Source organism: Tenacibaculum profundicola (genome assembly GCF_057220795.1).
The window spans coordinates 3,817,303-3,874,973 of sequence record NZ_CM170137.1 but is presented as its reverse complement, the minus strand read 5'-3'; the positions used below and the strand labels follow the sequence as shown (position 1 = coordinate 3,874,973).

Sequence of the window (57,671 nt, the reverse complement as noted above, 5' to 3'; positions counted from 1 at the left end):
AATTATTATTTACTAATGTAGAGTAGTTTGTAAAATTAGACCATCTAACAGTATTTGTATAAATATCAATATTGCAAGCAACAGTATGGTCTCCCGGTACTCCGGAGTTAGCATATTCTAATAACGTGTGTTTGTTATCAACATGTACATATTCATTAATCGTGTCTTTTAAAAAATGATTATGCATATGAAAGGCTATAAAAGGAGAAATACCTTCGTATGCCCCAACAATATATTCATCGTCTTTATGCTTTAATTGCTTTTGTTCTATTTCTGCGAGTATGCCTTTTAAATCGAATCCATTGATAAAAATTGATGTGGTTAAATAGTCTTCAACTCTTGAATTTACAAGTGAGAATGAAATAATATCCATGTTTAAACTTTTTCGTAAAATTAACTATTTATAACTATTCTAAATAATTTTATTTTAAAAAAGTTAGCTCGAAATACTGAGTATCATAACTTAATATTGAATTTACAGAAACAGAATTAGGAAATTGATATTGACAGTAGTGAAAAACATTAGACTAGAAGAATACAAAAAACGCCAACTATTCAAAAAAGCAATACATTTATGTTTTAATTTAAAGATCCTATTTAGTGTATTATAGCATACCAATTCAACTAAACAAAGTTAATTGGTTACTTTTTTTTGGAATAGTTCTTAAAATATACAGAAATTTGAGTTTAAAAAAAGCTCCGTTAGGAGCTAATAAAAAGGGGAACAATAAATATTATATTACTACAAAAGTAGTAAACAAAACAACAAAAAAAGTTATAAAAAAAGGAGTAATACTTATGAAAAAGAGACCATTAACTATAAAAACATCTTTACCATCATGGAGGTAACTAAAAACAAGAGTCACAAAAGCTATAAAGTTGTTGTTATGGTTAAGGTATTTGAATTATTTTAGCAGTATAAAGCTGTATTTTAAATCTTTACACACACATTACCAACAATTATGAGAAAACTACATCACATGAAACAGCTTTTGATATTAATTGCATTTTATTCCTTCTCTCTATCATATTCTCAATCTCAAGAAAACCAAAAGAATACTCCCAAAAAACCCATTGTAATTGGAAGTTGCAAAGACGGAATAAAACGTGCAATTAAAGACGCAAAAAATAAAATATATAAATCATACTCTTACGGGCTGATTGTAAAAACGAAAGATGAATGGGAATTTAGCAAATTCTATCAAAATTATATGAAATCTAAATACGGAATCCTAATTAAAGAGGGAGGTTGCGTTATAACAGCGGAATCAAAATGTTACTCAAAAAAAATGAACGAACTAATTAAAAGTGAATTCGGAAAAAATATACTTAAACGAACAAGAAAGGAAGCAAAAAAAACCTATAAAAATCGAAATTAAGAAAAATGTGACCGAAATAATAAAAAAGCGGAGCTAAACATTACTTTGAATACATCCAACCCTATGGCATTCCAACAAGCCAAATCTATATTCCCTATTGAGGGATCCAATCATCGTTATAAGAAAAATGACAGGTTTGATTTATTTCAAAAGTGAAGATCTTGGGTTCTAACAGGCATTTAGTTCTTTTTTAGTGATAAATTTAGTGCTTATATACTATTACTAAGATCAATTTACCAATACTAGTATACGATAACAGTTATATCAAAAATGACATAATTTAGAACTGTCATTGTGGTATTATTTCTTGCTGAGCTATTTTATTAAACCTTCAATATGAGCACAAAATAGATGTTTTTTATTATATTTGTTTTCAAAAAAATGAGAAAGCTTCTATTCATATTATTCATAATTCAACTTACTTCTTGTGACAAAACTGTAGAAATTCCAGACGAAAATTTTAAAAAATGCCTAGTAAACAATCCAGAGATTAACACGAATGGTGATTTTGAAATACAATTAAGTGAAGCCAGATCGTATACAAAAACTATTAACTGTAAATCTAAAAATATAAAATCTCTTAAAGGAATTCAAGCTTTTACCTCTTTGAAGGAGTTAATTTGTAGTGATAATGAAATTTCATCGATTGATTTAACCAATAATAAAGAACTAGAATATTTATACTGCTGGGATAATTTATTGACTAATGTAGACGTATCTAAAAACTTGAAATTAAAAACTTTGTGGTGTTCTAACAATAAAGTATCACGTTTAGATTTAACAAAAAACAGGAGTCTGGAACATGTATATTGTTTTGATAATCAAATACGATATTTAAATATACGAAATGGTAATAACTATAATTTAAAAACACTGTTCACTTATAAAAACAAACACTTAACTAGTATCAAATTAGACGATGGAAACAGTTACGAAACATATTCCAAGTTAATGATTGAAGAAAAGTATTGGCTACCCCATAAATGGATTAAAGATCCCTTTACCGTATTCGAATTTGAATAGATATTATTAAAATAAAGTTTATGCAAAGAGTCACGTTAGACACAAGTACTAATGAGAAAAGTATTTAGAGAGCCATATTTAATATTTTGGGGGATAATTCCTATAGTTTCTTAGTTGGATTTCTAAGTACAGATGAACCATTTGATGTAAATGTACATGACATATATTTTGTAATATATCACCACCATTTATCTTATTGGATTTCTATATATTTTTTGATAGTTGGATTAGGGTATTTCATTGTTAAAAAACTTAATAACAACCATTTAAGATGGATGACTAACACGCATACAACAATTACTATAATTCGTCTTTTTATTTTAAAATTTCTTATTTCTATAATCAATAATAGATCAATTCAACCGCGTAAATATCAAGAAACCGAATTTATATATCTCGAATATGTAACTATCAGTATTTTTATTTTATTTCTTTTGATCTCAATTGTTCAATTTATTTTCTTTATAAATATTAGTATCGATATTATAGCGGGCTTGAAAAAAGCAGTAAACAATCGACTAGCCAACTATCCTCATAATGAAGGAGAGTGATACCGCCATACGTACCGTTATCCTTTGCGTCGGTTCGTAAATATCGTTGTATACAAACCCTTTTCAACTTAGATACTAGCCTCTAATTGAAGTATAAGCTTCATCTAATGTCCTATACGGATGTAGCTATGATAATATGTTCTGTTCCTTCTTTGTGTTCCTGTTTATGCAGTATGATGGCGATTTATAGGTAAAACACAAGTGCGAATCATCAAAATAATTGTTTATCTAAAAATTGGTGTAATTAACACTAACCATTCAAAGCTTGTTCTAAATCGGCAATTACGTCTTCAACATTTTCTAAACCTATAGAGCACCTCACCAAACCATCTGTAATTCCAACTTCTAATCTATCCCATTCACTTAATTTACTATGAGTGGTTGATGCAGGATAGGTTACAATGGTTCTAGTATCTCCTAAATTCGCCGACAAAGAGCACATTTTTATCGAATTTAAAAACGAACGACCAGCACTTATTCCTCAGTTAATCTCGAAGGCTACAATATTGCCTCCTAAACGCATTTGTTTTTTGGCAACATCATATTGCGGATGTGATTTTAAGAAAGGATATTTAACAAAGTTAACTTTCGGGTGTTCTTCTAAAAACTTTGCTACTTTTAATGCATTTTCACAGTGCTTTTCTACTCTTAATGCTAGTGCTTCAAGACTCTTTGATAGTACCCATGCATTAAATAGCGACATTGCAGGACCGGTATTAAGAAAGGTGTAACCGAACTAATGAAAAAATGGGAATGAAAATTATACCCAATAACCAACTATATGTCATCCAAATAGACCTAGGTATTATACTTTTTACACATATTAAAAACAACAATTACCGGAAATCCCTTTTAAAAGGTAAGTTTTATGCAAAACCTTGAGTAAATGACATAGATATTAATACTAACTTTTCAACTATTTATAAAACTTATAAGTTAATCGGTATTGATGTTAGCAACTCTATTATTGAGACTTTATTCTTAGAAAATTGTTTTTTTGCGTTTTTAAGGCCTTTTTATGTTGAAAACAAAAAATCACGTTGACATACCCCATTTTTCCATTGCTTAAAATCATTTATCTTTGAATCCTGCGTGTAGCAGTTATGAAGAAAAGGAGTGTTTACACAGACTCCCGTTGTGTTCATAAGACCAACCTCTGACTCAAAAGAAAATATATGTCCAAATTAGCAGAATATAGAGAAAAGCAAAACTTAACTCAGGAAGAGCTTTCAAAAAAATCAGGAGTCTCCGTAAGAACTATTCAGCGAATAGAATCAGGAATTGACCCAAAAGGTTATACTTTGAAAGCTTTAACGAAAGCATTAAGTATAAGCGAAATAGACCTTATCAAAAAAGACACCTCAATTGAGGCGTTCAATACTACCTTAGTTAATTTAATCAATCTCTCTTCTTTAATTGTTGTCTTTATTCCAGTTCTAAATTTTGTATTACCATTGACGATCACTCTCATCAAAAAACAATTAAATGCTATAACCAAACAGATCATTACAATTCAAATACTATGGGCTTTTATAATGATATCGGTATACTTAATTGGAATGATTCTCAATTTAGGAGAGTTTGGTCGTAATATTGTAGTTGGACTTCTACTGGTTCTGGTGATTGCTAATGTTTTGGTCATCATCATAAACAGTATTGTACTTAACAAACAACACAAACTTTATTTTAACTTAACGTTTAGCATTATCTAGGTTTCCTCTAGTATTGGCGGTTGTTGTCGGCTTTTTGGCGGGTTTATTTTTTTTGATTTTTTTATTAATTATTGATTTTTGCCTCAGATAATAAACGTAATTATGAGATCAAAAAATCATCATTTAATCATTTACCTTTTTTCTTTTTTGTCAACAGTACCTTCAGCCAAACTAGTCAAGAACAACTTCGAAAATTAGACAGCATATTTGCGACTTGGAATGCACCTAATCATCCCGGAGGTTCTATAATGATAACCCAAAATGGAAAAACTATTTTTTCAAAGGCTTATGGGTTAGCTAACATTGAATACACCGTGCCTAACTCAAATAATACCCTTTTTAATATTGGCTCCATATCTAAGCAATTTACTGCTATGGGGATAGTGTTGTTAGAAGAGCAAAACAAACTCTCTTTTGACGATAGTATAGAAAAACACATTCCTGAATTTCCAAATTTTGGAGAAACAATAACCATACGTCACCTTTTACAACACACAAGTGGCTTAAGAGATAGTCACGGGTTATTAGCATTAGCAGGCTGGAGAACAGGTGATATAGAAACAAACGAAGACCTTTATAGAATTGTTGAGAACCAAAAAGAACTCAATTTCAAGCCTGGAGATGAATTTTTGTATTGCAATACAGGATATATACTTTTAGCTAAAATTATTGAAAATGTAACCCAAGCAACATTTAACCAATGGATGAAGAAAAATATATTTAATCCTCTTGGTATGAAAAACACATATGTTAAGACTCATACAGGGCATATTGTTCCAAATAATGCTACATCATACTATGGAAGTAAGGAGTTTAAACGAGTTATGGAATATTGGGAATACTTTGGGTCTGGAAATATGTACTCAATAACAAAAGATCTTAACCTATGGCTTGAAAATTTTATAAATCCTCAAAAAAAATGGAAAAGGTCTTTTAATAAATTATTATCAACCACGCCACTTAACAATGGTTTTACAACGAATTATGGTTTTGGTGTACGAATTGAAAGCTATTCAGATAGGAAGGTAATACAACATGGAGGAGCTGTTGGTGGGTTCAGAGCGATTGTAAGAACTTATCCTGAAGAAAAACTGAATATTATAATTCTATCTAATTTTTCAGAAAGTAATATTGGATTAAAGGTTAATAGAATTTCTACAATTATATTAGGTGATCATAAAAAAACAGAACTGAAAAGCACACCTAAAAAGCTTCCAAAACCGGATAATTTTATTAAGTTTTCAACCGAAATACTTAAACAATTTGAAGGCGTTTATTGGAGCGATGAAGAGAAAATTGGGCGAAAGGTATATGTAAAAACTGACACCCTACGATACGCAAGCTCAGCGACTACTGAATGGGCTTTATTACCCATAGAAAAGAATACTTTTAGAATGATAAACTCGCCCGTGAAGCCTACTGTAAAATTTAATAGCGAAACACACCAAATGATTATTACGACTGAAAATAATATACCTGGAGTATTTACTTTTCTTCAAAATAATATAAACAAAAACACAAATAACTTTAAAATGCTTGTTGGCACTTATTATAGCTCAGAATTAAAAACAACCTATTCTATTTCTATATTAGAATCCAATATCTATATAGAACATGCAAAACACGGAAAAATTAAACTAAAGCAGTTATATAACACCATTTTTTCGGGTAATTGGCCAATCGGTATTGTTGAAATAAAAACAAGTAAAAAAGGTAAAGTTATAGGTTTAAAAATATCCAATGGTAGAACAAGAAACGTATATTTCAAAAAAATAACTTAGTTTGAACATAAAACACAAGTTCGTACACCCCAATTTTCCGTTGCTTAAAATCATTTATCTTTAAATCCTATATGTAGCAGTTATAAAAAAAACAAAGTTTATGCAAAGAGTCACGTTAGACACAAGTACGAATCATCGAAATAATTGTTTATCTAAAAATTGGTGTAATTAACACTAACCATTCAAAGCTTGTTCTAAATCGGCAATTACGTCTTCAACATTTTCTAAACCTATAGAGCACCTCACCAAACCGTCTGTAATTCCAACTTCTAATCTATCTGTTTCGCTTAATTTACTATGGGTGGTAGATGCAGGATGGGTTACAATGGTTCTAGTATCTCCTAAATTCGCCGACAATGAGCACATTTTTATCGAATTTAAAAACGAACGACCAGCACTTATTCCTCCGTTAATCTCAAAGGCTACAATATTGCCTCCTAAACGCATTTGTTTTTTAGCAACATCATATTGCGGATGTGATTTTAAGAAAGGATATTTAACAAGGTCAACTTTCGGGTGTTCTTCTAAAAACTTTGCTACTTTTAATGCATTTTCACAATGCTTTTCTACTCTTAATGCTAGTGTTTCAAGACTCTTTGATAGTACCCATGCATTAAATGGCGACATTGCAGGACCGGTATTCCTCGAAAAAAGGTATATCTCCCTAATCAAGTCTGCTTTCCCTACGGTTACCCCACCTAAAACTCTTCCTTGACCATCAATTAGTTTTGTCGCCGAATGAATCACCAAGTCTGCACCAAACTCTATTGGATTTTGTAAATACGGAGTGGCAAAACAATTGTCTATCACCAACAATAAATTATGCTTCTTAGCTATACGTCCAAGTAATTCCAAATCAAGAATATCAACAGCTGGGTTTGTTGGTGTTTCTGCGTATAAAATTTTGGTGTTCGGTTGAATTAAACGCTCAATTGTATCAGGTTCATTTACCTTGAAATAACTGGTTTCAATATTCCACTTCGGAAAATATTTTGTAAATAAACTATGCGTTGATCCAAAAACTGAACGTGAAGAAACAATATGATCACCAGCATTTAACAATGCAGCAAAGGTCGAAAAAACGGCCGCCATTCCAGTGGCAAAAGCATAGCCAGATTCTGCGCCTTCCATCGCTACAATTTTAGTTACAAATTCTGTTGTATTTGGATTAGAAAATCGACTGTACAAGTTTTTCTCTTTTTCCTCTGCAAACGAAGCTCTCATATCTTCCGCATCGTCAAACACAAAACTTGACGTCAAGTATAAGGGTGTTGAATGTTCAGAAAATTGCGTGCGTTCTGTCTGTGTTCTTATGGCTATTGTTTCAAAGTTTTTATTCATGTTTTTTTGATTTCTAGTTTAGGTTTTGACTAATCGTATGGTATGCTCTTTTAGCGCTGAATCTTCTCTAATACTATTATAATATTATGCTTATGAGTATTAAACTCTATTAATAAGTGAAACTATAGTATACCTATTAAAGGTAATACCAACTCACAAATGATATTAATTGGTGTTTTTTGCTAATCGTAAAATGTCTCCAAACACGCCCCTTGCGGTAACTTTTGCTCCTGCTCCTGCTCCTTGAATAACAATAGGTTGTTCTCCATACGATTCGGTATAGATTTCAAATATTGCATCCGATCCTTTCAAACTCCCTAAAGGAGAATTTATGGGTACAGAAACCAACTTCACATCTAACACACCTTTTGACTGTTGCAAATCCCCATGTAAGTCTCCAATATAACGCAACACATGATTCGGTTTTTGTACATTTTTTTGTAGCTGAAACGGCACATCTAACTTCTTTAAATCGGCTAAAAAACCTTCCGAAGAAATATTTCTAAACTCCCTTGGTATTAAATTTTCTATTTCTATATCTTCGAATTCATTTTCCAAATCTAACTCACGTGCCAAAATCAACAATTTTCTGGCAACGTCATTTCCGCATAAATCCTCTCGCGGATCGGGTTCTGTAAATCCTTTATCAATGGCTTCTTGTAACACTGTTGAAAAAGAAACCTCATCAGCCGAAAAACGATTAAATAAGTAGCTCAATGAACCAGAAAAAACACCTCTAATTCTCGTTATATTTTCACCAGAATCATGGAGAAGTTTAATAGTATCAATAAGCGGAAGTCCGGCACCTACATTTGTTTCATACAAATAACTCTTCTTATTTTCTTCTAAGGTAGCTCGTAACTCTTTATAAAAACTATACGAAACAGTATTCGCTATTTTATTTGATGACACTAAATCAAACCCTGATTTTACCAACGATTGGTAGTTATTAATAAAATCGACACTCGCTGTGTTATCAACAGCAATTAAATTCTCTAGATGGTGTTCCTTAGCATAGGCTATAACACTTTCTACAATGGTTTTAGTATCATCACTGTGCTGTAATTCTTCAGCCCAACTTTTTGTTACTCCCTGTTTATTCAATAATACTTTGGATGAATTTGCAATGGCAAATACATTCAATTGAATTTTACGTCTTTCTAAAATTGACTGAGTACTATCTAAAATTTGCTCTATCAATGTTCCTCCAACAAGCCCTTTTCCAAATACAGCAATATTGATTTTTTTAGCCACTCCAAATACTTGCCCATGAATTACATTCAATGCTTTATGCAATTGTTGTTTTCTAACAACTAAACTCACATTTTTACCTGAAATGGTATTATTAAATAATAATGGGACTATTTGATTCTTTATTAATGCATTAAAAGGCTGATGGAACTCACTTAAATCCTGCCCAATAATGGATATTACTGACACATCATCAATTATTGAAATTTTATTAACGTCTTTGGTATAAAAATCATTTTCAAATTCGTGTTCTAGTGCTTTGACAGCTTCTTCTGCTCTCCCTTTATCAACCACCAATCCAATTCCTCTCTCAGAAGATCCTTGCGAAATAATACTCACACTAATTTCTCGATTACTTAAGGTTCTAAAAATACGGGCATCTACCCCTACTTTACCAAGCAACCCTCTACCTTCAAAATTAAGCAAAGCAACATTGTCCAAAACAGAAAGTGACTTAATCCCTTTAGAGGTAGATTTCGCTGTGATTAAAGTTCCTTTATCATGGCTATTAAAAGTATTTAGAATACGTAAATTAATATTTTTTTCCAATAGAGGAATAATCGTTTTAGCATGTAAAATATTGGCGCCAAAATTTGCCAATTCATTGGCTTCTGAAAACGATAGTTTCTCTATTTTCTTTGCGTCAGCAACTAAATCTGGGTTCGCTGTAAAGATACCGTCAACATGCGTGTAGTTTTGTAGTTCTTCAGCATCTAAATAATTTGCCAATAATGAGGCTGTATAATTACTCCCATTTCTTCCTAATGTTGTTGTTTCATCTTTTAAGGTAGAAGCTATAAACCCCGTAACCACATTTACCGTATCTCCATTATATTTTTCAAAATAGTTACTCACATTTTCTTTAGAAACATCAATAATTGGATGTGCATTACCAAAGTTTTCATCTGTTTTAAACAGTTCTCTAGCGTCCGTTGCTTTTGCATTTATCCCTTTTTGTTCTAATAAATCGGTCACTGTTTTTATGGCTAACAACTCTCCTTGAGCCAATACCTCATCTTTAATTTTTTGACTATAATCGCCTAACAGGCTTACCCCTTCTAATAATTTTTCTAAACGATTAAACTCATTCGAATAATCAATTAAAGGTGTAATTTGAGTTTGCTCATATTTGAACTGTTCCAATTGCTGCCCGTAAATTTCATTATTAGCCGCTTTTTCTAGTATCTTTTCTAACGCATCGGTGGCATTTCCTCTTGCTGAAACCACCACGGCTATTTTCTCACCTTCATTTATTTTTTGCTCTATTATTGAAATTACCTGGTGTATTCCTATATTGGATAGTGATTTTCCTCCAAATTTTAAAACTTTCATCTTTTTATGCTTAGAATTTTTATTGAATATTGGTTCAATTATTTTTTTTAATTGTTCGTGCTCTATCAAAAAAGCATCGTGTCCATGAACAGAATTTATTTCGTTATAGGTCACATTAGGATGCACAGTTGCCAATTCTTTATGAGTCTCTCTATTTTCCTCAGCAGTAAAAAACAAATCAGAATTAACACCAATAATATGGATATCAGCTTCGATTGTTTCTAGTACGTTGAGTTCTTCTCTTCCTTTGGTTACGTCAATTGTTTTTAACAACTGATTCATCAATTTGTAAGAAGCCAACTGATAACGTTCTTGTAATTTTTTACCATGATGTAGCAACCAACTTTCTACATTGAAAATTTGTAGTTTCTCATTTTTAGTGCGTTGAAAACGCTTTTTAAAAGACTCTGGTGTACGGTAGCATAGCATAGCATGCATACGTGCATCGTGTACCGGGTTGCTTGAATTTACAAGAAATTGCTCTTGTATTTGACAATTGGCTATTAACCAATCCGTCGATTTCCAATCAGTAGCAACAGGAATTAAATGCTTTGTAATACTCGGGTTTAACACCACCATTTCCCATGCTATACCACCGCCTAAAGAGCCTCCTATTAACGCAAAAAGTGTATCAATTTTAAGTGCTTCTAAGCCTAGTAAAAATATATTCGCTATATCGCGAGCCACAAAACTTTTGTAATTATCAATTAAGAAATCATCAAACCCATTACCAGGAATATTAAAACACAATACTGAGTATTTCAAGGTATCAATAACGTTATTTTCTCCTACTAAATCTGACCACCAACCAGCATCACCTCCAACATTACTGTTACCTGTTAGCGCATGATTTATTAAAACTACAGGAGCAGTGCCTAATTCCTTGCCAAACAACTGATAACTTAACGGTAAATTCGTATACTGAATATTACTTTCTGTAGTATAACTAGGAACCGTTATCTTTTTTAATTTTTCGTTAAAACTCATGATACATTTTAAAATGATGTTAGGCTAAAATTTCTTGGGTAATCGATGAAAAAGCTTCTTTTAAATCGGTTTTTAAATCATCTATATTTTCTAAACCAACAGACAATCGAATTAGGTCTTTGGTTACTCCGGCATTTTCTTGAGCTTTATCATTTAACTGCTGATGTGTTGTACTAGCAGGATGAATTATTAACGATTTGGTATCTCCAATATTTGCAAGTAGTGAAAACAATTTTGTATTGTTAACAATCTTTTTTGCAGCTTCGTATCCTCCTTTTGCACCAAAAGTTACAATACCACTTTGCCCTTTACTCAAATATAAATCTGCTAATTGTTTATACTTACTACTTTGAAGCCCGGGGTAATTAACCCATGTTACTTCTTCTTGTTGTTCTAGCCATGTGGCTATTGCCAATGCATTCTCACTATGTTTTTGAATTCTAACTTCTAGTGTTTCCAACCCTTGAATAATTTGAAATGCATTTGTAGGGCTCAAAGCACCTCCAAAGTCTCTTAAGCCTTCTAATATCAATTTAAATGTATACGATGCTGCTCCAAGAGTTTCATAGTATTTTAATCCATGATATCCTGCTGAAGGCTCCGTAAATTCTGGGAATTTGCCATTCGCCCAATTAAAATTCCCTGCATCAACAATGGCTCCACCTAGAGAATTTCCCTGACCTCCAATATATTTGGTTAATGAGTGAATAACAATGTTTGCTCCATATTCAATGGGATTAAGCAAGGCAGGAGTAGCTACCGTATTATCAACTATAAATGGTATGTTGGCCTTTTTTGCCTCGGCAGAAATCGCCTTTAGGTCTAGCACATCTAGTTTTGGATTCCCTAACGATTCGACAAAGATAGCTCTAGTATTTTCTTGAATCGCCTCTCCAAAATTATCAGGATTTGATGCATCAACAAAAGTAGTGGTAATTCCTAATCTAGGTAGCGTAACATTTAATAAGTTATAGGTTCCGCCGTATAAACTGCTAGAAGCTACAATATGATCTCCTGCTTTTAATAAGGTCAGTAATCCTGTTGAAATAGCTGCTGTTCCTGAGGCAAATACAACTGCTCCAACACCTCCCTCTAAAGCTGCTAAGCGTTCTTGTAAAATTTGATTGGTTGGGTTATTTAATCGTGTATAAATAAAACCTAACTCTTTTAGTGAAAACAAATTTGCCGCATGATCGGCATCGTTAAAAACATACGATGTCGTTTGATAAATCGGAACAGCTCTGGTTCCTGCTGTTTGTGTAACGTCGTGCCCTGCATGCAACGCATTTGTTGCGAATTTTTGTGTACTCATTTTTCTTGTTTTTGAGTTAATTAATAATTAAACCAAAAGCCAAAACACATCTTATTAGATGTCGCTTACTAGAAAAATGTTATTAAGAAATTAGAAGTTGTTTCTATAGATTTAAGAAACTTCTTTGGGTTATCTATCCTAAAGTAAAAAACTTTGGTAGAATTTAGCACCTTCTTTGCATGAAAATAGCAAAGGGTTGCTAAGGCTTCGCAGGGTCTAATCCCTCCACCTTTCTTGATAACATGGTCAATAAGTTTTTGAACTTTTACGAATACAAATATTTAGAAATAAATTCTTAACATCCTAATATTATTTCACTTTTTTTCAAAACTCAAGTGTTTTAGGTACTTTCAGTAACTCTCAGGTGACGTTACACAATCATATACTTGCATTCATATTTGTATTTTACCTATAGGTTAGTACTCACAATGAATACTATGATCTATAATGAACCTCCCGAAAACGTATTATTTAAATTTAAATTTCATTTCAACAGGCAAATGATCCGAGGCTTCTCCGAAGCTTTTTAATACCTCACCCCCCACATACTCTATAGAGTTTTTAGTATAAAAAATATAGTCTAGACGTTCAAAAGGTTCTTTGGTATCAAAAGTCAAGTCATAATTTGTGTCTGAAAAAGCAGCACTCCCCACACCTGGTAGTTCAAAAACTTGGCTAATTGCAGGTTCTTTATATGTTGGGTCACTATTAAAGTCGCCCAATAAAATAGTTGGTGTTGTTTTGGAAAATTCTAAAAACAAACGGACCACTTCCTGTAATTGCTTTACTCTAGTAAGTTTATCAAAAGCCTCTAGATGCACATTCATCACCACTACTTCTTTCCCTTCTAAAACTACCGTAACCACTTGTAACAACCTGTCTAAGTAAAAAGCATCTCTATAAAAAGGATTATTCGGCACTCTTTCTAAAACAATTCTTTTATGCTTTTTTAACGGATATTTACTCAATATTGATTGCCCTGAAACAACTTTACCAAAATGCATACTTGGAGGCCAATAAGGAAAAGGTAAATAGCGTTCATCCCAGTTAATGCCTCTTGCTATATGATTATATCCTAATTTTGCTATTTCTTCTTCTTGATTGACTTCATAAGAACGTGATGCGTCATAATCTATTTCTTGAAATGCAATAATATCTGGATTCGTTATTCTTATTTCTCCTGTAACTTTTTTCAAATTAGCATCAAATAATTCTTTTGGTTTAGCTACTGCTCTATTATTGGTCATTCCGCTTAAATACCCTATGTTATAGGTTACGATACTGTATATGGAATCATTGTCTATTGATGTTTTATATTCTTTTAACAATAATTCTGAATATGCTGATTTTTCAAGGGTTGCAGAAGAAGCCCAATAAAAAAAAACTACTGAAAGGATACTGATTAGCAATACTAGTTTTAGGAGTGTGGGTAAAAAACGTTTCATCAATTTTATGTTATTAATTAAGTAGACCTACTTGCTGTTTTAAGCCGCCTCTTTTTGGCGCTGTATCTAGTTTATTAAAGTCTTAAAAAGTGTTAATTTCTCTTTCAAATTTAAACCTTTTTTAGTTTGTATTGTCATAGATATGTAATTAAAATATAAAAATAAGATGAAAAAAATAATTGGTTTAGTATTGTTTGCTTTAAGTATTTCAGCTTCAATATCAGCTCAAGATGGCAAAAAAGAAAAAATGACTGTAGCCCAACAAGCTGAGATAACGGTCAAGAAAATGACGTTAAAATTAGATTTAACTGCCTCTCAACAAGAAAAGATTATGCCTTTACTAAGTGAACGAATTGCTGAAAGAGAGCAAATGCGTTCAAAAAGGAAAACCATGAAAGAAAATGGTAAAAAACTAACTGCTGATGAGCGTTATGCAATGACGAATGCTAAACTAGACAACCAAATTGCTTTTAAAGCTGATATGAAAAGTATCTTAGATGTGCAGCAATATGAAAAATTTGAAAAAATGCAGGCTAAAAAAATGCATAAAACAAAAAAGAAAACTAAGCATAGAAAAAATCGTAAAATGAATACGCGAAAAGAAGAGTAAAAAGATCAGAAATAATACCTAGTCAATGGTGATGAATTAGTTGATTCAAAATTCAATTAAATAGTAGATTGTTTTTCAAAAACCTCGGTTCGTAATGAATCGAGGTTTTGTTTTATACCATTTATTTATGAAAAACTGATTTCTAAATTTGTTAAATGATCATAATGTTGATTACTTTCATGTTGAACTGTATGTGGTTATTGGAAACCTTTTAACCAGAATTATGCCATAGGAAATAATTGCGTAGTGTTACTTAAACAGCGGTATTAGCAATCATTTTGTTGGTGTTTTATTCTTTAAACCATCCCGAATATGTCACATAATTCGTTGCAATTCTATCTATTTCACCTGAAATCAGTTCTGACGAAATGTCTTTTACTTTTTTGGCAGGAACCCCAGCGTATATACTACCGCTTTCTACTACCGTGTTTTTAGTCACGACAGCGCCCGCAGCAATAATAGTATTCGATTCAACTACGCAATCATCCATAATGATACTTCCCATCCCCACCAAAACATTATCGTGAATAGTGCAACCATGAACAATTGCATTATGTCCGATAGACACATTATTTCCAATATTTGTTGGTGATTTTTGATAGGTTGCATGAATCACTGCTCCATCTTGAACATTTACTTTATTCCCCATTTTGATATAATGCACATCACCACGAATTACCGCGTTAAACCACACACTACATTCATTCCCCATTACAACATCTCCCACAATTGTTGCATTTTCAGCGACATAACAATTCTCTGGAATTTGCGGGTGTTTACCGTTTACTGATTTGATTACTTTCATTTATTTAAAATATGATAATAAATTTGCTTTTTTCGTTGCAGACACCATGATCTCTTTTCCATTTGATAGCACAATACTTCCTCCTTTGCCCCTCTTATATTTAACGATCATATTTACATTCACTAAATATGATTTATGAACTCTAGCAAAAGTATATTCTTTCAATATATCTTCGAAATGTTTTAGCGTTTTACTGACTAATTTTTTAGTATTCGTAAAATAGATTTCTGTATAATTATCATCTGCCTTACAAAACAATATATCATTTACATTTATTACCTCAAAACCATTTTGTTGCGGTATGGTTATTTTACCAGATTTAACAATTTCTTTAGGTGTTAAAATGCTGTTTTCTAGTTTTACCTCTCTTTCTTTGATCTCAGTAACATGGTTTACTGATTTTATCAACTCGTCAATTGATATTGGTTTTAACAAATAATACGACGCTTGATTGTTTAGTGCTTCTATTGCATAATGGTCATAGGCCGTAACAAAAATAGTTTCAAACGTCCTTTCTCCAACTCTTTCTAATAAATCGAAAGCGTTTCCATAAGGCATTTCTACGTCTAAAAACACCAAGTCTAACGCATTTTTTTGCAGTAATTTATATCCTTCTTCTATATTACTCGCCTCTCCTAAGACCTCAACATTGGGGCAATATTTAGCTATATAATTTTTTAAAATATCTCTACTTATAGCCTCATCTTCTACAATTATTGCTTTTATTTTCATCCGCTTATTTTTTTAAATATAATTCTACTTTAGTTCCCTTACCATCGTCAAAAGCATCCGATACCTTTACTGAAATTTTATCTTGATACATCTGGTTAAGAATATTAATTCTACTGGTAATTGTGCTCATTCCTTTTGACTTTTGTTTTAGCTGATTTTTTGTTTTCAGTTCTGTCGATTTTTGTCGTCCTATTCCATTGTCTTCTATAACGATTACGACAATATCCTCAGATTTTTGTCTCATTGAAATCGTTAGGTATCCTTTTTCCTTTCGATAGCGAAGTCCGTGCCATATGGCATTTTCAATATATGGTTGTAAAAGCATTGGAGGGATCGTATACACGTCTAAAGATATTTTTTCATCGATAGAAATTGTATAATCAAATTTATCCTGAAATCTGTTATGCTCTAGCTTTACATACAATTGTAACAATTCTATTTCTTTTGAAAGCGGAATAAAATCTTCATCTGAATTTTCAAGAACAGAACGCATCAATATGGAAAATTCAGATAAGTATCTGTTAGCACTTCGTTCATCGTTCACAGCAATAAAGCTATTCACAGAGTTTAACGCATTAAATATAAAATGCGGATTCATTTGTGAACGCATTGATTTTAACGCTAGTAAATTATTGGCTAATTTTTGCTGCTTTATATTTCTATACATAAAGTACACCAATAAACTAATCAGTAATATGCCGCCTAGTAGCGAGTAAATTATAATTTCTTGTCGTTTATTATTTTCTCGAACCAGTTGTTGATCTTTATATGCCAAGTTTATTTTGCTTTCCGAAAGCAATTTATCTTTTTCTAAACTGGCTATTCTGTTCTGGTTATCGGAAATACGTTTGCTAATTCTTTTTGTTCGCTGTATTTCTTGTTCCTTTTTAGAATACAAGGCATCCACTAATTTCACATAATTCTGATAACTTTCTAGTGCTTTTGTATAATCTCCTACCGTTTCATAAACCTCTGACAATTTTCTTGTAGCATCTTTTTGAATGATCAGATCGTCATTTTTATTAGCGTCATCAATACTTTTTTCAAAGAATGGAATCGCTTTCTTATAGGCTTCTTTTTGCAGGTAGGCATTTCCTATTTTATAGTTAATTTTTTGGCTAGTAATCGAATCAACCAGCGTTTCTGTATCATCAGCTTCAACAACGATTTCATTCGCTTTTCTTAAGCTTCTTTTACGCAACTGAATTTCTTCATCAAATCTTTTTGAGGTATTAAAATAATCAGCTACTTTTTGTTCTTCTTTTAATGATCGTCGGATATTTTCTTTATTCGCTAACTCTAAAGAATTCTTAAACAACGAATCAGCTTCCGTCACCCTTCCTAATTTTGCATAAACTTCTGCCAATTTTGAATTTAGGTCTGTTATTTTAGGAGTAATTATATTCTCTCTAGCAATTGAGAGAGCTGCCTTATAATTCAACTGTGCCTTTGGCAACATATTTTGTGCTTTGGATACATCTCCCAATCCTTCAAATAACAAGAGCCTTTCATAATTTGCAAGCTTGCCTTTCATGCACCGAATATAAGATTGTTCACTTTCTTTATAAGAACCATATAAAAATTGTGTTTTAGCCAATTTCAAACGAATTTTCGGAACATCTTTTTGTTGTAAAGATGCCTTGTAATTTTCTATAGCCAAATCGTATTGTTTCCAATAAAAATATACATCTGCTAACACCTCAAAAGAAGCAGATCTTCTGGTTCTTGTAGATGTTTCTTTTAGCGTTTTTTCAATGAATGATAGACTTTTATCAAGGTTTGTTTTCTTGTAAAATTTGGCTGAATCTAAGTATTCATGGAATAGGTCTTTCTTTTTTCTTACGCTATTACCACTTATATAGTGTGTTTTTTTTAGTTTTGATTTACTAGAGAGCTTCCTATTTTGTAGTGTTTCTTCTACTTCTATACGAATATCCTCATCAGTTTTGATGGTATAGAATACCGTTTGAAAATCAGGATGACGCACTACTAGCTCGTCGTCTTTTTTGGCCTTTATTTCATATCTATCAAAAATAGGTGAGTAATCAAAATAAAATCCATTGACAGACACATCCGCATTCCCTATTGAGTTTTTAGTTTCCTTATTTACAATCTTTAGCTTGATGGACAATTCGGTATGGTCACGAGACTCCTGAGACATCAGTATTTGAGTCATTATAAAAAAGCAACCTATTTGTATTTTTCTCAGCATTATCGTCTATTTTCTTTTTTCTAAAGATATTTAAAATGATTCAATGTCAACTCGAACGGAGCCGAGAGTTTATTGACATGGAGGATTTTGGCATAAACAAGCGTTCAGTTACGCTCGAATATCATTTTTATCAACTAGACAAGTCACTAATTTACAACTATTCTAGTGGTACTTTCTTCATTATTGACTTACATTCATTCTATAAGTACCGAACCTCATAGATGAAATTATCAATTTTATCAGTGTAAACATATCATCAAAAAACCAATAAAAAAAACTCAGTTTTTACTTACGGTTCTTTTTTTGCACTCGTTTTTACTTGATAACTCAAGTAAACCAATGATTTACTCATTGAAACTCCCCATTGACTCATTATCGGTTTTTTAAAAAGAAAGATGTCCCTAGTTTTACCATATAATCAACCCTAATATTTGACATGAAAAATAGTTACTTTTTTTTACTTGTTATTAGTTTCACTACTTGTTTTGGACAAACGAGCTTCTCTGAACTAGCACAAATTGATGTTCAAGGAAGAGCCGAATTGACGCTTAGTCCGGATGAGATTTATATAGATCTTTGCTTACAAGAACGAATGGAAAATGGTAAAAAAGTTACTCTAAACGACCTAGAGAATTCTTTATCAAAAGAATTACTGGCCATAGGTATCTCTAGTGATCATTTATTTATTTCAGAAATCAACTCTATTATTGCCAAAACCGGCTGGTGGCATAAAGAGATGCTTTCGTTTGGTAAATATTCTCTAAAAATCGATCAACCTAAAAAATTACTAAAGCTTTTCAATATTTTTGAAAAGCTACAAATTACCGATGCGACGATAACAAAAGCAACACACTCTAAACTTTCCGCTTATAAAAAGAAAAATAGAATCGCTGCCATCAAAGCAGCAAAAGAGAAAGCGGATTACTTGCTTCATGCAATCCATGCAAAAACCGGTAACCCTTTAAAAGTAGTTGAAATTGAACAGCGTTTAGAAGACTTTTCTTCAATTAATTATGTTGGAAACACCAATTTATACCAATCGGGTATTTCAAAAGTAAAACGTTTAAAAACAGCTCCTATTCAATTTGAAAACATCAAACTGACTGCTACCATTCATGTCATTTTTGAGATTAAACACTAAATATACAACACCAAACTTTCAATGATTGTATAACCTAAAAACAAAAAATATGAGAACTTGTGTATTACAAACGGCCATTATGCTTTTCTTTTTAACAAGTAATATGTGTATTACGGCTAAGAATCCCATAAAAACATCTAACAAACAAACCATAAAAGTTGCATTGCTACTGGATACAAGTAGCAGCATGGACGGACTCATCAACCAAGCCAAAGCACAATTATGGGAAATCATTAATGAACTATCGTATGCGAAATGTAACGGAAAAACACCAAGTTTAAAAATTGCCCTTTATGAATATGGAAATGATCGATTGTCTGCTGAAAGCGGGTATATAAAGCAAGTATCTAAATTCACAAGCGACTTAGATGAAATTTCAGAAGATCTTTTTTCTTTAACGACTAATGGAGGTAGTGAATATTGTGGTAAAGTCATTCAAAGCTCTGTAAATCAATTGAAATGGGGCACTAACAAGCGTGATTTAAAAATGATATTTATTGCAGGCAATGAACCCTTTACACAAGGCAGTCTTTATTTTAAAGATGCTATTACGAATGCAAAAGAAAAAGGTATTACTGTAAATACTATATTTTGTGGAAACTATAATCAAGGAGTTTCAGGAAGTTGGCGAGATGGAGCTCATTTTGGCGGTGGAGATTATATGACCATCAATCATACTAAAAATATGGTACACATCGTAACGCCTTATGATAATGATATTATCATCTTAAACAAAAAACTAAATAAAACCTATTTATATTACGGTAATCAAGGGGCTTCTAAATATAAAAAGCAGGCACTTCAAGATGCTAATGCTGAAGCACTAGATGAAGTTGTGGCTGTAAAAAGGGCGATCACCAAAAGTTCAAAATTATATGATAACGCTACTTGGGATTTAGTGGATGCCTCTAAAAAAAGAAAAATCTCCTATAAAAAACTACAAAAGAAACAATTACCAAAGGTTTTACAAAACAAATCGGATTCAGAAATTAAAATTTACGTCAAAAAACAACTTATTGAACGTGATAAAATTCAAAGACAAATTCAAGAATTAACGGAAAGAAGAAAGAAATACATTGTCAAAACTAAACACACTAAAACAAAAAGTAACGATTTAGAAAACGCAATACTACATGCCATAAAAAAACAGGCTACAAAGAAAAACTACTCTTGGTAATATCTATAATATGTTTTTTTAGAAAAGCGAAGTGCACACTTTGCTTTTCTACTTATAGAAGTAACTGCTGGCCAATCATTATGGCATTACTTTTAAGCCCATTCGCCACTTTTAACTGCTTCACACTCATATTAAATCTTTTTGCAATTGAATACAAGGTATCACCTTTTTTAACTTTGTAATAGCTTCTTCCAGATTTTACCACATTGTTTCTATTTCGTAATCTCATACGGTCGTATCTGGTAAGATTATATTTTTTAATAATTGCTATTAACTTTTGAGGATATTTTCGATCAGTAGCATACCCCGCTCTTTTTAACCCATATGCCCATCCTTTGTAATCTGTATGCTTTAATCTAAATAAGCTAGCATAACGTTTACGAGATATCAAAAATTTTGAATGATCTTCATAAGAAGTTTCAGGGTATTCATATTTTCTAAAGCATTCTCCTTTCTCATCGTCATCATGTGTTACACTCTTCCCTTTCCATCCTCGGTGGCATTTTATCCCAAAATGGTTATTTGAACGTATTGCTAAGTCACTTCTTCCACTACCCGACTCTAATACTCCTTGGGCAAGAGTTATACTCGCAGGAATATTATATTCATGCATTTTTTTTACCGCAATAGGAGCAAATTTTTCTATATACGCTACCGTATTATTCGTGGTAATCTTTTTGGGTTTTGTAATTTGTTCTAACTGTGGTATGTGAGGCTTCGTTTCTTTATTTTCAATGGTTACCACCTCTTTATGTGAACTTACAACCCTCTTATTTGAACCACAACTTGTGATCAAAAGAAAACCCACAATAACAATAATACTTGCTCTTACATTCATTTCTTTACTAAACGTCTTTATTTATTAGTGTTAGCTTTTTCCTTTTTAATTTTTCATTTACTCCATCAATTCCCTGCAATCCACCAGTATGTATGATCAATATCTTGGTATTCATGGGGAATTTATCTTTAGCAATCATATCTATAACTCCATATACCATTTTCCCTGTGTATATTGGGTCTAAAAGAATGTTTGTTTCGTCTTTAAAATGATTCATAGATCGAATCAATTCATCATTAAACTTTGCATATCCACCAAAATGATAATCTAATTGTAATTCCCAATTATCATCTCTCTTTGATAAATTAGCGATCTCTTCATGTAAGAAATTTCCTTTCAACGCGGGAAACCCGATTACTTTTTGATGTTTATACGCTGTATTTATCAATCCAGATATGGTGCCTCCTGTACCTACTGAGCAACAAATATAATCGAATTTTTTATCTTCAGGAATCAATATTTCTTCACATCCTTTGATTGCCAAGTCGTTCGTTCCTCCTTCTGGAACCAAATAGAAATCACCAAATTCATCTTTTAGGCTATTTAAAAAAGATTTTTCATTTTTACTTCGATACAGTTCCCTAGAAATAAACTTAAACTGCATACCGCACTCGTGGGCGTGTTTTAAGGTTGGATTTGTTTGTATGACTTCGCCAAAATTAATCGCTAACTCATCTCCTCTAATTATTCCAATAGTTTTTATGCCTGCAATCATACCTGCGGAAGCAGTTGCCGCAATATGATTTGAAAATGCCCCTCCAAAAGTTAGCAAAACGTCTTTATCAAGTCTTTTTGCTTCTAGAATATTATATTTTAATTTTCTGAATTTATTTCCGGATACAAAAGGATGAATTTTATCTTCTCTTTTTATAAACAGTTGGATCTTCTTTTCTTTTAGCAAAGAAAAATCAACTTGTTCATTGTTAGAAGTAACATTCACCTTAAACATACTATTTACTTAAAATTAGCTATTTTATCTTCTACTATTTCCCAATCTTCCATCAATTGGTCTACTTTCGCCTTTTTAGCTTTGTAGGTTTCAAAGAAATTGGGTTGCGATGAGACTTCGTCATAATTTTGAGCTAACGCCAGATCTATTTTTTCAATCTCTAACTCCAAGTCAGCTATTTGAGTTTCAATTCTACTCAATTTATTCTTTAATTTTTTTATCTCCTTTTCTTCTTCTTTTGATAATTTATAAGCTTCTTTTTTTGATCCATCTTTAGTTCCTTTTACAACAGTTCTCTTTTCTGCTTCACGCAAATTATCAATTTGGTGCTGTTCTAAGAAATAATCAATATCACCTAAATACTCTTTAATTTCTCGATCTTTAAAGCCATAAACTGTCGTTGTTAAGCCCTGGAGGAAATCACGATCATGAGATACAATAATCAAGGTTCCATTAAAATTCTGTAACGCTTGTTTTAAAACATTTTTTGATGCTATATCTAAGTGATTCGTTGGCTCATCTAAGATCAATACGTTAAACGGGCTCAATAGTAACTTACATAAAGCCAAACGATTTCGTTCTCCTCCTGATAATACTTTCGCTTTTTTATCTACCGCTTCACCTCCGAACAAAAATGACCCTAGCATATCTCTCACCTTGTTTCTGTTACCATCATTCGCCGCCTCTTCCATTATTTCTAAGACCGTTTTTTCTGGAGGAAGGTATTCTGATTGATTCTGAGCAAAATAGCCTACTTCAACATTGTGTCCTAATTTTAGATTGCCTTCATATGGAATTTCTCCCACAATCATTTTTGCGAGTGTAGATTTTCCTTGGCCATTCTGCCCTACAAAAGCTATTTTACTATTACGATCGATAAGTAAATTAACATTCTGTAGCACTTCTTTATCTCCGTAATTTTTAGCTAAACCTTCAGCTTCTACGATAATTTTACCCGGTTCTTTTGATATTTCAAAACGAATATTCATAGTTGCTTTATCGTCTTGATCTACTTCAATTCGCTCCACTTTATCTAACTTTTTAATAAGTGATTGCGCCATGGAAGCTTTGCTCGCTTTTGCCCTAAATTTCTCTATTAGTTTTTGGGTATTTTCTATTTCCTTTTCTTGATTTTTTTGTGCTTGTAATTGCTTCTCTTTTATTTCAGCTCGTAGCTCTAAAAACTGTGAATAAGGTTTCTTATAATCGTAAATTTGACCTAAAGAAATTTCAATCGTTCTATTGGTCACATTGTCTAAAAACATTTTATCGTGTGACACCAAAACAATAGCACCTGAATAATTTCGCAAGAAACTTTCTAACCAAATAATAGATTCTATATCTAAATGGTTCGTTGGCTCATCTAGTAACAGAATATCATTATTTTGTAATAACAGCTTTGCCAATTCAATTCGCATACGCCAACCACCAGAAAAAGTATCGGTAAGTTTATCAAAATCTTCACGTTGAAAACCTAGGCCTTGTAATATTTTTTCTGTATTTCCTTGGTAATTATACCCTCCTAAAAGTTCATACCTTTCAGTTTTATCATTCAGATCAATAATTAATTGATTGTAGCCTTCACTTTCATAATCTGTTCTTTCTGCCAACTGATTATTAATCTCGTCAAGTTCTAGTTCAATTTCTTTGATCTCCGTAAATGCCTGATAAGCTTCTTCTAAAATGGTTCGTCCATGAACAAAATCAATATCCTGACGTAAAAAACCCATACGGACATCTTTATCAAAGGCCATTGTACCGCCACTACTCTCAATATCTTTTGATAGTATTTTTAATAGGGTAGATTTCCCTGCTCCATTTTTTCCTATCAACCCAATTCTATCTCCTTTATTTAACTTAAAAGTAATTCCGGAAAATAAATCAGTTCCCATAAAAGAAACTGTTAAATTATGTACGTTCAGCATATATATATTAACTAATTACTGTAAATTTGTAACAGTTGTTACAAGTTAATTCTTTGTTTTGTTCAACTTTTGTACAAACTTACAAAAACGAAATAGTTATTTAAGCTTAAAAGGTCTAAGATATGTTTGGAAAAGGTTATAAGTTATACAGTATTTTTAAAAATAAATGCCCTCGTTGCCATGAAGGTGAATTCTTTAAGTACAGGGTTTCATTAAACCCTAAAAAAATCACCAAACTCTACGACAATTGTCCTAAATGTAATTTAAAATATATGATGGAACCTTCTTTCTATTTTGGCGCCATGTATGTTAATTACGGTATAGCCGTCGCTCTATTTGTAAGTGTTTTTATTATCTCTAAACTATTTTTAGAGTTTTCTATTTTACAGAGTTTTATTACAGTTATTGTCGTTTCTTTGTTGTTAACTCCATTTAGTTTACGTTTATCTCGTATTATTTGGATCAATATTTTTGTTTCGTATAACAAAAAAGAATAAGGGTTTAAAAAGCGGAAAAATTACGTAAACCTAGCGATATCAATTTCTTTATCGAGTATACTATTGTTTTCTAGGTGATCGAATAATTCTTTGGCTACCGTTGGTGCTATCATAACACCACGCGTTCCTAATCCATTCAACACGGCTAAACTATTGTATTTAGGGTGCTTACCAACCAAGGGTCTTCTGTCTGTAACAGTAGGTCGAATTCCAGCCGATTGATTGGTGATGGTATATGGAACAGAAATGACTTTATTAAGCTTTTCAATGAGTTCTAAACGACCTTCTTTCGTTGGTAAAGAGGTTTTATCAGTATGGCTGAACGTTGCTCCTACTCTATAATTATGCTCTCCTAATGGCATTACAAATACCGCCGATTTTAATAAGAAATTAATATTTAGATTGGGAGCATGTATAGTTAAGGTTTCTCCTTTGGTACCATTTAATGGTAAATAGTTAAAAAACGGGTTTTTCTTGATTCCAAAACCTTCACAAAAAATAATTTTATCTGCTTTTATATTTTTATACCTAAGTTCATTTTCTTGAATAATAAGTGTATCGTATTCAAAACTTTCTTCGTTAATACTTTCCTTTCTCCTAAGGTGTTTTTTATAGGCCGTTATAAGTTTCTCTGTCTCTATTCTACCGGTTCCGTTCAATACTCCAAAACCATAATCACCGATAATTCCATCGATTTTCTCATGTACAATAGCTGGTTCCATATAGTTCGACAAAAAAGGCTTATCTAAGCCGACAAACCAATTATTTTGATCCTTTACCGAGTTAAATACTTTTTTGGTTTGAAACTTGGTATCGATACAAACTTGTAACTTATTTGCTATTTCTTCATAACATGGTAATGCATATTCTATCTGTTGATGACCATTCCAAGCCGGTGTAAATCTTTTAAGAATGACGGGGTTATAAACACCACCGGCAACAATGGAGGAGGTTTGAGACCTGTCTTCATAAACCATAAAACTCTTCTGATTCTTTACTAATATTTCCGCAAAAGCTAAACCAGCTAAGCCCATACCAACAATGATATAATCAACCTCTTTAATCATAAGGCAAAGGTAGTAAGAAAGTATCTGTTAGAAACAAAAAAAGCGTTTGCTAATGCAAACGCTTTTTTATTTGTATGTTATATATTATTAATAATTCCACATATCCATTTCTCTATCACGTATTCCTTCTTTAATTCTATTAGCTTCTAATAGTTGGAACAATGAATTACCACGAACATAATCATTAATTTTCCTATCTCCATAAAGGTTTTCTTCTCTTTCAATGGTAGAATTAAACCTGCGAGCATTTAATAAGTTATCGTACGATATAGGTTGTGTCGAATTTAGAGGATTGAACACTTTCGACTTATGTAAGATTGCTCTTGCATCAGGAAAGAAGACCCAAAAAATTGGATACACATTATCCTTATCATCTATGTCTGTCCCTAAAACCTGAACATCTGGTCCCATAGGGGCAATACCTAATAAACGATATTTTAATTCACCCTGTCGCTTATCAAAATACCAAATTCCTTTAATCATGTAACCTTTCACTAACTCAGATTTAATGGTATACACATCAATATTTCCATAACCATCATCTTTTCTGTTTTCAGTGGCTTGCTTTATTTCTTGCATTCCTATTTTTGACGTAAAATAAGAATCATCATATACTTCAGTAATCTCTCCACTACTAATTCCTTTGAGTAAGGTATCAAAAAGAGATCGTCTGTTATTACCAGCACTTACAGTATCAATCGGGTAATAATAAGGTAAATTAATTTTTTGGTTCAAATCGATATATTCCCAAACTACCTTTGACCAAAGGACATCTCTGTCTGTAATATGACCATAAGGCAACGGTTTATTATCTTCAGAGGCAATTTGAGCCTCTGACTTAACTCCAATTTCGCCTACCTTTTTAGCATTTAAAAGGTTTGCTTGGGCACTTGTATAACTTGTAACTACAAGTGTTAATACAACCAAATAAAAACGCTTCCAATTCATACTCTTCTGTTTTACTTATTAATTTGTAACTTCAATATTTACAGGTAACACTCTCTTGATCTTATAATTAGATCCTGAAACAGATGCTTTAATATCAAAAATAGATATTACATCATTTCTTCTCGCTTTCTGTAAAGACTTTTTTGCTCTTGCATTCAAACGTGAACCAGTAACGGGTACTGTTATCTGACCCGGTACCTTTATTTTAAAGCTAGACACGTTCAATTTTAAATCGAATAAAAAATCAGGTAATCCTGCGGCTACTGAAATCTTAGCCACACTCGATTTAGGCATTTTTACCGTTCCATATTGATTTCTTACCATACCTACAGCATGCGGTATATCTTTAATTCTAAACTTTCTATTCGAACTTACAGGCTTTCCGTCAGGTAACTTTCCATTTACTCTAATAGTTACTTCATTACCAGCGCCTGGTCTAATAATATAACTATTACCTGTAGTTCTTTTTAAACCAGGGGCACTCGCCACTACCTTATTACCAGGTATTCCAGGAATGGAAATCGTTAAGGGGTTTTCTAAACCTCGATATACCACATTCATTTTATCAGCAGAAATAACCGCTTCGTTCGGTTTTGGTATTACCGCGTAGGTACTCTCAAAAGGCACTGGTATTTCCTCACCTTTCTCAGTAAAGTAAATTGTTCCTTTGATCTTTTTATCACCAACAGAACCTGCTGGCATATCAACAATTACTCTTCCGTCCTTGAATTTCTTATAATTCTTATTTCCATTAAATTCGACTCTTGTAGGCTTCAAAGTAGCATCATATCGTCCTAAAACAACAGATCCGGTAACCTTTTCTCCTGGATAAAAAGCATTTTTATCCAATGCTACAATACCATTATAATTACTCATTGAAACCTCCGTTTCCATCTGCCCACCCACTAATGCCGAATATATTTCAGCTTCAGTAGTTCTAATATCTCCCTGAATTTGACTAATATTAGCAATAGATGTAATCAAAGGCATTCCTTCATACCTACTCTTTAACCAAGGGATCGCTTGACCTTCTGCAGATGTATCAGGATTTGTATTGAACCTTTTATCAATATTCCTCAAAATTTCCTCTGAGGCCTTAGCTCCTAATATATTCTTTACTTGCTCATTATACTTATTAATTCCAGAAATAAACGTATCTCCTTCTTCTGTAAACTTATCAGCACTAAAGAACAACTCATCAACCTTATCAGGGCTTTTCTGTGATTCGTAATTCGTTTTGTCCTCTTCTTTTATATCTACAGACATTTTTTCTTTTAACGACTCTAAATAGTCAAAAAAGCTATTTGATATTTCATTGACTTGTTTAGCCTTTTCATTCAACTCTCCAAACTTCTCAGGCTGTTCGCTAGCCTTAGTTGCTAACCCCTGAAGAGAATTTGCATTATTTGATGAAGCTATACTATTAGATTCTTCAATTTTTTCTTTCATGAAACCAAAAGACGATAATACTTTCTTATCCATCTGCATTGCTAGCATTGCTAAAAATACAAGATACATAAGGTTAATCATCTTCTGTCTTGGTGATAATTTTCCTCCTGCCATGTGACTTATTATATTTTAATTAATAATTAGTATTATAAATCTAATTATTTGTTAGACATTGCAGATAACATACCACCATACACTCCATTTAATGAAGATAAATTTGTAGTTAATGAATCCATTTGTTCTTGTAAACGCTGAGAGTTTTCCACCAATGTAGTGTTCAAATCAGCTTGCTTGCTTGCATTCTCTACTTGAGAAGCATACGCAGTATTTAAGGTTTCCAATTTTGCAGCTGCCATTGACATTTGCTCATTGTATTGATTTGTTGAAGAAATCGTAGCCGTTGTAGATGATAAACCTTCTGCAGCTCCTTGGAAATTTTTAATGCTATCTCCTAAACTAGAGATTAAATCAGCATCTAACCTAGCTTCTCTTAGGATATCATCTAGTTTTTGTGATAACATGCTCTGTGCATCTTCAGGTGTACCATCCTCTTTCACACCTAAAGAAGGGCCGCCTGATAGTTCAGGATACACTTTGGTCCAATCCAAGTCATCCTCTACTGGTTCAAATGCGGATAACGCAAATACTAATGCTTCTACTGCCATACCTATAGTCAACATTAGACCACCAGTTAAAAAACCGAACTTAAAATGCATGATTTTAAATAAAGCTCCTACGATTACAATAGCCGCACCTAGACCATAGGCCATGTTAAATAATTTTTTTGTTGATTTTGATTGTGCCATAATTTTTACTTTTTAAGGGAAGTTAATCTTATTATTTAATATAATTATTGATTTCGGGTTCTAATTTTATTGACTTTTGTTAGTTCCTAAATAATCTTGTACCGTTCTAAATCCAATATAGCTACGTGCGGTGTCTGCATATTCCCAATCTCTTGAACTAACTTCTAAGAAATATGCTACATCTTTCCATGAACCACCTCTGATTATCTTTTTTCTATTTTCTCTATTTTCTACATTAGGATTCATAGTTGATCCCATGTAATATGACATTTGATTGTACGCCGTATTTGTCCATTCAGCAACGTTTCCTGCCATATTGTATAAACCATATTCATTTGGGTTGTACGAAACAGCTTCTATAGTATAAAGCGCTCCATCAGCTGCATAATCACCACGAACGGGTTTAAAGTTTGCTAAAAAACATCCTCTATCACTAGTTGTATTTGGACCACCCCAAGGGTATTTAGCATAATTCAAGCCTCCACGTGCTGCGTATTCCCATTCTGCCTCAGTTGGTAATCTAAATGCTGGAACTAAACCTAGTTTCTTCTTTGAGCGTTGGTAGCTATTTTTATTTTGTGTTCTCCAGTGACAAAATGCCTTCGCTTGATTCCAATTAAGCCCAACTACTGGGTAATTTTCATATGCTTTGTGTGCAAAATATTCTTGATGCATTGGATCATTATACGAATAATTAAAATCCTTTATCCAAACGGTAGTATCCGGATAAATATTGATTACTTCATTTTTCATAAAGTCTTTTCTATTCTTACCAGATCTTGCCGCTTTTTCATTGTCAAACCAGTAATACCTGTAATTCAACAACTTCGTATTAAAAGTTCTTATTCCATTGAGTGCTTCATCTTTCTTTATATAAAGAGAATCCATCACTTCTACATAATCTGTATCTGGATATTCATTTGGTTCCCACATAATTTCCTCTTCCCAATTTAATGGTTTCAAAGAATCCATGCCTTCCCCTAATTCATAATAATTCTCACGCATATATTTTTCATAAGGTGACTCATTCACTGTATCTTTTGATGCAAACGCATACAACTGAATACCATCTGCCTTGCCACCTGCCTCATCATCCGGTGACGATGTTAGCTCTGCTTGATATGCTAATTTTGTTCGAGTAACTGAATCTCTAACCCAGTGTACAAACTGTTTATATTCACTATTGGTAATTTCGGATTCATCCATATAAAAAGGCTGTACCGTCACTGTCTTAGTAGGGGCATTCATTGCTCCTAATGGGTCTTCATCTTGCTTACCCATAGTAAAAGAACCACCGGGTATCTTAGCCATTCCATAGGGCTTTTCTGCGAACCATTTTCTTTTCGACTTTACTCCTGTTAACTCTCCTCTATCACCACTAGAACCACAAGCGTAAACGATAGACACTAATAATGCAAATACTGCTAATTTCTTCATACTTTATTCTTTCTTATAAAAAGAGGCGTAAACCTATTATTTTTTTTATTAAAAAACAATTACGAATTACAAAAAATCTCATTTAATAGATAACCTTCTACTACGCAAGCTTTTGCAATGCCTTAAACCATCTTTTAGGGATTTTACGATTTAATGCTTGCTCATAATCTCGATAGCTACATGGTATTAACGCATGTCTTTTGTGTTTATTATTCGATATTAAATTTATTTCCATCCACCAACGCCCACTTTTATCACTTTTATAAAAGTTCATCGGATCATCATCTTCTAATACTACTGTATATTTTTCATAACTTTCTTTCGTTGCATATGGGTAATCATCCGCTCTATAATTAACCCCTTCCATAAAGTACCATATAATTTGGGCTATTAATTTAGCCGTTTGGTTATTGATATCTAAGGTACTACAATATTCATAGACCCCAAAAGAAGTTACTTTGTCACTTATACCTGCATACCTAGAAATCGCACAGGCATCGTCTCCATAAAAACCGTTAGGTGAGGCGTTGTTATTTCCTGGAGCCTCACTTTGCCTTATACTTCCGATATCAAAACTCACAATATCAGAATCTCTCAATATAGGCTCTACTAGCGATATATCTTTTACTTCTCCTAATCGGTAAGCATCAAAATACAGCTTATCTAATAAATCTATTTCTTCTTGAGCATTGAAATAGGTTTGGTATCCAATATTACTGTAATTAAACAGATTGTTTGGACGATCCATTATGACTTTACTTAAAAAAGTTCTAGAGGGTATGTTTTCTTCCGAAATTCCAAGATCAAATCTACTGTCAATGGAGGTCAGATTAACGGTTTGTTCTAACGAATCGTAAGCTCTGTAGTTAGCGTATGTTATATCCTGACTTCCACCAATAATAACAGGAATAATATTTAGTTTTAACAAAGTACTTATAGCTTCAGACACCGCAAAATAGGTGTCTTCAACGGTGTTTCCTTGTTCTATATTTCCTAAATCAGCTATTTTTGCACTCCACTTACCTGAATACAACTGGTATAATTCCTTCCTTATATGATACAATCCTTCTGAGCAGTCATATTGATCCGCTCCTCTTCCATCAGCTACTCCAACAATTGCTATTCTAACTTTTGATAGATCCGGAAAACCTTCTTTTTCTGTATGAAGACTAATATTTTTACCTAACACCGTTGATGGCTGCGACGATATGTACGCAACTACCGAATTATTTACCGGTGAGAAGAATTCGATATTCATTTATTTAAGGGGATTAAAAGGTATTGCAATATACTAAAAAAACTATCTTTTACTAAAATTACTTTATTTCTTTTTTTTCACAACACGTTTCTTAGGTGTTTTCGCTGCTATTATTTTAACAGCCTCCTCTTGTGTAAGCTTTTCAATTTCAGTTGTTTTTGGAAGCTCAACTTTGATCTTCCCTTTAATAACATTAAATCGACCCCAACGAGCTTTTTCAACACGAATTCCTACTTCTTGAAAATCATGGATTAACTTTTCTCTTTCTTTTCGCTTTTTATCTTCAATTAATTCTTCAAGATCTGCTTGCGAAAGATTGTCGAAATCGTATTTCTTATTTACGTTTATAAAAATAGAATTCCATTTGATAAATGGTCCAAATCGTCCCACTCCTTTTTGAATAGGCATTCCTTCATATTCACCAATTGGAGCATCCGCTTTTCGTTTAACTTCTATTAACTCAATAGCTCTTTCCATATCAACAGACATCGGGTTTTCTCCTTTATCTAGTGAAACGTACTTTCCATCAAATTTGATATAGGGACCAAAACGTCCATTTGCAACGACCACTTCTTTATCTTCATAGGCTCCTAATGTTTTAGGTAGCTTAAACAAATCCATTGCTTCTTCGTACGTAATAGAACTCATCGTTTGTTCTCCTTGAAGGCTAGCAAACTTTGGTTTCTCTTCATCTGTAGCTTCTCCTATTTGTACCATTGCTCCGAAACGACCCAAACGCACATATACGTTCTTACCGCTTTCTGGATCTACACCTAATAAACGCTGACCACTTGCTCGATCAGCATTCGCTGCTACATCTTCAACATTGATATGAAAATCTTTATAGAAATCTTTAATCATAGCGGTCCAATCTTCTTTACCAGAAGCTATTTCATCGAACTCATTCTCTACTTTAGCTGTAAATCCATAATCTAAAATTGTTTCAAAGTTTTTCACTAAGAAATCATTTACAATATTCCCTATATCCGTTGGTACTAATTTACCTTTATCCGAACCAATTTTTTCTGTCAGTTCTTTTTCAGAAACGGTTCCAGATTGTAAACTTAGTTTTATGTACGTTCTATCTTTACCTTCTACAGAACCTTTTTCTACATATTCTCTTTTTTGAATCGTAGAAATTGTAGGGGCGTATGTGGACGGACGTCCGATGCCCAGTTCTTCTAAGCGCTTCACCAAAGCAGCTTCTGTAAATCTTGCCGCTGGTCGTGTATATCTTTCTGTTGCTGTGATATACTCACTCTCCAAAACTTCATTTTTCTGCATCATAGGCAGCATACCTGCTTGCTCTTCTTCTTCATTATCGGTACCTTCTAAGTATACCTTTAGAAAACCTTCAAAAGTAATAACCTCTCCATTGGCTACAAACACCTTTTGGTTTTGGTCATTTTCTACTTTCACCACAGTTCTTTCTAGCTCTGCATCACTCATCTGAGAAGCGATGGTACGCTTCCATATTAAACTATAAAGACGGTCTTGATCATAATCTACTGACACCTCATGACGAGTCATATCTGTAGGACGAATTGCCTCATGAGCTTCCTGCGCTCCTTTCGATTTAGTTGAGTAGTTACGTGGTTTACTGTATTCAGCACCGTAATAATTGACAACCTCTTCTTTTGCCGCGTTTTTAGCATCTTCTGACAAGTTAACGCTATCTGTTCTCATATAGGTTATCAACCCCGCTTCATACAAACGTTGAGCCATCATCATAGTTTTAGCAACTGGAAAGCCAAGTTTCCTAGAAGCTTCCTGTTGCAGTGTAGATGTCGTAAAAGGTGCTGTTGGCGATTTTTTCGCTGGTTTCTTTTGTAAATCTGCTACCGAAAAAATTGCTCCAATACACGAATTTAAAAACTCCTCTGCCTCTTTTTTAGTTGGAAAATTCTTCCCTAACTTGGCTTTAAACTTCTTTCCTCCTTCATTTAAAAATTCTGCATCAACCCTGTAAGAAGGAACGGGGGTGAAGTTTTCTATTTCCCTTTCTCTTTCTACAATCAGCCTTACTGCTACCGATTGCACTCTTCCTGCAGACAAGCCTCCTTTTACTTTCCTCCATAAAACTGGAGACAGTTCATACCCTACTAATCTATCAAGTATTCTTCGAGCTTGTTGTGCATTGACAAGATTGTAATTAATATCTCTTGGATTATCAACAGCTCTTAATATCGCCTTCTTTGTTATTTCATGAAAAACAATACGTTTGGTATTATCTTCCTTAAGTTTTAGCTGTTCTGATAGATGCCAAGCAATAGCTTCTCCCTCTCGGTCTTCATCGGATGCTAACCAAACCGTTTCAGCCTTCTTCGCTAAATCTTTTAATTTCTTTACGATTGCCTTTTTATCGGTAGAAACAATATACTTAGGTTTAAAATCACCTTCAACATCCACTCCTAATTCTTTCGATGGTAAATCAGCTATATGTCCAAAACTAGACTCTACTTGAAAATCTTTTCCTAAAAACTTTTCGATGGTTTTTGCCTTTGCAGGTGACTCAACTATTACTAAATTCTTTGCCATATTTCTTACTCTTAATCTCAACTACACCCTAAATGAATGTAGCTTTTTCAGTTTGCAAAAGTAGCCACTTTTTTTTTATTAGGCCTTGGTTTCATTAATTTTACTTTTTTTTAAGACTTTCTTTGCATAATTTATTCTGTCATCTTGTCATATTTTATAGTTTTTGGTTGTATCTTTGCAATCTATTTTTTTATCACGATATAAGGATTTTATGGAACAAGTTGAGAAAATAATTGATGAAAGGAAGCAGGGTAAACCCTTATTAACAGACCAGAAAGAAGGCAACGGTAAAAAGCTTTTTATTGAAAGTTATGGTTGCCAAATGAATATGAACGACAGCGAAATTGTTGCGGCAATTCTTGCGGAACAAGGTTTTAATACTACTGGAAACATTGAGGAAGCTGATTTGGTGCTAGTAAACACCTGTTCTATCCGTGAAAAAGCAGAGCAAACTGTACGTAATCGACTACAAAAATACAACCATGTTAAAAAAAGCAACCCAAAAATGAAAGTGGGTGTTTTGGGGTGCATGGCTGAAAGGTTAAAAGCAAAGTTTTTAGAAGAAGAGAAAATTGTAGATCTTGTTGTGGGACCAGACGCCTATAGAGATTTACCCAATTTAGTAGAGGAAGTTGAAGCAGGAAGGGATGCTGTAAATGTTATTCTGTCAAAAGAAGAAACCTATGCGGATGTATCGCCTGTAAGACTAAACTCTAATGGTGTATCTGCTTTTGTTTCTATAACACGAGGATGTGATAACATGTGTACGTTTTGCGTGGTTCCGTTTACCCGTGGTAGAGAGCGAAGTAGAGACCCTCAAAGTATTATTGGCGAAGTTCGTTCAATGCACAACAAGGGATTTAAGGAAATTACGCTTCTCGGACAAAACGTTGATTCGTACCTGTGGTATGGAGGTGGTCTGAAAAAAGATTTCAAAAAGGCTTCTGAAATGGCTAAAGCCACAGCTGTAGACTTTGCTCAACTGTTAGATATGTGTGCTAACGAGTTCCCTAAAATGCGTTTTAGATTTTCTACATCTAACCCTCAAGACATGACCTTAGATGTAATACACGTGATGGCAAAACATAAAAATATTTGCAAGTATATCCACCTACCTATTCAAAGTGGAAGTAATGCCATGTTAAAAGCTATGAATAGACAGCACACTAGAGAAGAATATTTAGATTTAGTTGAAAATATTTATCGTCTTATTCCTGAAATGCATTTAAGTCAAGACATGATTGCAGGTTTCTGCGGTGAAACAGAAGAAGATCATAAAGATACTCTTGACTTAATGGAAAAGGTAAAATACAGTTTTGGGTTTATGTTCGCTTATTCTGAGCGACCAGGAACGCTAGCTGCCAAAAAAATGGAAGATGATATTCCATTAGCTATTAAAAAACGTCGTTTACAGGAAATCATTAATTTACAACAAAAACATAGCTTATACAGAGCTCAAGAACAAGTAGGTGATATACAAGAAGTATTGATTGAAGGAACTTCTAAAAAATCAGATGCTCATTGGAAAGGACGAAATACACAAAACACCGTAGTAGTTTTCCCAAAAGAAAATTACAAAATGGGCGATTTTGTGAATGTGAAAGTTGAAGATTGTACTTCAACTACTTTGATCGGAACTGCTGTTGGATATTCTGACAATAGTTTATAAGAAGAACTAAACTATAGAAATCAAGATCTTTTTACAATTCAATAAATAATCTTGAACTAAAAATATATGGAAAATTTACAAGCTACGAAACAACGTTTTGGTATTATTGGTAACGATTTACAACTCAATAGAGCTATAGAAAAAGCCATTCGAGTTTCACCTACCGATATTTCAGTTTTAGTTGTTGGTGAAAGTGGTGTTGGTAAGGAAAGTATTCCCAAAATTATTCATCAATTATCTCACAGAAAACACGCTAAATACATCGCTGTAAATTGTGGCGCAATACCTGAAGGAACTATTGATAGTGAACTTTTCGGACACGAAAAAGGAGCGTTTACTGGAGCGACGGCTACAAGAAAAGGATATTTTGAAGTTGCCGACGGAGGTACTATTTTTTTGGATGAAGTTGGAGAGCTACCCTTAACAACTCAAGTACGTTTATTGCGTGTTTTAGAAAACGGTGAGTTTATTAAGGTAGGATCTTCTCAAGTGCAAAAAACAAATGTTCGTATCGTAGCTGCAACAAATGTAAACATGCATGAAGCTATTTCGAAAGAAAAATTCCGTGAAGATTTATATTACAGGCTAAGCACAATTGAAATCCCGCTACCTCCCCTTAGACAACGTGAAGAAGACATTCATCTATTGTTCAGGAAGTTTGCATCAGATTTTGCTCAAAAATACCGTATGCCTACGATAAGACTGGATGAAGCTGCTGTTAAAATACTTTTGAATTATAGTTTTCCAGGAAATATTCGACAATTGAGAAATATTGCAGAACAAATTTCTGTGGTAGAAGAAAACAGACTTATTACCACCGAAAAATTAGTTCAATATTTACCTAATATACGGGGAAATTTACCTGCTGTTGTTAATAGTAGTGATAGTAGCAAAAGTGATTTTGCAAACGAACGAGATATTATGTATAAAATCTTGTTCGACATGCGAAATGACATCAATGATTTGAAAAAGCTAACACTAGATTTATTGAAAGATGGTAATTCAAAGGAGGTTCAAGAAGAAAACCACAGATTGATACAAAAAATTTATCAAGAACAGCAAGTCGAGTCTCCTAAAGTTGAAGTGGTTCAAATGCCACAGCCTTCAAATCAAAATAATTACGATTTTATAGAAACCATTGAAGAAGATGAAAATTTATCTTTACAAGAAAAAGAGATTGAAATGATCAAAAAATCTCTTGAAAAAAACAATGGTAAACGTAAATTGGCAGCCAAAGAATTAGGTATTTCAGAAAGAACATTATACCGCAAAATTAAGCAGTACGATTTATAAATAATTTTACTACCGTTTTGTTTATATTTACACAACTAGATTAATTACATGAAGAACTTTATATCCATTTTACTTTTTGTATTTGCCACGCTCATATTTGTTGCTTGTGGTACTTATTCTTTTACTGGTGGTAATACAAATGCGAAAACAATTCAAATTGATTTTTTCCAAAATCAAGCCCCTATAATAGAACCTACCTTAAGTCAACGTTTTACCCAAGATTTGCAAGACCTATTTACACGTCAAACCAACTTAACTTTGGTTAGAACTAATGGTGAATTGCATTTTGAAGGAGAAATTACAGATTATCGTATTACCCCTATGAGTGCTACGGCAAACCAAACAGCTGCACAAAACAGACTTACGATAGTAGTGAATGTTCGTTTCGTTAATAACTTAGAAGAGAAAGATAATTTTGAAAAACAATTTTCATTTTATCATGACTATGGTGCTTCTGAACAACTAATAGGTTCAGTATTAGATAGCGCATTAGAAGAAATTCTAGAGCGTATTACTCAAGATATTTTTAACGCTTCGGTTGCTAAATGGTAAACTTCTAAATTGATAACAAGTGATGACATACAATTTTTAGCAAATTCCGATAAGTTTCGGGAAGAAGATATCAATACGTTAAAATCCGTCATTGAAAAATACCCTTATTTCCAATTAGCTAGAGTATTGCACTTAAAGTTTTTAAAAAGTGATGAAAGCTACAAATATAATAGTGAGTTAAAAGTAACAGCTGCTTATACAACCGACAGGGCCGTATTATTTGACTTTATTACCTCTAAAGATTTTCTTAAAACAACTCCTATTGAAGAAAAGCGTAATCTAAAAGACATTATTCTTTCAAAAACCAAGGCTTCAGAAAGTAAAAACATAAAAAAACAGCTGGCTATTGGCGCTCCTTTAGCGTTTTCTAAACGTGAATCTTTTTCTTTTAATCAATGGTTAGAACTCTCTTCAACGAAAGTTATTCAAAGAGATTCTTTAAAAACCACAAAACCAGAAAAAGATGCTATTATCACAAATTTCATAGAAACCAACCCTAAAATAAGTAGACCTACCAAAGGAGTAGTTACAAGTTTTAAAGTTTCAGAAAATCCACAGAACAACCATCAATTAATGACTGAAACTTTGGCTAAAGTTTACCTCGAACAAAAAAAATACGATAGTGCCATCAAAGCTTATACAATATTAAGTTTGAAATATCCAGAAAAAAGTGGTTTCTTTGCAGACCAAATTAAAAGAATTAAAATTTTACAAACCAATAAATAATGACAACATATACTTTACTTTTAGTTTTAATTTTGATAGTTGCAATAGCATTGATTTTAATTGTGATGGTGCAGAACCCTAAAGGTGGAGGTTTGTCTTCTTCATTTGGTGGTGGCGGAGCTCAAAATATCGGTGGAGTGCAAAATACTAACACTTTCTTAGACAAAACTACTTGGACTTTGGCCATAACAATGTTTGCTTTAATATTAATTGCAAACTTTGCGATACCAAGAGGAAACGCTGGAAATGCGCCTCAATTAGACAATACATTAAACGAAATAGAAACGACAAGTACAACTAGTGAAAGTCCGGCTTCAAGCACAACTAAAGACAGTGTTCAATAATCATTGATCAAATATTTAGAAAAAATGTCAACGTGTCATTAACGTTGACATTTTTTTTTACAAATATCTCAACTCATTGAAAAAGTGTCAGCATTAAAACAATGGCACAGTTTCTGTCTAAATTTGACACATTAAATAACATAACAACTTACTAAAAAATTATAGTATGGGATTAAATATTCAACCTTTAGCAGACAGAGTTCTTGTAGAACCAGCTGCAGCAGAGACTACCACCGCATCGGGAATCATTATTCCAGATAATGCTAAGGAGAAACCACAAAAAGGAACTATCGTAGCCATTGGAACTGGAACGAAAGACGAACCTTTAACCGTAAAAGTTGGTGATACTGTTCTGTATGGTAAGTACGCTGGTACAGAATTAAAATTAGACGGTAAAGATTATTTAATTATGAGAGAAAACGATGTTTTCGCTATCATCTAAATAAACTAAAAAATCAAGTAATTTAAACAATTATCCCTGATTAGCTCGCTAAACTAGGGAACCAAAAATTAGAAAAAATGGCAAAAGATATAAAATTTGATGTTGACGCTCGCGAAGGATTAAAACGCGGAGTTGACGCTTTAGCTAACGCTGTAAAAGTAACATTAGGTCCAAAAGGACGTAACGTAATTGTTTCAAGATCATTCGGAGCTCCTTCTGTAACAAAAGATGGAGTATCTGTAGCAAAGGAAGTAGAATTAGAAGATCCTCTTGAAAATATGGGAGCTCAAATGGTAAAAGAAGTTGCTTCTAAAACAAATGATTTAGCCGGTGATGGTACTACTACCGCAACGGTTTTAGCACAATCAATTGTAAAAGAAGGGTTGAAAAATGTTGCTGCAGGAGCAAATCCAATGGATTTAAAACGTGGTATTGACAAAGCGGTAAATGCTATTACTAAAGATTTAACAAAACAAGCCAAAGAAGTAGGAGACTCTTCAGAAAAAATTCAACAAGTTGCTTCTATCTCAGCTAATAACGATGTTGTTATTGGTAACTTAATTTCCGATGCTTTTGGTAAAGTAGGAAAAGAAGGTGTTATTACTGTAGAAGAGGCAAAAGGTACAGATACCTACGTTGATGTTGTTGAAGGAATGCAATTCGATAGAGGATATTTGTCTCCTTATTTTGTTACAGATACTGATAAAATGATTGCCGATTTAGACAATCCTTATATTTTATTATTTGATAAAAAAATATCAAACTTACAAGAGATTCTTCCCATATTAGAGCCGGTAGCTCAATCAGGAAAGCCTTTGTTAATTATCGCAGAAGATGTAGATGGCCAAGCTTTAGCTACCCTAGTGGTAAATAAGCTACGTGGAGGATTAAAAATCGCAGCTGTTAAAGCTCCAGGATTTGGAGACCGTAGAAAAGCAATGTTAGAAGACATCGCTATTTTAACTGGTGGTACTGTTATTTCTGAAGAAAGAGGCTTCTCATTAGAAAATGCTACTTTAGACTTATTAGGAACTGCTGAAACAGTTACTATTGATAAAGATAACACAACAATTGTTAATGGATCTGGAGACGAAGGATTGATAAAAGCTCGTGTAAACCAAATTAAAACGCAAGTTGAAACAACTACTTCTGATTACGATCGTGAAAAGTTACAAGAACGTTTAGCGAAGTTAGCAGGTGGTGTTGCTGTTTTATATGTAGGTGCTGCTTCTGAAGTAGAAATGAAAGAAAAGAAAGACAGAGTTGATGACGCCTTACATGCAACAAGAGCTGCTGTAGAGGAAGGAATTGTAGCAGGTGGTGGTGTTGCTTTGGTTAGAGCTAAACAAGTTTTAGAGACCTTAGCTACAGAAAACTTAGATGAAACAACAGGTGTTCAAATAGTAAACAGAGCAATCGAAGCTCCATTGAGAACTATTGTTGAAAATGCTGGAGGAGAAGGTTCTGTTGTTATCAACAAAGTATTAGAAGGTGATAAAGATTTTGGATACAATGCTAAAACTGAAACCTATGTAAACATGCTTGAAGCTGGTATTATTGACCCTAAAAAAGTAACACGTGTAGCACTAGAAAATGCTGCCTCAGTAGCAGGAATGATTCTAACTACCGAGTGTGCTTTAGTTGACATCAAAGAAGATGCACCAGCTGGTGCTGGAATGCCTCCAATGGGTGGTGGTATGCCAGGAATGATGTAATTGAAAAAATATATATTTTATACTATTATTCAAAAGCCTTGAGTTCGCTCAAGGCTTTTTTATTACCCATTTATATAGCCTTACGCACATTACTCATAACGATTAGGCAATACCATTTACCACAACAACTATCGTAGGTAAATTAACCTCAGACATAGAATACCATATAAAAACAAACCCATCATGAAGTTATTCATGATGGGGTATAGCTTGAACAAATACAGCTTTATTTTATCTCATAAAGAAATGGCATTCTAGCTTGTATTCCTTTTAAATTTCTTACCTGATTCATTGCTTCATACAATTTATAGCCTTCAGTACCCAAGGCATCTTTTAACAAGTCATCCTTTGAAATGTTAGCAAAAGGTAAGCCTTTAAACATCTTCTTTAAATCCATATTATAACTCGGGTAATTTCGAACTCTATAGACATCAACTTCTGCCAAATTTGCGGCAATCTTAACAGCATCTTCTAAACTCCCTAATTCATCAATCAATCCCTTTTTTAACGCTTCTTTTCCTGTCCAAACCCTACCTTGAGCTATTTCATTTACCTCCTCATACGTCATTCGTCTTCCTTCAGCAACACGATTAACAAAAGTGCTATACACTTGCTCTACACCTTCTTTTGTAACTTGGTAAAACTTTTTATCCATTGGTTCGAAAACACTATAATTAGCACTAGTATTCGTAGCTACTTGTTCCGCATTTATTCCGATATGATCCGCAAATTTTTTAACATTCGGAATCAACCCAAACACACCGATAGATCCAGTAATCGTAGTTGGTTCCGCCACAATTTTATCAGCGTTGCAAGCAATATAATATCCTCCAGAAGCTGCTAAATTCCCCATAGACACAACTAGAGGTTTCTCTTTCTTTAAAAGAGCTAACTCTCTCCAAATTAACTCAGACGCTAAAGCGCTTCCTCCAGGAGAATTAACTCGTAAAACAACTGCTTTAACGTTCTTATCTTTTTTCGCTTTCTTTATTGCCTTATTAATAAGCCCCTGACCAATAACATCTTCATCTCCTTCTCCATATATAATCTGACCCTGAGCGTAAATTACTGCAATTTTATTTTTCGAAAGTGAATTTTTCTTTCCTTTACCAGATTCAATATAATCTTGAAGACTTATAAAAGAAACTTTTTCTCCAACAGTCAATTTCAATTTATCTATATACTCATCTTCATAAATAACGTCATCAATTAACCTATTCTCTTTAGCCAATTCAGCATTTCTACCATTGGAGTTATCTGCAATTTCATTCAGTTCTTCTACGGAAATCGTTCGATTCTCACTAATTTCATTGGTCATTTCTAACCAAATTGATTGTAAAAATGAAGTAGTTTGTTCTCGATTTGCAACACTCATTTTATTCGTTAAGTATGGCTCTGCCGCACTTTTATACTTTCCGTGTCGTATGACTTCCATTTTCACACCGTATTTATCTTGAAAATCTTTGTAATACAATATTTCTGTAGACAATCCTTTAAAATCGATTGCTCCTTGCGGATTTACAAAAACACTATCTGCTACTGAACTTAAATAGTAGTTTTTTTGTTGATAAAAATCATTATAGGCATATACAAATTTCCCGCTTTGTTTAAAGTCCTTTATCTTATTTCTAATTGCTTGAGTTTGCGATATACCGGCGTTTATATATGATGATTTTATACTAATTCCATGAATATTATCATCTCTTTTTGCATTATCAATTGCATTGATAATCGTATTTAAGGCTAGCTTTTCCTCTGTCAACTCTAATCTCTCAGCCAATGGGTTTGTATCCTTTGGTGCATAGTCTTTTATGGAAGTTGTCAAATCAAGCTCTAAAACTGAATTAGATTTAACGGTAATTTCCTTCGATGAACTCATTATGGAAGCCATAAAAACGAAAAAAACAAAAATTAGAAAAGCAGCAATAAAAAAACCTAAAATAGACGCTAATAAATTTCGTAAAAATTTCATATCAAATGATTATATTTTTGCCACAAAGATACATTATTAGTAGTAATCACCTATCGCAATCTTATTCTATATTTACGTTGGGCGAATTCAAAATAATTAAACAATTGATAATTTACCTCATACCCATAGTTCACATTCGGGTCATAGGTAATTATGTTTTCATAAATATTTGGATTGTATAGGCTAGGACTATTCACTCTCATATTCCATATAGGAACATACAATCTATTTCTTATTTCTAAATACGTTTGAGAATGATATCCTCTCGCTCTAGCCACTGAATTCAAATACGCAGTAAATCCTGGATCAATAATTGTTATTTCATACTCCAAACTATCATTTGCAATTACCACGGGCTCCTCTTTAACCTCAGATGCATTCTTGACCATAGACGAGCTACATGCAAAAAAAACGAAACCGAAAGCAACAGTGGTAAGCAGGTATTTTAAAAATCTCATAATCAACCATATTTCATTCTTATAAAATTGCGAAAATTATTTTTATTATAGGTGTTTTTAACAGTATTTTTAAACTTTAAAATAAGAAACCGTGAAGAATAGATGTTTTTGGGTAAGTAACGATCCATTGTATATTGAATATCATGACAATGAATGGGGTATTCCTGTGCACGATGATCATCAACTATTTGAATTCCTAATATTAGAAACTTTTCAAGCAGGCTTGAGTTGGGTTACAGTATTAAAAAAAAGAGAAAACTTTAGAAAAGCGTTTGATGATTTTAACTACAAAAAAATAGCTTGTTATGAAGAAAACAAAATAAATGAACTAATGCAAAACACTGGTATTATAAGACATAAACTCAAAATAAAAGCCGCTATATCCAATGCACAAGCCTATATAAAAATACAGGAAGAATTTAATTCTTTTTCAAAATATATTTGGGGTTTTGTTAATCATAAACCTATTAAAAATACTTTTAAAACGAAAGAAGAAGTACCCGCAACAACTAAACTTTCAGACAACGTATCCAAAGATTTAAAGAAACGTGGATTTAAATTTGTAGGATCAACAACCATGTATGCCTATATGCAAGCTACCGGCATGGTTAATGACCATACAACGGACTGTTTTAGATACCAAGAAATTTAAATTTTGTACTTTTAGCACTCAAATAAAATAAAATCAAACTAAAAATTATATAAATGAAATTAAAACAAGTGCTTTTTGCTATCGTTGCTGCAAGTATTTTATTTTCTTGTAATGTTGACGTTAAAAAAGAAACAAAAATAACCGATACTAAGCCTGAAAAATTTGAATACGCCGTTGAACAATTTGCCGATATTAAAGTTTTACGCTACCAAATCCCTGGGTTTAATGAATTAACTGTTAAAGAAAAAAAGTTAGTATACTGCCTAACGCAAGCTGGATTAGCTGGTCGTGATATTATGTGGGATCAAAACTACCGTCACAACCTGGAAATCAGAAGAGCTTTAGAGAATGTGAACAACAATTTTACAGGAAACAAAGAAAGCGATGATTTTAAAGCTTTTAAAACCTATCTGAAACGTGTTTGGTTTTCCAATGGAATTCACCATCACTACTCTAATGATAAAATTAAACCCGAATTTTCAAAAGAATACCTAGAAAGTCTATTGAAGGATACCAATACTGCTATTTCTTCTGAGGCACTAAATGTTATTTTTAATGATAAAGATGCCAAAAAAGTAAACAAAAAAGCAGGTGTTGATAATGTACTGGCCTCAGCAGTTAATTTTTATGATCCTGATATAACGAGCGAAGATGTAGAAAACTTCTATGCTAAAGCCTACAAAGGTCCGAAAGAACAACCTATTGAAGCTGGTTTAAACTCGAAATTAGTTCGTGAAAACGGGAAGATCGTTGAAAAAGTATGGAAGTCTGGTGGAATGTACGGCCAAGCGATCGATCAAATCATATTTTGGTTAGAAAAAGCTAAAGAAGTGGCTGAAAACGAAAAACAAGGAAAAACGTTAGAGCTGTTAATAGAATATTATAAAACTGGAAGTCTAGATGTTTGGGATCGATATGCCGTTTCTTGGGTTGAATCAACAGAAGGAAACATTGATTGGATTAACGGATTTATTGAAGTATACAACGACCCTAAAGGATACAGAGGTTCTTACGAAACCATCGTTCAGTTAAAAGACTTTGATATGTCTAAAAAGATGAAAGTTTTGTCTGATAACGCTCAATGGTTTGAAGATAATGCACCATTAGACCCTGCACATAAAAAGAAAAATGTAGTGGGCGTTTCTTACAAAACAGTAAACGTTGCAGGTGAAGCAGGTGATGCCTCTCCAAGTACACCAATTGGTGTAAATTTACCCAATAACAACTGGATTCGTCAACAGCATGGTTCTAAATCAGTTTCTTTAGGGAATATTATTGGTGCTTACAACAATGCTGGTGGAAGCGGTAGATTGGAAGAATTTGCTCATGATGCTGAAGAAATTGAACTAGAGAAAAAATACGGAAAATTAGCTGATAAATTACATACGGCATTGCACGAAGTAATTGGGCATGCTTCTGGTCAAATTAATAAAGGTATTGGGCAACCAAAAGAAACCTTAAAAAATTATGCTTCTACCATGGAAGAAGGAAGAGCCGATTTAGTTGGGCTGTATTATTTAATGGATCCTAAATTGCAAGAATTAGGCTTGGTTGATGATTGGCAAAAAGTTGGTAAAGCCGCTTATGATGGTTATATAAGAAACGGTTTAATGACTCAATTAATTAGAATTAACCTAGGCGATGACATTGAAGAAGATCATATGGTGAATCGTCAATGGGTATCGGCTTGGTCATTTGAGCAAGGAAAAAAAGACAATGTAATTGAAAAAGTTACGAAAAATGGTAAAACATACTTTGTTGTCAATGACTATATGAAACTTCGCGAAATTTTCGGTCGTTTATTGAAAGAAACACAACGTATAAAGTCAGAAGGAGATTTTGAAGCAGCCAAAGCTTTAGTTGAAGGTTATGGTGTAAAAGTAGATCAGGAACTTCATAAAGAAGTACTTAAACGCAACGAACAATTCAAATCAGCTCCTTATAGCGGATTTGTAAACCCTGTGTTAACCCCGGTAAAGGATGATGCTGGAAACATTACTGATATCGAAATCAAGCAACCTTCTTCTTTTGAAGAGCAAATGAATTTTTATAGTAAAAACCATAGCTTTTTATCTGATAAAAATTAGAAATAATTTCATCTGAATTTCACAAACCGATTCTGTTTAGAATCGGTTTTGTATTTTTAATCCTTAAAAATATACTAATGATTAAAAAAGCAAAAGATCCAGGGTTTGGGTATAATTCACAAAAAAATATTCGTGGCATTATTAATAAAGACGGAAGCTCTAACGTAATACATATCAATAAAAAATTCAATATTGATGATTTGTATACCTATTTCATAGAATTATCTTGGTATCGTTTTTTCTTGTTGGTTTTTCTTGGGTATGTTTTGTTAAATATTGTTTTTGGCTTCCTTTATAATTTTATAGGTATTGAAGAAATCACCCCCTCAAAAGGAAATTTTTTAGAGGATTTTCTAAATGGGTTCTTCTTTAGCGCACAAACACTAACCACTGTAGGATATGGAGGTATTGCTCCAAAGGGAATTACGGCTAATATCATCGCTGCTTTTGAAGCAATGATAGGCTTACTTTCTTTTTCTTTTATTACAGGGCTTTTATACGGAAGGTTTTCAAAACCAAGAGCCGCCATCCGATTTAGTGAAAATCTTATTTTAAGGCATTTCAAAGACGGTCAAGCGATTATGTTTCGACTTATGAACAGCAGAAAAACAATCATGATTGAACCTGAAATCACAGTTACCTTATCGGTAAATGAAAAGGATACAAAAGGCAATTACAACCGTAATTACTACGTATTAAGCTTAGAAAGAGATAAAATAATGTATTTACCGACAGTTTGGACTATAGTCCATGAAATTGACACCAAAAGTCCATTACAAAAATACTCTACTTCTGAAATTGAGAATTTAGATGCTAAAATCTACATATTACTAAAATATCATGAAGAATCATTTGGTCAAACTGTATATCAGGCCACCTCTTACGACTTTTCAGATATCCAAACAGATGTAAAATACCAGCCCTCAACTACCTTGAATAATGAAGGGTATACAATTTTAGATCATCATAAATTAAGCGATGTAGGAAACACTAATTAATGCTTACTTATATATTTAAACAAAAACAACAATAAGATTGTTACAATAATCGTTATTGCAACATACAAAGCTCCGTTTTGATAATACTTCTTATTTCTTTTTGCATCTTTTTTATAACTAATCACCATAGCTACTGCAAAAACAACGACAAATAAACTTGCAAAAATAATTCGACCAGGAGTAAACATAAAATTGTATTTTTAGCAAAGTTAAAGAATGATTTTATATTGATGAAAACTAAAACAGCAATTGTTTTTGGGGCAACCTCTGGTATTGGAAAAAGACTCACAGAACTATTGCTGCAAGATAATTACTTCGTAGCGATTACCGGTAGAAGGTTAGATAAGTTAAAAGAAATAAAGAATCAGTACCCTTCACAAATCATTTACAAGCAAAATGACATTCAACAAGTTGACCATGTTGAACAGATATTTACTGAAATTGTAGATGAACTTGGTGAAGTCGATCTAGTGATACAATCATCTGGTATTGGTTTTGCCAACACAAAATTACACTGGGAAAAAGAAAACACCACCATACAAACTAACGTAGTAGGCGTTACTAAGTTGTATGATTTGGCATATCAATTATTTAAACAACAACAGTTCGGACATTTAGTTGGTATTTCATCAATTGCATCCTTGCGAGGAAACCGCTTTGCTCCGGCTTACTTTGCTTCAAAAGCCTATCAAAAAGTATATTTAGAAAGTTTATACATTAAAACAAAATCCATCCCTTCTAAAAAAGTGTTTATTACTGACATACGACCTGGTTATGTAAATACAGAAATGGCTTTAGGTGATCGTGTTTTTTGGCTCACTTCACTTGAAAAAGCAAGTACACAAATTTATACTGCTATAAAAAGAAAAAAAAGAGTTGCCTACATTTCAAAGCGCTGGAGAATGATTGCATGGGTACTCACATTAGTGCCTTCTAAAATATTAAAACTTGCCACTTAGATAATGACCAAAAAAAATCTTATCATACTAGATATTGACGATACACTTACAAAAAGTGAAGAAAAACATATTGACTCTTTACTTTTTGCTATGAAACATTTCGGAATTACGGAGGTCGACACGAATTGGAAGAACTATAAAAACGCTACAGATAGTTATATTTTGCGTGTCAATTATGAAAAAACTCATCAAGAGAAGTTTAATTTGAATCTTATTCCAGAATTTGAACACATAATGACACAACGTTTCTTATCATTTCCTGACACCCATGAAATTAAAGGCGCTCATAATATGGTTCAATACATTCTAAATGAAACGAACTATGCCATTTGTTTTGCGACCGGTTCTATTTTACAACCCGCCATTTTAAAATTACAACAAGCAGATATTCCTGTTATACACGAGGTTTTAGAATCGTCAAATACTATATTTACTAGAGAAGCAATCGTAACTTCTGCTATGGAAAAGGCTAAAAAATATTACCAAATCACCAATTTCGAGCATATTATTTCATTCGGTGATGGCTTATGGGATGTTACTACTGCGGCAAATTTAGGAATTCATTTTGTTGGCGTCAACAATAAAAACCGTTCAGATTTCAAAAAGATGAGTGTAAAGCATCACATTAAAGACTGGACCGAATTTAACCTAACTGAGACTGAAACAAAATTAGGCATACACTAATTATATATAAAACAATTCGATATGAAGGACAAAATAAATGCAGTTTATAAATTTCATTCAACTTTTGGTTTGGGCATTAAAAATGAACCAACCGCTAATATTGGTACAGAAAGAAACTTACTTCGATACAACCTTATGAAAGAAGAAAATGAGGAATATTTAGAAGCAACAGAAACCAATAATTTAGTAGAAGTTGCCGATGCACTTGGCGATATGTTATACATCTTATGCGGAACCATCATAGAACATGGAATGCAACATAAAATCGAGGAAGTTTTTAATGAAATACAACGAAGTAATATGAGTAAATTAGGAGACGATGGGAATCCTATTTATCGAGAAGACGGAAAAGTCTTGAAAGGGCCAAACTACTTCAAACCCAATATCGAAAAAATATTAAAGCCCTAATCTAACATGGAGTTTACCTTATAATTCTCTGTAATTCAGAAGCTAATGTACGGACATTATTAACCATTTTAATAATTGTGCCATTACTATCAACAATAAGGTGTGTAGGGTATTGTTTTACTTTCAGTTTCTTAGAAATATACACTTTCTGGGAAGGAATCGTTACATATTTAAATGGTTTCGTTTTAAAAAACGGAACCAGCTTATCCTTTCCTTCAAAAGCTAAACTAATAAAGACTATTTTTTTGTTTTTATATTTTTCAACTAGTTTGTTAAGTTCTGGAAGCTCTGCTACACAAGGTCCACTTTTAATTGACCAGCATTTTAACACCAGTAACTTTCCTCTCAAATCTTTTGGATTGTAAGAAACACCGCTTAAATCAACAAAATCATGTGTAGGTAATTTTTTGCCCTCCATTCTATGGTAAGCAAAAGCAATCTTGGCCATTTTCTTGATGGATTCTTTTATTTTCGGATCTACATTTTCTCCTATCGGAACCAATCGGTATATAAGATCTCCTGCTCTCTGCTCCTTTTTAGGGTAGTAGGCACCGGTTCTTAGTAAATTTAAAAAGATCGTTCTTCCAATATTACCCCCTTTTTCATCAAGAGCTTTATAGAAAGACATTAAATCTATATTCCCTTTTGAATATGAGTTCCAGTCCTCAAAACTATCCATATAAGACGATGATTCTACATCGACCTTAGTATTGTTACTTTCTTCTATTAATTCTGAGTCGTTTTCTATTTCATTAATTTTTAAATAAGCTGATATCCCTATAACGCTTATTCCGAAACCAACTACAACAGCGACTATCGCTACTACTACTATGTTCTTCATTTTTCCCTTCTGTAATTTTATTGATTACAACAAACTAACTCTAAATTTAGGGAATTTATTTTAATAATCTAAATTTTAACTCTCCAATTATGCACATCCTCTTCCTTGTTATATTGTATGTTTAGTAGTTTACTCTTAAAAAAGTCAGCATATGAGTTTTCTATAATTGGTAATTCATATACATCATCACGATGTTTGAACCCTTTGATCGCAGTAATGACTGCGGCTGTTCCCGAACCAAAAATCTCTTTCAACTCTCCATTCGCTGCGGCCAATTTTATCTCTTTTACTTTTATATTTCTTACCTCAAGGTCTATATTATTATCTTTTGCCAACTGAACAATAGACTTCCTTGTTATACCATCTAAAATCCTATCACTTGTTGGAGCAGTTATCAATCGATCTCCTATTCTGAAAAAAACGTTCATTGTGCCCGCTTCTTCTAGGTATTCATGCGTATTAGCATCCGTCCAAATGATTTGTTGATACCCTTCTTTATGGGCTAAACTCGTCGGATAAAATTGTGCTGCATAATTACCCGCCGCCTTTGCATATCCGACTCCGCCATTAGCAGACCTACTGTATTTCTCAGATATAATCACTCTTACGTCACCAGCATAGTACGATTGCGCTGGAGAACATATAATCATAAATTTATACGTCTCTGCTGGAGAAGCCGCAATAGCTCCTTCAGTAGCAATAATAAATGGACGTATATACAAAGAATTACCAAAACCTTTCTTTATCCACTCAGTATCTAGATGTAATAATTTCTTTAAACCTTCTAAGAAAAAATCTTCCGGTAACGCAGGTATTGCCAATCTTTCAGCAGATTTATTAAGTCTCTTAACACTTTGATCTGGTCTAAATAAAAAGATATCATCATTAGCATCCTTATATGCTTTCATTCCTTCAAAAACAGCCTGACCGTAATGAAAAACTCTTGCCGAAGGTTCAAAAAGAATAGGTCCATAGGGCACAATTTCAGGATTTTTCCACTCACCATTTGAGTAATCACATACAAACATATGATCGGTAAAAACATGTCCAAAAGACAAATTACTAAAATCTACATCATTTATTTTAGAAGTTTCAATCGGTTGAATTTTTATATCCATAAAAAAAGTTTTTTAAAATGAAACAAAGTTACAAAAACAACTACTATCAATGGCAAATACTTTAAGAATCAAACAAATATATCTATCTTTGTTTTGTTATTTACTATAAACTACTGATTATGAAAAAACTACTGATAATAACACTTATTTCTACAAACTTGCTTTTAAGTTGCAAAACAAACAAAGATGAAAAAGTAGATCAGAAAAGTATTGAGGAAACTGAATATACTTCATTTGGAAAGAAAATTTCTTCTGATAATACCTTAAATAAGTCTGAAATGTTTTCGAAATTTAAACACCTAAAAACAGGTGATACATTAAGCTTAAAATTCTCTTCAACCATTAATAGCGTATGTAAGAAAAAAGGTTGTTGGATGAAATTAGATTTAGGAAACGAAAACGAATCAATGGTTCGTTTTAAAGATTATGGTTTTTTTATGCCTCTAAATTCAGATAAGAAAGACGTTATTGTAAGTGGTAAAGCTTTTGTTACGACTACCTCGGTTGAAGAATTGCAACATTATGCTAAAGATGCAGGGAAATCTGATGAAGAAATAGCTGAAATTACCGAACCAAAATATACCTATGCATTTGAAGCAGATGGTGTATTATTAAAAAAATAATGAAACACTTTGTTCTATTTTTTTCTGTAGTGTTGTTTTCATGTAAAACGGAACGAAAAAAAGACATTGACCTAATTATGTACAAGCAGTCAGAAATGGCTGCTTTAATGAACGAGATGTATTACCGCCACACTCAGTTAAAAGAAAAAATTTTGCAAGATACAGATCTTGGCATTTTTCCGCAGAGGTATTTAAATATAAATACAGCAATGTTAACTGATTCTAGCGATAGAACTCCTAGTTTCGAAGAATTTTCTAAACTATATTTGCAAAATATAAAAAAGGTGTACAGCAGTTCAAAAGATTCAGTTAAAATAAACTTTAATAAGGCAATCAACAGCTGTATTACCTGCCATCAAACAACCTGTATAGGACCGATCCAAAGAATTAAAAAATTATTAATCCATTAATTTGAAAAGAGAAATCATTATTACATCCGATGGTTCCAACACCATTCACCTGCCAGAATGGAATGAGCAGTACCATTCTAAACATGGAGCAATTCAAGAAGCTTACCATGTTTTTATTAAAAACGGATTAGATATACTTGATATAGATCCTCTCTCCATTCTTGAAATAGGTTTTGGTACTGGCTTAAATTGTTTTATTACTTTTCTGGAGGCAAATCGTACCATTGATTACGTTGGCGTAGAGGCCTACCCAGTTGGTATTGATGAAATTGAACAGCTAAATTACACCTCTTTGTTAAAGGCTGAAAACAAGGCTAACATTTTTAACAAAATACATACCTATTCATGGGAAGAAAAGCATCAAATTTCAACTAATTTTGCAATCACAAAACAACAAAAGTTCTTTTCTGAAATCAATGATAAAAACACCTATCATTTAATTTATTTTGATGCTTTTGGAGCAAGAGTTCAACCAGAACTATGGACTGAAGACATTTTCAAAAAGATGTACCTAGCACTTAAAGACAACGGTGTTTTAGTGACCTATTCTGCCAAAGGAAGTACTCGAAGAGCCATGCAAGCAGTTGGCTTTTCGGTAGAACGATTGCCAGGACCACCAGGAAAAAGAGAAATGTTAAGAGCAACAAAAACTAAAACATAAAGAAATGAAATTTCAAAGAAGATTTGGAAATAATAGAAAACCAAACTCTAAACGCGGACTACTGCTAGTCGTTTTATTGATTGTTGTTATCATGCTTTGGTACAATGCCGAAAAAATAATTAGCCGTATTTTATAATTTAATACATGAAACCGTTTCAATTTAAAGAATTTACCATAGAACAAGATAAATCTGCCATGAAAATCGGTACAGATGCAGTTCTTTTGGGCGCTTGGTGCTCATTAAAAGAATATCCAGACACCATTTTAGATATCGGATCGGGAACTGGAATACTATCGTTAATGCTGGCACAAAGATGCAATGCCTCTACCATTGATGCTGTCGAAATCGATGGGCAAGCTTACGAACAATCGGTACAAAATTTTGAACAATCTGATTGGGGAGACCGTCTTTTTTGTTACCATGTTTCCTTTAATGAATTTGCCAACGAAATAAGTCAGGAAGAAGAAACCTACGATCTAATTATTTCAAACCCTCCTTTCTATAAAGATGAATACCAAACAAAAGACGAGGCTAGAAATAAGGCTCGGTTTACCACTTCATTAAATTTTGAAGAGCTTCTAAAAGATGTAAGTGCTATTTTGAGTAAACAAGGAGTTTTTGCTGTAATCATTCCGTTTAAAGAAGAAAATGACTTTATCACATTAGCTAGCAATAACAACCTTTATGTAAACAGAGTATGCCATATAAAAGGCAACTGTAATTCAGCTATCAAACGAAGTTTATTAGAGTTCTCTTTTACGAGAACATCGATTCAAAAAGAAGAATTAATTATCGAGAAAGAAAGACATCAATACACGGATGCCTACATAAACCTTACGAAAGATTTTTATTTGAAAATGTAAAAAAATGGTGTTAGTAGTTTTAAGATACTACCGATCTAGTGATAACTAATTAGCTGTTTTAATACTACTTACAGACATCATAGGTTTTCTAAGATATAATGCACGTGAAACTAAAAAGGTTGAGCTTAACGCTCAACCTATATTTTATCCCTTTACACTATCTGGGTTATACCCCAAATAAGGCACTTCCTTTTCCACAAAGGTTATCCCGTAATCTTCTAACTCTTTTAAAATAGGCATATAAACTTCTTTACTAATTGGTATCTGAACACCAGGTGTGGTAATATCTCCATTTAATATTCGTAATGTAGCCATCGCAACTGGGAGCCCAACGGTCTTTGCCATTGCTGTATAGGTTTGATCATCTCCTTTGATCACCATACTACTTTCAATTTGTTTCTTCTTCCCGTCTTTCTCATATCCAAAAATATGATGCATAACAATCATATCCTTATCCTCTGATTCCAATGTCCAAGAATCTATCAATATTTTTTGTAAAATTTGTGCTGGTGTAGCATTTTTTAACCCTACCTTTTTATGAGGATTAAAGAGGCCTATCTCTTCAAATTTATCCCACATGACATCATCTTGGTCAATTTTCAGATACGATCTAAATTTTAACTCTACCGAATCACTCGGAGAATACGCTAAAAACAAGTTTGTAAAATCACGATAACTCATATGTTCTGAATTTTCAATAGAATACGAATCATCGGTCATTCCTAATTGTACAAAAACGTTCCAAGCTCTTGAGAAACCAACTTTTCTTATGGTTCCTCGATACATCGTTTTTATATCTTTTAAACCATATATACTAAGGTATTTTAACGAATCTCGGTTTGCATAAGCTTCGAACTTACCACTTCCATTAATCGTCAAAAATTCAGTTCTTCTAAAAAGTTTATGATACGGTATGTACTTGTACGTCCCTTCCTGTAAAAACATAGACGCTCCACCTTGCCCTGCCATAACCACATTTCTTGGATTCCAGGTAAACTTATAATTCCATAAATTTGTATCACTCTCAGGAGCTACCAAACCACCACAAAAAGATTCAAACAACAACATTTTTCCATTGGCGTCTTTAATTCTATCAATCACTTGCATAGCACTCATGTGGTCAATTCCTGGATCCAATCCAATCTCATTCATAAAAACCAACCCCTTTGATATAGCCTCCTCATTCAGCATATTCATCTCCTTTGATATGTAGGACGCTGTAACCATATGTTTGCTAAAAGTAAGGCAGTCTTTTGCCACTTGTAAATGAAAACGAGCAGGCAACATCGATATTACGATATCTGCCATTTTAATAGCTTCTTCTCTTTCTTCTTTATTAAACACATCTAACTGAATGGCAGCTGCATTTTTATGCCCATTTATGTTTGATAGGGCATTTTCCCTAGATACATCACCAATAGTGATATATAAAGACTCATCCGAAGATTTATCTAATAAATATTTTATAAGCGAAGAGCTTGATCTTCCAGCACCAATAATCAATATTTTTCTCATCTATAAATTGTACTTTTATTGTCATTTATTTACGGATAGCAATATCGTTAAAAAAAAGTTTAATTCTAAACAAAAATATTAAAAATGTATAAAAATTTAACAATAATTTCTATTTTAGGAGCGCTGGCAGTGGTGCTCGGTGCTTTCGGAGCACATCTTCTAAAAGATAAATTAACGCCAGATGCTTTTGAAAGTTTTGAAACAGCTGTTCGATACCAAATGTTTCACGTATTATTTCTTTTGTTTATCAATACCAACGTTCAAATATCAGACACCTTCAAAAAAAAGATAAGTTGGCTGGTCATAGTCGGCATTGTACTATTTTCTGGATCCATTTATGCAATACAACTATTACAAGTTCCAGCTAAACTGATTTGGTTTATAACACCATTAGGTGGAATATTCCTAATTCTAGGGTGGTCATTAGTAGCATTTTATTTCTTAAAAAAGTTATCAAAAGAGAATAGTTAATAAAATTTACCTATGTTTAATCTGTTTTAACAAAAAGAACTATTTTTGTCAAAAATAAAACACAACTAAAATTTTTTAGGATGACAAATCTTGATACGAAAACGATTTCGATAGACGACTTAGGAATTAAGGATGCTACCGTTCGTTATCAATTGACTTCAGACGAGTTGCATGATATTACCATTGAAAAAGAACAAGGAGAAAACACTAGTTTTGGAGCGATCGCTGTTAAAACAGGTGAATTTACAGGTCGCTCCCCTATGGATCGTTTCATTGTTAAAGACGATATCACCAAAGATGAAATTTGGTGGGGAGACATCAACATCCCTTTTGATTCAGAAAAGTTTGACAAATTATACGATAAGGTTACAGAATATCTTTCAAACAAAGAAGTTTTCGTGCGAGATTGTTATGCTTGTGCTGATGAAAATTATAAGTTAAACATTAGAGTAGTCAATGAATACCCATGGAGTAACATGTTTGCACATAACATGTTTTTGCGCCCTACCAAAGAAGAATTAAAAGGTTTTTCTTCTGAATGGACGGTTGTCAATGCTCCTGGCTTTATGGCAAACCCTGAGATAGACGGCACACGTCAACACAATTTTGCGATCTTAAACTTTTCTAGGAAAGTCGCATTAATTGGAGGAACAGGATATACAGGAGAAATAAAGAAAGGAATCTTTTCAGCATTAAACTTTATTCTACCTGTATATAAAAACACCTTACCAATGCATTGCTCTGCAAATGTTGGAAAAGATGGAGATACCGCTATTTTCTTTGGTTTATCTGGGACAGGAAAAACCACCTTATCAACAGATCCGAATCGTAGTTTAATTGGAGATGATGAGCACGGTTGGACTTCTGAAAACTCAGTTTTTAATTTTGAAGGTGGTTGTTACGCCAAAGTAATCGACTTATCTCAAGATAAAGAACCTGAAATTTATGCAGCTATTAAGCGTGGCGCTATTTTAGAAAACGTTGTAATGGATAAGGCAGGAAATGTTGATTTCGCTGATACCTCTATAACACAAAATACGCGTGTAAGCTACCCTATTCACCATATTGAAAATATTAGAATTCCTTCTACAGGAAGTAATCCTAAGAATATATTTTTCTTAACGGCCGATGCATTTGGAGTATTACCTCCGATATCTAAATTAACACCTGGCCAAGCCGCTTATCATTTTATTTCTGGGTACACTGCAAAAGTAGCCGGTACAGAAGCCGGAGTTACTGAGCCTTTACCAAGTTTTTCAGCTTGTTTTGGAGCTCCTTTTATGCCTTTACACCCAACTCGCTATGCCGAAATGCTAAGCGAAAAAATGAAAGAAACTAAGGTAAACGTTTGGTTAATTAACACCGGGTGGTTTGCCGGACCTTACGGAGTAGGAAATAGAATGAAATTGAAATACACGCGTGCTATGATTAATGCTGCGTTAAATGGTGAACTAGGTGAAATAACACATGAAAACTACCATATACATTCAGTATTTGGTTTAGCACAGCCACGAAAATGCCCTGGCGTTCCAACTGAGTTATTAAGTCAACGTAAAGCTTGGAATAACGATGAGGGATACTATAAAACAGCGCACAAATTGGCAGATTCTTTTAGAGAAAACTTCAAGAAGTATAAAGACTATGCTAATGAGGAAATTTTAGCTGGTGGGCCACCAATCATAAAAAAATAACACTTTTAGAAAGCA

General features: G+C 33.1%; 51 protein-coding genes, 1 pseudogene and 1 riboswitch (1 of these 53 running past the window's edge). Of the genes and pseudogenes, 27 read left to right on the top strand and 25 right to left on the bottom strand.

The window, feature by feature from the left end; all coding sequences use genetic code 11:
- Positions 1-373, bottom strand: the 5' portion of a protein-coding gene (locus tag AC2TDS_RS15830; RefSeq protein WP_484736551.1) for a hypothetical protein. The gene continues 98 nt to the left of window position 1, outside the view; the window shows 373 of its 471 coding nt (coding positions 1-373); it begins with the start codon at positions 371-373; its stop codon lies beyond the left edge, outside the window.
- 607 nt (positions 374-980) lie between these two features.
- Between AC2TDS_RS15830 and AC2TDS_RS15825 the strand changes: the two genes are divergently transcribed.
- Complete coding sequence (locus AC2TDS_RS15825) at positions 981-1,379, top strand: hypothetical protein (protein ID WP_484736550.1); 399 nt, start codon at positions 981-983, stop codon at positions 1,377-1,379.
- A 381-nt stretch (positions 1,380-1,760) separates the two neighbouring features.
- A complete protein-coding gene (locus AC2TDS_RS15820) occupies positions 1,761-2,402 on the top strand; it encodes a leucine-rich repeat domain-containing protein (protein ID WP_484736549.1) in 642 nt (213 codons plus the stop codon).
- An 801-nt stretch (positions 2,403-3,203) separates the two neighbouring features.
- Here the strand turns inward: AC2TDS_RS15820 and AC2TDS_RS15815 are convergent.
- Positions 3,204-3,671: pseudogene (locus AC2TDS_RS15815) on the bottom strand (PLP-dependent transferase); the annotation flags it as partial.
- Between the two features lie 457 nt (positions 3,672-4,128).
- Here AC2TDS_RS15815 and relB point away from each other — a divergent pair.
- Both relB and AC2TDS_RS15805 read left to right on the top strand, forming a co-directional pair.
- Positions 4,129-4,665, top strand: a complete 537-nt coding sequence (gene relB / locus AC2TDS_RS15810; RefSeq protein WP_484736548.1) for a type II toxin-antitoxin system RelB family anti-toxin — start codon at positions 4,129-4,131, stop codon at positions 4,663-4,665.
- Between the two features lie 71 nt (positions 4,666-4,736).
- Positions 4,737-6,446, top strand: coding sequence for a serine hydrolase domain-containing protein (locus tag AC2TDS_RS15805; RefSeq protein ID WP_484736547.1), 1,710 nt, complete (start codon positions 4,737-4,739; stop codon positions 6,444-6,446).
- Between the two features lie 174 nt (positions 6,447-6,620).
- Here the strand turns inward: AC2TDS_RS15805 and AC2TDS_RS15800 are convergent, their stop codons facing one another.
- The 4 genes from AC2TDS_RS15800 to AC2TDS_RS15785 all read right to left on the bottom strand — a co-directional run bounded on the left by AC2TDS_RS15800 (position 6,621) and on the right by AC2TDS_RS15785 (position 14,114).
- The gene (locus AC2TDS_RS15800; RefSeq protein WP_484736546.1) at positions 6,621-7,787 is read right to left on the bottom strand and encodes a trans-sulfuration enzyme family protein; all 1,167 of its coding nucleotides are present in this window, start codon (positions 7,785-7,787) and stop codon (positions 6,621-6,623) included.
- A gap of 165 nt (positions 7,788-7,952) precedes the next feature.
- Positions 7,953-11,357, bottom strand: coding sequence for a bifunctional aspartate kinase/homoserine dehydrogenase I (gene thrA, locus AC2TDS_RS15795; RefSeq protein WP_484736545.1), 3,405 nt, complete (start codon positions 11,355-11,357; stop codon positions 7,953-7,955).
- A 19-nt stretch (positions 11,358-11,376) separates the two neighbouring features.
- Entirely contained in the window at positions 11,377-12,669 is a 1,293-nt protein-coding gene (locus tag AC2TDS_RS15790) for an O-acetylhomoserine aminocarboxypropyltransferase/cysteine synthase family protein (protein WP_484736544.1), read from the bottom strand.
- A 126-nt stretch (positions 12,670-12,795) separates the two neighbouring features.
- Positions 12,796-12,913: riboswitch (SAM riboswitch) on the bottom strand.
- Positions 12,914-13,136: 223 nt separating this feature from the next.
- Positions 13,137-14,114, bottom strand: coding sequence for an endonuclease/exonuclease/phosphatase family protein (locus AC2TDS_RS15785; RefSeq protein WP_484736543.1), 978 nt, complete (start codon positions 14,112-14,114; stop codon positions 13,137-13,139).
- A gap of 166 nt (positions 14,115-14,280) precedes the next feature.
- Here AC2TDS_RS15785 and AC2TDS_RS15780 point away from each other — a divergent pair, with 166 nt between their 5' ends.
- Positions 14,281-14,724, top strand: coding sequence for a hypothetical protein (locus AC2TDS_RS15780; protein ID WP_484736542.1), 444 nt, complete (start codon positions 14,281-14,283; stop codon positions 14,722-14,724).
- Between the two features lie 289 nt (positions 14,725-15,013).
- Here AC2TDS_RS15780 and AC2TDS_RS15775 read toward each other — a convergent pair whose 3' ends face one another.
- From AC2TDS_RS15775 to AC2TDS_RS15765, 3 genes are read right to left on the bottom strand one after another with little or no spacing between them, the layout of a single operon-like run.
- Complete coding sequence (locus AC2TDS_RS15775; protein ID WP_484736541.1) at positions 15,014-15,529, bottom strand: gamma carbonic anhydrase family protein; 516 nt, start codon at positions 15,527-15,529, stop codon at positions 15,014-15,016.
- A complete protein-coding gene (locus tag AC2TDS_RS15770; RefSeq protein ID WP_484736540.1) occupies positions 15,530-16,261 on the bottom strand; it encodes a LytR/AlgR family response regulator transcription factor in 732 nt (243 codons plus the stop codon). It lies immediately after the preceding gene.
- Positions 16,262-16,265: 4 nt separating this feature from the next.
- Positions 16,266-18,473: a tetratricopeptide repeat-containing sensor histidine kinase gene (locus tag AC2TDS_RS15765; protein ID WP_484736539.1), complete on the bottom strand. Its 2,208-nt coding sequence runs from the start codon at positions 18,471-18,473 to the stop codon at positions 16,266-16,268.
- A 436-nt stretch (positions 18,474-18,909) separates the two neighbouring features.
- Between AC2TDS_RS15765 and AC2TDS_RS15760 the strand changes: the two genes are divergently transcribed.
- Positions 18,910-19,614 (top strand): SIMPL domain-containing protein, encoded by a 705-nt coding sequence (locus AC2TDS_RS15760; protein ID WP_484736538.1) that lies wholly within the window; start codon positions 18,910-18,912, stop codon positions 19,612-19,614.
- Between the two features lie 49 nt (positions 19,615-19,663).
- Positions 19,664-20,791 (top strand): VWA domain-containing protein, encoded by a 1,128-nt coding sequence (locus AC2TDS_RS15755; protein ID WP_484736537.1) that lies wholly within the window; start codon positions 19,664-19,666, stop codon positions 20,789-20,791.
- Between the two features lie 52 nt (positions 20,792-20,843).
- Here the strand turns inward: AC2TDS_RS15755 and AC2TDS_RS15750 are convergent, their stop codons facing one another.
- From AC2TDS_RS15750 to AC2TDS_RS15740, 3 genes are read right to left on the bottom strand one after another with little or no spacing between them, the layout of a single operon-like run.
- A complete protein-coding gene (locus tag AC2TDS_RS15750) occupies positions 20,844-21,629 on the bottom strand; it encodes a glucosaminidase domain-containing protein (RefSeq protein ID WP_484736536.1) in 786 nt (261 codons plus the stop codon).
- A gap of 7 nt (positions 21,630-21,636) precedes the next feature.
- Positions 21,637-22,578, bottom strand: coding sequence for a 1-aminocyclopropane-1-carboxylate deaminase/D-cysteine desulfhydrase (locus AC2TDS_RS15745; RefSeq protein WP_484736535.1), 942 nt, complete (start codon positions 22,576-22,578; stop codon positions 21,637-21,639).
- Between the two features lie 5 nt (positions 22,579-22,583).
- Positions 22,584-24,470, bottom strand: coding sequence for an ABC-F family ATP-binding cassette domain-containing protein (locus AC2TDS_RS15740; protein ID WP_484736534.1), 1,887 nt, complete (start codon positions 24,468-24,470; stop codon positions 22,584-22,586).
- Positions 24,471-24,625: 155 nt separating this feature from the next.
- On the opposite strand from AC2TDS_RS15740, the gene AC2TDS_RS15735 reads away from it, so the two are divergent.
- A complete protein-coding gene (locus AC2TDS_RS15735; RefSeq protein WP_484736533.1) occupies positions 24,626-25,000 on the top strand; it encodes a DUF983 domain-containing protein in 375 nt (124 codons plus the stop codon).
- Positions 25,001-25,020: 20 nt separating this feature from the next.
- Here the strand turns inward: AC2TDS_RS15735 and AC2TDS_RS15730 are convergent, their stop codons facing one another.
- The 7 genes from AC2TDS_RS15730 to topA form a co-directional block, all read right to left on the bottom strand.
- Positions 25,021-26,067, bottom strand: coding sequence for an NAD(P)/FAD-dependent oxidoreductase (locus AC2TDS_RS15730; RefSeq protein ID WP_484736532.1), 1,047 nt, complete (start codon positions 26,065-26,067; stop codon positions 25,021-25,023).
- A gap of 87 nt (positions 26,068-26,154) precedes the next feature.
- The gene (gene porN / locus AC2TDS_RS15725) at positions 26,155-27,015 is read right to left on the bottom strand and encodes a type IX secretion system ring subunit PorN/GldN (RefSeq protein ID WP_484736531.1); all 861 of its coding nucleotides are present in this window, start codon (positions 27,013-27,015) and stop codon (positions 26,155-26,157) included.
- Between the two features lie 18 nt (positions 27,016-27,033).
- Positions 27,034-28,578 carry a type IX secretion system motor protein PorM/GldM gene (gene porM / locus AC2TDS_RS15720; protein WP_484736530.1) on the bottom strand — a complete coding sequence of 515 codons (1,545 nt, stop codon included), beginning with the start codon at positions 28,576-28,578 and terminating at the stop codon, positions 27,034-27,036.
- A 44-nt stretch (positions 28,579-28,622) separates the two neighbouring features.
- A complete protein-coding gene (porL, locus tag AC2TDS_RS15715; RefSeq protein WP_484736529.1) occupies positions 28,623-29,270 on the bottom strand; it encodes a type IX secretion system motor protein PorL/GldL in 648 nt (215 codons plus the stop codon).
- A 66-nt stretch (positions 29,271-29,336) separates the two neighbouring features.
- The gene (gene porK / locus AC2TDS_RS15710) at positions 29,337-30,707 is read right to left on the bottom strand and encodes a T9SS ring complex lipoprotein PorK/GldK (protein WP_484736528.1); all 1,371 of its coding nucleotides are present in this window, start codon (positions 30,705-30,707) and stop codon (positions 29,337-29,339) included.
- A gap of 100 nt (positions 30,708-30,807) precedes the next feature.
- Complete coding sequence (locus AC2TDS_RS15705) at positions 30,808-31,965, bottom strand: formimidoylglutamase (protein WP_484736527.1); 1,158 nt, start codon at positions 31,963-31,965, stop codon at positions 30,808-30,810.
- Positions 31,966-32,028: 63 nt separating this feature from the next.
- Positions 32,029-34,503, bottom strand: a complete 2,475-nt coding sequence (gene topA, locus AC2TDS_RS15700; protein WP_484736526.1) for a type I DNA topoisomerase — start codon at positions 34,501-34,503, stop codon at positions 32,029-32,031.
- A 211-nt stretch (positions 34,504-34,714) separates the two neighbouring features.
- Between topA and miaB the strand changes: the two genes are divergently transcribed.
- The 7 genes from miaB to groL all read left to right on the top strand — a co-directional run bounded on the left by miaB (position 34,715) and on the right by groL (position 41,244).
- The gene (gene miaB, locus AC2TDS_RS15695; protein WP_484736525.1) at positions 34,715-36,172 is read left to right on the top strand and encodes a tRNA (N6-isopentenyl adenosine(37)-C2)-methylthiotransferase MiaB; all 1,458 of its coding nucleotides are present in this window, start codon (positions 34,715-34,717) and stop codon (positions 36,170-36,172) included.
- A 66-nt stretch (positions 36,173-36,238) separates the two neighbouring features.
- Entirely contained in the window at positions 36,239-37,465 is a 1,227-nt protein-coding gene (locus AC2TDS_RS15690; RefSeq protein WP_484736524.1) for a sigma-54 interaction domain-containing protein, read from the top strand.
- A gap of 48 nt (positions 37,466-37,513) precedes the next feature.
- Positions 37,514-38,017 (top strand): LptE family protein, encoded by a 504-nt coding sequence (lptE, locus tag AC2TDS_RS15685; protein WP_484736523.1) that lies wholly within the window; start codon positions 37,514-37,516, stop codon positions 38,015-38,017.
- Between the two features lie 9 nt (positions 38,018-38,026).
- Entirely contained in the window at positions 38,027-38,743 is a 717-nt protein-coding gene (locus AC2TDS_RS15680; RefSeq protein ID WP_484736522.1) for a DUF8458 domain-containing protein, read from the top strand.
- A complete protein-coding gene (gene secG / locus AC2TDS_RS15675; protein ID WP_484736521.1) occupies positions 38,743-39,087 on the top strand; it encodes a preprotein translocase subunit SecG in 345 nt (114 codons plus the stop codon). Before AC2TDS_RS15680 ends, secG begins: the two co-directional genes overlap by 1 nt.
- A 166-nt stretch (positions 39,088-39,253) precedes the next feature.
- Complete coding sequence (locus AC2TDS_RS15670) at positions 39,254-39,529, top strand: co-chaperone GroES (protein ID WP_484736520.1); 276 nt, start codon at positions 39,254-39,256, stop codon at positions 39,527-39,529.
- Positions 39,530-39,606: 77 nt separating this feature from the next.
- Positions 39,607-41,244 carry a chaperonin GroEL gene (gene groL, locus AC2TDS_RS15665; RefSeq protein ID WP_484736519.1) on the top strand — a complete coding sequence of 546 codons (1,638 nt, stop codon included), beginning with the start codon at positions 39,607-39,609 and terminating at the stop codon, positions 41,242-41,244.
- A 226-nt stretch (positions 41,245-41,470) separates the two neighbouring features.
- Here groL and sppA read toward each other — a convergent pair whose 3' ends face one another.
- Together sppA and AC2TDS_RS15655 are read right to left on the bottom strand one after the other, a co-directional pair.
- On the bottom strand, positions 41,471-43,216 hold the full coding sequence (gene sppA, locus AC2TDS_RS15660) for a signal peptide peptidase SppA (RefSeq protein WP_484736518.1): 1,746 nt from the start codon (positions 43,214-43,216) through the stop codon (positions 41,471-41,473).
- A 50-nt stretch (positions 43,217-43,266) separates the two neighbouring features.
- Positions 43,267-43,674 (bottom strand): DUF6146 family protein, encoded by a 408-nt coding sequence (locus AC2TDS_RS15655; RefSeq protein ID WP_484736517.1) that lies wholly within the window; start codon positions 43,672-43,674, stop codon positions 43,267-43,269.
- Between the two features lie 91 nt (positions 43,675-43,765).
- Here AC2TDS_RS15655 and AC2TDS_RS15650 point away from each other — a divergent pair, with 91 nt between their 5' ends.
- The 3 genes from AC2TDS_RS15650 (at position 43,766) to AC2TDS_RS15640 (ending at position 47,411) form a co-directional block, all read left to right on the top strand.
- The gene (locus tag AC2TDS_RS15650; protein ID WP_484736516.1) at positions 43,766-44,326 is read left to right on the top strand and encodes a DNA-3-methyladenine glycosylase I; all 561 of its coding nucleotides are present in this window, start codon (positions 43,766-43,768) and stop codon (positions 44,324-44,326) included.
- Positions 44,327-44,379: 53 nt separating this feature from the next.
- On the top strand, positions 44,380-46,413 hold the full coding sequence (locus tag AC2TDS_RS15645) for a dipeptidyl-peptidase 3 family protein (protein ID WP_484736515.1): 2,034 nt from the start codon (positions 44,380-44,382) through the stop codon (positions 46,411-46,413).
- 77 nt (positions 46,414-46,490) lie between these two features.
- Complete coding sequence (locus tag AC2TDS_RS15640; RefSeq protein WP_484736514.1) at positions 46,491-47,411, top strand: ion channel; 921 nt, start codon at positions 46,491-46,493, stop codon at positions 47,409-47,411.
- Here the strand turns inward: AC2TDS_RS15640 and AC2TDS_RS15635 are convergent.
- Entirely contained in the window at positions 47,408-47,599 is a 192-nt protein-coding gene (locus AC2TDS_RS15635) for a hypothetical protein (protein ID WP_484736513.1), read from the bottom strand. The two genes, AC2TDS_RS15640 and AC2TDS_RS15635, sit on opposite strands and share 4 nt — an antisense overlap.
- Positions 47,600-47,641: 42 nt before the next feature.
- Here AC2TDS_RS15635 and AC2TDS_RS15630 point away from each other — a divergent pair, with 42 nt between their 5' ends.
- Genes AC2TDS_RS15630 through AC2TDS_RS15620 form a run of 3 tightly spaced genes read left to right on the top strand, consistent with a single transcriptional unit; the run spans position 47,642 to position 49,462 of the window.
- A complete protein-coding gene (locus AC2TDS_RS15630; protein ID WP_484736512.1) occupies positions 47,642-48,370 on the top strand; it encodes an SDR family NAD(P)-dependent oxidoreductase in 729 nt (242 codons plus the stop codon).
- Between the two features lie 3 nt (positions 48,371-48,373).
- On the top strand, positions 48,374-49,054 hold the full coding sequence (locus AC2TDS_RS15625) for an HAD family hydrolase (RefSeq protein ID WP_484736511.1): 681 nt from the start codon (positions 48,374-48,376) through the stop codon (positions 49,052-49,054).
- 21 nt (positions 49,055-49,075) lie between these two features.
- Positions 49,076-49,462: a pyrophosphohydrolase domain-containing protein gene (locus AC2TDS_RS15620; RefSeq protein WP_484736510.1), complete on the top strand. Its 387-nt coding sequence runs from the start codon at positions 49,076-49,078 to the stop codon at positions 49,460-49,462.
- Positions 49,463-49,475: 13 nt separating this feature from the next.
- On the opposite strand, the gene AC2TDS_RS15615 is transcribed toward AC2TDS_RS15620, so the two are convergent.
- Both AC2TDS_RS15615 and AC2TDS_RS15610 read right to left on the bottom strand, forming a co-directional pair.
- Entirely contained in the window at positions 49,476-50,303 is an 828-nt protein-coding gene (locus AC2TDS_RS15615; protein ID WP_484736509.1) for a TlpA family protein disulfide reductase, read from the bottom strand.
- A gap of 68 nt (positions 50,304-50,371) precedes the next feature.
- The gene (locus tag AC2TDS_RS15610) at positions 50,372-51,421 is read right to left on the bottom strand and encodes a branched-chain amino acid aminotransferase (protein WP_484736508.1); all 1,050 of its coding nucleotides are present in this window, start codon (positions 51,419-51,421) and stop codon (positions 50,372-50,374) included.
- Between the two features lie 119 nt (positions 51,422-51,540).
- Between AC2TDS_RS15610 and AC2TDS_RS15605 the strand changes: the two genes are divergently transcribed.
- The 4 genes from AC2TDS_RS15605 (at position 51,541) to AC2TDS_RS15590 (ending at position 53,979) form a co-directional block, all read left to right on the top strand.
- Positions 51,541-52,044: a DUF4920 domain-containing protein gene (locus tag AC2TDS_RS15605; RefSeq protein WP_484736507.1), complete on the top strand. Its 504-nt coding sequence runs from the start codon at positions 51,541-51,543 to the stop codon at positions 52,042-52,044.
- Positions 52,044-52,454, top strand: a complete 411-nt coding sequence (locus tag AC2TDS_RS15600) for a hypothetical protein (protein WP_484736506.1) — start codon at positions 52,044-52,046, stop codon at positions 52,452-52,454. Before AC2TDS_RS15605 ends, AC2TDS_RS15600 begins: the two co-directional genes overlap by 1 nt.
- A 1-nt stretch (position 52,455) precedes the next feature.
- A complete protein-coding gene (gene mnmC2 / locus AC2TDS_RS15595; protein WP_484736505.1) occupies positions 52,456-53,115 on the top strand; it encodes a tRNA (5-methylaminomethyl-2-thiouridine)(34)-methyltransferase MnmC2 in 660 nt (219 codons plus the stop codon).
- Between the two features lie 144 nt (positions 53,116-53,259).
- Positions 53,260-53,979, top strand: a complete 720-nt coding sequence (locus AC2TDS_RS15590; protein ID WP_484736504.1) for a tRNA1(Val) (adenine(37)-N6)-methyltransferase — start codon at positions 53,260-53,262, stop codon at positions 53,977-53,979.
- 144 nt (positions 53,980-54,123) lie between these two features.
- Here AC2TDS_RS15590 and AC2TDS_RS15585 read toward each other — a convergent pair whose 3' ends face one another.
- Positions 54,124-55,494, bottom strand: a complete 1,371-nt coding sequence (locus tag AC2TDS_RS15585) for a saccharopine dehydrogenase family protein (RefSeq protein WP_484736503.1) — start codon at positions 55,492-55,494, stop codon at positions 54,124-54,126.
- Between the two features lie 84 nt (positions 55,495-55,578).
- Here AC2TDS_RS15585 and AC2TDS_RS15580 point away from each other — a divergent pair, with 84 nt between their 5' ends.
- Together AC2TDS_RS15580 and pckA are read left to right on the top strand one after the other, a co-directional pair.
- Complete coding sequence (locus AC2TDS_RS15580) at positions 55,579-55,965, top strand: DUF423 domain-containing protein (RefSeq protein ID WP_484736502.1); 387 nt, start codon at positions 55,579-55,581, stop codon at positions 55,963-55,965.
- Positions 55,966-56,045: 80 nt separating this feature from the next.
- Positions 56,046-57,656 carry a phosphoenolpyruvate carboxykinase (ATP) gene (gene pckA / locus AC2TDS_RS15575; protein ID WP_484736501.1) on the top strand — a complete coding sequence of 537 codons (1,611 nt, stop codon included), beginning with the start codon at positions 56,046-56,048 and terminating at the stop codon, positions 57,654-57,656.
- Positions 57,657-57,671: the final 15 nt, after the last annotated feature.

Bases quoted from the DNA above. Each gene is read 5' to 3' on its own strand.
- AC2TDS_RS15825 (WP_484736550.1), top strand. From the start codon at position 981: ATGAAACAGCTTTTGATATTAATTGCATTTTATTCCTTCTCTCTATCA.
- AC2TDS_RS15820 (WP_484736549.1), top strand. From the start codon at position 1,761: ATGAGAAAGCTTCTATTCATATTATTCATAATTCAACTTACTTCTTGT.
- relB (WP_484736548.1), top strand. From the start codon at position 4,129: ATGTCCAAATTAGCAGAATATAGAGAAAAGCAAAACTTAACTCAGGAA.
- AC2TDS_RS15800 (WP_484736546.1), bottom strand. From the start codon at position 7,787: ATGAATAAAAACTTTGAAACAATAGCCATAAGAACACAGACAGAACGC.
- thrA (WP_484736545.1), bottom strand. From the start codon at position 11,357: ATGAGTTTTAACGAAAAATTAAAAAAGATAACGGTTCCTAGTTATACT.
- AC2TDS_RS15790 (WP_484736544.1), bottom strand. From the start codon at position 12,669: ATGAGTACACAAAAATTCGCAACAAATGCGTTGCATGCAGGGCACGAC.
- AC2TDS_RS15785 (WP_484736543.1), bottom strand. From the start codon at position 14,114: ATGAAACGTTTTTTACCCACACTCCTAAAACTAGTATTGCTAATCAGT.
- AC2TDS_RS15780 (WP_484736542.1), top strand. From the start codon at position 14,281: ATGAAAAAAATAATTGGTTTAGTATTGTTTGCTTTAAGTATTTCAGCT.
- AC2TDS_RS15775 (WP_484736541.1), bottom strand. From the start codon at position 15,529: ATGAAAGTAATCAAATCAGTAAACGGTAAACACCCGCAAATTCCAGAG.
- AC2TDS_RS15770 (WP_484736540.1), bottom strand. From the start codon at position 16,261: ATGAAAATAAAAGCAATAATTGTAGAAGATGAGGCTATAAGTAGAGAT.
- AC2TDS_RS15765 (WP_484736539.1), bottom strand. From the start codon at position 18,473: ATGCTGAGAAAAATACAAATAGGTTGCTTTTTTATAATGACTCAAATA.
- AC2TDS_RS15760 (WP_484736538.1), top strand. From the start codon at position 18,910: ATGAAAAATAGTTACTTTTTTTTACTTGTTATTAGTTTCACTACTTGT.
- AC2TDS_RS15755 (WP_484736537.1), top strand. From the start codon at position 19,664: ATGAGAACTTGTGTATTACAAACGGCCATTATGCTTTTCTTTTTAACA.
- AC2TDS_RS15750 (WP_484736536.1), bottom strand. From the start codon at position 21,629: ATGAATGTAAGAGCAAGTATTATTGTTATTGTGGGTTTTCTTTTGATC.
- AC2TDS_RS15745 (WP_484736535.1), bottom strand. From the start codon at position 22,578: ATGTTTAAGGTGAATGTTACTTCTAACAATGAACAAGTTGATTTTTCT.
- AC2TDS_RS15740 (WP_484736534.1), bottom strand. From the start codon at position 24,470: ATGGGAACTGATTTATTTTCCGGAATTACTTTTAAGTTAAATAAAGGA.
- AC2TDS_RS15735 (WP_484736533.1), top strand. From the start codon at position 24,626: ATGTTTGGAAAAGGTTATAAGTTATACAGTATTTTTAAAAATAAATGC.
- AC2TDS_RS15730 (WP_484736532.1), bottom strand. From the start codon at position 26,067: ATGATTAAAGAGGTTGATTATATCATTGTTGGTATGGGCTTAGCTGGT.
- porN (WP_484736531.1), bottom strand. From the start codon at position 27,015: ATGAATTGGAAGCGTTTTTATTTGGTTGTATTAACACTTGTAGTTACA.
- porM (WP_484736530.1), bottom strand. From the start codon at position 28,578: ATGGCAGGAGGAAAATTATCACCAAGACAGAAGATGATTAACCTTATG.
- porL (WP_484736529.1), bottom strand. From the start codon at position 29,270: ATGGCACAATCAAAATCAACAAAAAAATTATTTAACATGGCCTATGGT.
- porK (WP_484736528.1), bottom strand. From the start codon at position 30,707: ATGAAGAAATTAGCAGTATTTGCATTATTAGTGTCTATCGTTTACGCT.
- AC2TDS_RS15705 (WP_484736527.1), bottom strand. From the start codon at position 31,965: ATGAATATCGAATTCTTCTCACCGGTAAATAATTCGGTAGTTGCGTAC.
- topA (WP_484736526.1), bottom strand. From the start codon at position 34,503: ATGGCAAAGAATTTAGTAATAGTTGAGTCACCTGCAAAGGCAAAAACC.
- miaB (WP_484736525.1), top strand. From the start codon at position 34,715: ATGGAACAAGTTGAGAAAATAATTGATGAAAGGAAGCAGGGTAAACCC.
- AC2TDS_RS15690 (WP_484736524.1), top strand. From the start codon at position 36,239: ATGGAAAATTTACAAGCTACGAAACAACGTTTTGGTATTATTGGTAAC.
- lptE (WP_484736523.1), top strand. From the start codon at position 37,514: ATGAAGAACTTTATATCCATTTTACTTTTTGTATTTGCCACGCTCATA.
- secG (WP_484736521.1), top strand. From the start codon at position 38,743: ATGACAACATATACTTTACTTTTAGTTTTAATTTTGATAGTTGCAATA.
- AC2TDS_RS15670 (WP_484736520.1), top strand. From the start codon at position 39,254: ATGGGATTAAATATTCAACCTTTAGCAGACAGAGTTCTTGTAGAACCA.
- groL (WP_484736519.1), top strand. From the start codon at position 39,607: ATGGCAAAAGATATAAAATTTGATGTTGACGCTCGCGAAGGATTAAAA.
- sppA (WP_484736518.1), bottom strand. From the start codon at position 43,216: ATGAAATTTTTACGAAATTTATTAGCGTCTATTTTAGGTTTTTTTATT.
- AC2TDS_RS15655 (WP_484736517.1), bottom strand. From the start codon at position 43,674: ATGAGATTTTTAAAATACCTGCTTACCACTGTTGCTTTCGGTTTCGTT.
- AC2TDS_RS15645 (WP_484736515.1), top strand. From the start codon at position 44,380: ATGAAATTAAAACAAGTGCTTTTTGCTATCGTTGCTGCAAGTATTTTA.
- AC2TDS_RS15640 (WP_484736514.1), top strand. From the start codon at position 46,491: ATGATTAAAAAAGCAAAAGATCCAGGGTTTGGGTATAATTCACAAAAA.
- AC2TDS_RS15635 (WP_484736513.1), bottom strand. From the start codon at position 47,599: ATGTTTACTCCTGGTCGAATTATTTTTGCAAGTTTATTTGTCGTTGTT.
- AC2TDS_RS15630 (WP_484736512.1), top strand. From the start codon at position 47,642: ATGAAAACTAAAACAGCAATTGTTTTTGGGGCAACCTCTGGTATTGGA.
- AC2TDS_RS15625 (WP_484736511.1), top strand. From the start codon at position 48,374: ATGACCAAAAAAAATCTTATCATACTAGATATTGACGATACACTTACA.
- AC2TDS_RS15620 (WP_484736510.1), top strand. From the start codon at position 49,076: ATGAAGGACAAAATAAATGCAGTTTATAAATTTCATTCAACTTTTGGT.
- AC2TDS_RS15615 (WP_484736509.1), bottom strand. From the start codon at position 50,303: ATGAAGAACATAGTAGTAGTAGCGATAGTCGCTGTTGTAGTTGGTTTC.
- AC2TDS_RS15610 (WP_484736508.1), bottom strand. From the start codon at position 51,421: ATGGATATAAAAATTCAACCGATTGAAACTTCTAAAATAAATGATGTA.
- AC2TDS_RS15605 (WP_484736507.1), top strand. From the start codon at position 51,541: ATGAAAAAACTACTGATAATAACACTTATTTCTACAAACTTGCTTTTA.
- AC2TDS_RS15600 (WP_484736506.1), top strand. From the start codon at position 52,044: ATGAAACACTTTGTTCTATTTTTTTCTGTAGTGTTGTTTTCATGTAAA.
- AC2TDS_RS15590 (WP_484736504.1), top strand. From the start codon at position 53,260: ATGAAACCGTTTCAATTTAAAGAATTTACCATAGAACAAGATAAATCT.
- AC2TDS_RS15585 (WP_484736503.1), bottom strand. From the start codon at position 55,494: ATGAGAAAAATATTGATTATTGGTGCTGGAAGATCAAGCTCTTCGCTT.
- AC2TDS_RS15580 (WP_484736502.1), top strand. From the start codon at position 55,579: ATGTATAAAAATTTAACAATAATTTCTATTTTAGGAGCGCTGGCAGTG.
- pckA (WP_484736501.1), top strand. From the start codon at position 56,046: ATGACAAATCTTGATACGAAAACGATTTCGATAGACGACTTAGGAATT.